This window comes from Pseudoalteromonas luteoviolacea, assembly GCF_021654285.1.
GTDB classification, from domain to species: domain Bacteria; phylum Pseudomonadota; class Gammaproteobacteria; order Enterobacterales; family Alteromonadaceae; genus Pseudoalteromonas; species Pseudoalteromonas luteoviolacea_J.
Genome location: NZ_JAKFZS010000013.1, coordinates 1 through 57,671, shown reverse-complemented (window position 1 = coordinate 57,671; position 57,671 = coordinate 1). Strand labels below are relative to the sequence as shown.

42 protein-coding genes (1 of these 42 running past the window's edge) are annotated in these 57,671 nt (G+C 40.5%); 14 read left to right on the top strand and 28 right to left on the bottom strand.

Features of this window, described 5'->3' with window-relative positions; genetic code table 11:
- Positions 1-222 carry the start of a PhzF family phenazine biosynthesis protein gene (locus L1077_RS13905; protein WP_237137381.1) on the bottom strand. It extends 579 nt beyond the left edge of the window, so the window shows 222 of its 801 coding nt (coding positions 1-222); it begins with the start codon at positions 220-222; its stop codon lies off the left edge, out of view.
- A 180-nt stretch (positions 223-402) separates the two neighbouring features.
- Here L1077_RS13905 and L1077_RS13900 point away from each other — a divergent pair, with 180 nt between their 5' ends.
- From L1077_RS13900 to L1077_RS13880, 5 genes are all read left to right on the top strand, one after another.
- Positions 403-2,493 (top strand): T6SS phospholipase effector Tle1-like catalytic domain-containing protein, encoded by a 2,091-nt coding sequence (locus L1077_RS13900; protein WP_237137380.1) that lies wholly within the window; start codon positions 403-405, stop codon positions 2,491-2,493.
- Positions 2,478-3,002, top strand: a complete 525-nt coding sequence (locus L1077_RS13895) for a hypothetical protein (RefSeq protein WP_237137379.1) — start codon at positions 2,478-2,480, stop codon at positions 3,000-3,002. Before L1077_RS13900 ends, L1077_RS13895 begins: the two co-directional genes overlap by 16 nt.
- 27 nt (positions 3,003-3,029) lie before the next feature.
- Positions 3,030-3,554, top strand: coding sequence for a hypothetical protein (locus L1077_RS13890; protein ID WP_237137378.1), 525 nt, complete (start codon positions 3,030-3,032; stop codon positions 3,552-3,554).
- A gap of 27 nt (positions 3,555-3,581) precedes the next feature.
- Complete coding sequence (locus L1077_RS13885; protein ID WP_237137377.1) at positions 3,582-4,106, top strand: DUF2931 domain-containing protein; 525 nt, start codon at positions 3,582-3,584, stop codon at positions 4,104-4,106.
- A gap of 111 nt (positions 4,107-4,217) precedes the next feature.
- Positions 4,218-4,658 (top strand): DUF2931 domain-containing protein, encoded by a 441-nt coding sequence (locus tag L1077_RS13880; RefSeq protein WP_237137376.1) that lies wholly within the window; start codon positions 4,218-4,220, stop codon positions 4,656-4,658.
- A gap of 175 nt (positions 4,659-4,833) precedes the next feature.
- On the opposite strand, the gene cspE is transcribed toward L1077_RS13880, so the two are convergent.
- From cspE to L1077_RS13850, 6 genes are all read right to left on the bottom strand, one after another.
- Complete coding sequence (cspE, locus tag L1077_RS13875) at positions 4,834-5,043, bottom strand: transcription antiterminator/RNA stability regulator CspE (protein WP_023398163.1); 210 nt, start codon at positions 5,041-5,043, stop codon at positions 4,834-4,836.
- Positions 5,044-5,295: 252 nt separating this feature from the next.
- Positions 5,296-5,733 carry an N-acetyltransferase gene (locus tag L1077_RS13870; protein ID WP_237137375.1) on the bottom strand — a complete coding sequence of 146 codons (438 nt, stop codon included), beginning with the start codon at positions 5,731-5,733 and terminating at the stop codon, positions 5,296-5,298.
- 55 nt (positions 5,734-5,788) lie between these two features.
- Positions 5,789-6,451: a C39 family peptidase gene (locus L1077_RS13865; protein WP_237137374.1), complete on the bottom strand. Its 663-nt coding sequence runs from the start codon at positions 6,449-6,451 to the stop codon at positions 5,789-5,791.
- A gap of 286 nt (positions 6,452-6,737) precedes the next feature.
- Positions 6,738-8,366, bottom strand: coding sequence for a methyl-accepting chemotaxis protein (locus L1077_RS13860; RefSeq protein ID WP_237137373.1), 1,629 nt, complete (start codon positions 8,364-8,366; stop codon positions 6,738-6,740).
- Positions 8,367-8,918: 552 nt separating this feature from the next.
- Positions 8,919-9,272 (bottom strand): DUF5329 family protein, encoded by a 354-nt coding sequence (locus L1077_RS13855; protein WP_237137372.1) that lies wholly within the window; start codon positions 9,270-9,272, stop codon positions 8,919-8,921.
- A 159-nt stretch (positions 9,273-9,431) separates the two neighbouring features.
- Positions 9,432-10,640 carry a DUF5074 domain-containing protein gene (locus L1077_RS13850; protein WP_237137371.1) on the bottom strand — a complete coding sequence of 403 codons (1,209 nt, stop codon included), beginning with the start codon at positions 10,638-10,640 and terminating at the stop codon, positions 9,432-9,434.
- A 526-nt stretch (positions 10,641-11,166) separates the two neighbouring features.
- Here L1077_RS13850 and L1077_RS13845 point away from each other — a divergent pair.
- Positions 11,167-12,864, top strand: a complete 1,698-nt coding sequence (locus tag L1077_RS13845) for a serine hydrolase domain-containing protein (RefSeq protein WP_237137370.1) — start codon at positions 11,167-11,169, stop codon at positions 12,862-12,864.
- 61 nt (positions 12,865-12,925) lie between these two features.
- On the opposite strand, the gene L1077_RS13840 is transcribed toward L1077_RS13845, so the two are convergent.
- Together L1077_RS13840 and L1077_RS13835 are read right to left on the bottom strand one after the other, a co-directional pair.
- On the bottom strand, positions 12,926-15,460 hold the full coding sequence (locus L1077_RS13840) for an ABC transporter permease (protein WP_237137369.1): 2,535 nt from the start codon (positions 15,458-15,460) through the stop codon (positions 12,926-12,928).
- A complete protein-coding gene (locus tag L1077_RS13835) occupies positions 15,457-16,107 on the bottom strand; it encodes an ABC transporter ATP-binding protein (protein WP_237137368.1) in 651 nt (216 codons plus the stop codon). The genes L1077_RS13840 and L1077_RS13835 overlap by 4 nt, the downstream gene beginning before the upstream one ends.
- Positions 16,108-16,472: 365 nt before the next feature.
- Between L1077_RS13835 and L1077_RS13830 the strand changes: the two genes are divergently transcribed.
- On the top strand, positions 16,473-16,838 hold the full coding sequence (locus tag L1077_RS13830; RefSeq protein WP_237137367.1) for a DUF805 domain-containing protein: 366 nt from the start codon (positions 16,473-16,475) through the stop codon (positions 16,836-16,838).
- A 520-nt stretch (positions 16,839-17,358) separates the two neighbouring features.
- On the opposite strand, the gene bamE is transcribed toward L1077_RS13830, so the two are convergent.
- A complete protein-coding gene (gene bamE / locus L1077_RS13825) occupies positions 17,359-17,724 on the bottom strand; it encodes an outer membrane protein assembly factor BamE domain-containing protein (RefSeq protein WP_063362697.1) in 366 nt (121 codons plus the stop codon).
- A 450-nt stretch (positions 17,725-18,174) separates the two neighbouring features.
- Here bamE and L1077_RS13820 point away from each other — a divergent pair, with 450 nt between their 5' ends.
- From L1077_RS13820 to L1077_RS13810, 3 genes are all read left to right on the top strand, one after another.
- Positions 18,175-19,077 carry a hypothetical protein gene (locus L1077_RS13820; RefSeq protein ID WP_237137366.1) on the top strand — a complete coding sequence of 301 codons (903 nt, stop codon included), beginning with the start codon at positions 18,175-18,177 and terminating at the stop codon, positions 19,075-19,077.
- A gap of 216 nt (positions 19,078-19,293) precedes the next feature.
- Positions 19,294-20,682, top strand: coding sequence for an ATP-dependent RNA helicase DbpA (gene dbpA, locus L1077_RS13815; RefSeq protein ID WP_237137365.1), 1,389 nt, complete (start codon positions 19,294-19,296; stop codon positions 20,680-20,682).
- A gap of 245 nt (positions 20,683-20,927) precedes the next feature.
- Positions 20,928-21,971, top strand: coding sequence for an AraC family transcriptional regulator (locus L1077_RS13810; protein WP_237137364.1), 1,044 nt, complete (start codon positions 20,928-20,930; stop codon positions 21,969-21,971).
- 20 nt (positions 21,972-21,991) lie between these two features.
- Here the strand turns inward: L1077_RS13810 and L1077_RS13805 are convergent, their stop codons facing one another.
- Positions 21,992-22,888, bottom strand: a complete 897-nt coding sequence (locus L1077_RS13805) for a response regulator (protein ID WP_237137363.1) — start codon at positions 22,886-22,888, stop codon at positions 21,992-21,994.
- A 220-nt stretch (positions 22,889-23,108) separates the two neighbouring features.
- Here L1077_RS13805 and L1077_RS13800 point away from each other — a divergent pair, with 220 nt between their 5' ends.
- On the top strand, positions 23,109-23,777 hold the full coding sequence (locus L1077_RS13800) for a chromosome partitioning protein ParA (RefSeq protein WP_237137362.1): 669 nt from the start codon (positions 23,109-23,111) through the stop codon (positions 23,775-23,777).
- 58 nt (positions 23,778-23,835) lie between these two features.
- Here L1077_RS13800 and L1077_RS13795 read toward each other — a convergent pair whose 3' ends face one another.
- The 4 genes from L1077_RS13795 to L1077_RS13780 all read right to left on the bottom strand — a co-directional run bounded on the left by L1077_RS13795 (position 23,836) and on the right by L1077_RS13780 (position 30,652).
- The gene (locus tag L1077_RS13795; protein WP_237137361.1) at positions 23,836-26,958 is read right to left on the bottom strand and encodes an efflux RND transporter permease subunit; all 3,123 of its coding nucleotides are present in this window, start codon (positions 26,956-26,958) and stop codon (positions 23,836-23,838) included.
- Positions 26,959-26,963: 5 nt separating this feature from the next.
- Positions 26,964-28,043, bottom strand: coding sequence for an efflux RND transporter periplasmic adaptor subunit (locus L1077_RS13790; RefSeq protein ID WP_237137360.1), 1,080 nt, complete (start codon positions 28,041-28,043; stop codon positions 26,964-26,966).
- Positions 28,044-28,241: 198 nt separating this feature from the next.
- Positions 28,242-29,447 carry an alkaline phosphatase family protein gene (locus tag L1077_RS13785; protein WP_237137359.1) on the bottom strand — a complete coding sequence of 402 codons (1,206 nt, stop codon included), beginning with the start codon at positions 29,445-29,447 and terminating at the stop codon, positions 28,242-28,244.
- Between the two features lie 164 nt (positions 29,448-29,611).
- Positions 29,612-30,652, bottom strand: a complete 1,041-nt coding sequence (locus tag L1077_RS13780; protein ID WP_237137358.1) for a S66 family peptidase — start codon at positions 30,650-30,652, stop codon at positions 29,612-29,614.
- Positions 30,653-30,969: 317 nt separating this feature from the next.
- On the opposite strand from L1077_RS13780, the gene L1077_RS13775 reads away from it, so the two are divergent.
- Together L1077_RS13775 and L1077_RS13770 are read left to right on the top strand one after the other, a co-directional pair.
- On the top strand, positions 30,970-34,425 hold the full coding sequence (locus L1077_RS13775) for a cadherin-like domain-containing protein (RefSeq protein ID WP_237137357.1): 3,456 nt from the start codon (positions 30,970-30,972) through the stop codon (positions 34,423-34,425).
- 110 nt (positions 34,426-34,535) lie between these two features.
- Positions 34,536-35,168, top strand: a complete 633-nt coding sequence (locus L1077_RS13770; RefSeq protein ID WP_237137356.1) for a hypothetical protein — start codon at positions 34,536-34,538, stop codon at positions 35,166-35,168.
- Between the two features lie 36 nt (positions 35,169-35,204).
- Here the strand turns inward: L1077_RS13770 and L1077_RS13765 are convergent, their stop codons facing one another.
- Together L1077_RS13765 and L1077_RS13760 are read right to left on the bottom strand one after the other, a co-directional pair.
- Entirely contained in the window at positions 35,205-35,831 is a 627-nt protein-coding gene (locus L1077_RS13765) for a LysE family translocator (protein ID WP_237137355.1), read from the bottom strand.
- Between the two features lie 225 nt (positions 35,832-36,056).
- On the bottom strand, positions 36,057-36,494 hold the full coding sequence (locus tag L1077_RS13760) for a hypothetical protein (protein WP_237137354.1): 438 nt from the start codon (positions 36,492-36,494) through the stop codon (positions 36,057-36,059).
- Between the two features lie 477 nt (positions 36,495-36,971).
- Here L1077_RS13760 and L1077_RS13755 point away from each other — a divergent pair, with 477 nt between their 5' ends.
- Positions 36,972-37,445 carry a hypothetical protein gene (locus L1077_RS13755; RefSeq protein WP_237137353.1) on the top strand — a complete coding sequence of 158 codons (474 nt, stop codon included), beginning with the start codon at positions 36,972-36,974 and terminating at the stop codon, positions 37,443-37,445.
- 35 nt (positions 37,446-37,480) lie between these two features.
- On the opposite strand, the gene L1077_RS13750 is transcribed toward L1077_RS13755, so the two are convergent.
- The 11 genes from L1077_RS13750 to L1077_RS13700 form a co-directional block, all read right to left on the bottom strand.
- Positions 37,481-38,008, bottom strand: a complete 528-nt coding sequence (locus L1077_RS13750; RefSeq protein ID WP_237137352.1) for a flagellar protein FlhE — start codon at positions 38,006-38,008, stop codon at positions 37,481-37,483.
- Positions 38,009-38,700: 692 nt separating this feature from the next.
- Positions 38,701-39,462 (bottom strand): hypothetical protein, encoded by a 762-nt coding sequence (locus L1077_RS13745; RefSeq protein WP_237137351.1) that lies wholly within the window; start codon positions 39,460-39,462, stop codon positions 38,701-38,703.
- A 312-nt stretch (positions 39,463-39,774) separates the two neighbouring features.
- Positions 39,775-41,958: a DUF6351 family protein gene (locus tag L1077_RS13740; protein WP_237137350.1), complete on the bottom strand. Its 2,184-nt coding sequence runs from the start codon at positions 41,956-41,958 to the stop codon at positions 39,775-39,777.
- A 273-nt stretch (positions 41,959-42,231) separates the two neighbouring features.
- The gene (locus L1077_RS13735; protein WP_237137349.1) at positions 42,232-42,606 is read right to left on the bottom strand and encodes a hypothetical protein; all 375 of its coding nucleotides are present in this window, start codon (positions 42,604-42,606) and stop codon (positions 42,232-42,234) included.
- Positions 42,569-42,817 (bottom strand): hypothetical protein, encoded by a 249-nt coding sequence (locus tag L1077_RS13730; protein WP_237137348.1) that lies wholly within the window; start codon positions 42,815-42,817, stop codon positions 42,569-42,571. Before L1077_RS13730 ends, L1077_RS13735 begins: the two co-directional genes overlap by 38 nt.
- A gap of 45 nt (positions 42,818-42,862) precedes the next feature.
- Entirely contained in the window at positions 42,863-43,492 is a 630-nt protein-coding gene (locus L1077_RS13725; RefSeq protein WP_237137347.1) for a hypothetical protein, read from the bottom strand.
- Positions 43,493-43,706: 214 nt separating this feature from the next.
- Entirely contained in the window at positions 43,707-46,199 is a 2,493-nt protein-coding gene (locus L1077_RS13720) for a TonB-dependent receptor (RefSeq protein WP_237137346.1), read from the bottom strand.
- Between the two features lie 267 nt (positions 46,200-46,466).
- Entirely contained in the window at positions 46,467-47,168 is a 702-nt protein-coding gene (locus tag L1077_RS27600) for a helix-turn-helix transcriptional regulator (RefSeq protein ID WP_237137345.1), read from the bottom strand.
- 16 nt (positions 47,169-47,184) lie between these two features.
- Positions 47,185-47,499 carry an antibiotic biosynthesis monooxygenase family protein gene (locus L1077_RS13710; RefSeq protein WP_237137344.1) on the bottom strand — a complete coding sequence of 105 codons (315 nt, stop codon included), beginning with the start codon at positions 47,497-47,499 and terminating at the stop codon, positions 47,185-47,187.
- A 237-nt stretch (positions 47,500-47,736) separates the two neighbouring features.
- The gene (locus tag L1077_RS13705; RefSeq protein WP_237137343.1) at positions 47,737-48,687 is read right to left on the bottom strand and encodes a hypothetical protein; all 951 of its coding nucleotides are present in this window, start codon (positions 48,685-48,687) and stop codon (positions 47,737-47,739) included.
- A gap of 814 nt (positions 48,688-49,501) precedes the next feature.
- Positions 49,502-57,571 carry an Ig-like domain-containing protein gene (locus L1077_RS13700; protein WP_237137342.1) on the bottom strand — a complete coding sequence of 2,690 codons (8,070 nt, stop codon included), beginning with the start codon at positions 57,569-57,571 and terminating at the stop codon, positions 49,502-49,504.
- Between the last annotated feature and the right edge of the window lie 100 nt (positions 57,572-57,671).

The following is a 57,671-nucleotide window of genomic DNA, read 5'->3' as shown; positions in this document are numbered from 1 at the left end:
GCCACAAAACGCAATTTCAGTTAACGGAGAGAACCAACGGATCTGATAGCTATTTGGCGTATTTTTAACTAAGAAGGCGGTTTCTGAGAGGTTATTTTCAGCAGCAATACGCTGCATGAGTTCATCACTTATCCAAGCTTCTAATGGCACAACCGCGGCAGAATTACCTTTAAATTGCGTATTTGTGAATGCATCAACCACAAAGATGGGTAACTGCGTCATGATGGCTATCTCCTTGATAATACATAGACCATGACTGTACCTGAATCCGCCGTATAAAAATACACCTGAGGATAAAACTTCCGCCCCCAAAACCAGAAGTTAACAAATATTATAAAATATTTACAGCCGTCCCCAACAGGTGATAGCATAATACTAAATCATTAGCTAACAAGGATTGTTATGTATGCGCAAAGTCGCGTTGATACGCAATCAGAAATCGAAGATCTGATCACAAAACTAGAAGCCTTTGACAAGCCTAAAGGCGAACAGGTGACTGAGCTCTATTCAGCCACCAAACTACCCGGAGATATTCGCCAAGCGCTTAAGCCCCATGCTAGCAGTTGGGTTGTGATCAAAACCCCAGAAACATGGCGTGAACTTAGAAGCACGCATGATACTCAACTGGTTTTAAAAGAAAAAAAAGGCCATGTGTTAATTACCCATGCCAAGCACGCCACCACCAAAGATGAACTCATTGTACTGAAAAAAGCTACCGCGATGCCCAGAGCACAAGCACTGCAAGGCAGCGCTGGATCACTCAGTTATCATGACACGTCGGCCACACCAGATACACAGGCCCATGTGCCCGTCGATTACACTCATTCACCTGATTTAAACGATCAACGCCTTATCGTGACGATTGAAGGAAAAATCCCCATCAGTATTGTGATGCGCGGGGGCCCAACCGTTTTGTCTCGAAGCAATAATGGCCTTGCACAAGATCAACTGCTGTTTCCGCGCTTAGAAGATGACACCCATTATAGTCTCAGCGCCAAAATACTCGGCGTCCCTGAGCAAGTATTGATCCCCAATATGGCATTCAAGGACTTTAAAAGCCTAGATAAATTAAAAGCCCTCAATATAGGTAAACGCGGTGGTGTGCAGCTACTTGATCACCAAGTCACCAGCGAAGGCCATGTCAAACTTAGCCTTCTCAGTGAACCACCGAGCTTTGGGCTCTTTTTTGACGGCACCGGCAACAACCGCACCAATGACAATAAAGTGATTGGTGATGATAAAGAGCCAACCAATGTCACCAAGTTATATGAGTTGTACCCAAGAAATGAAGCATTTATCCGACGGCGCTATATAGAAGGCATTGGTACCCGAGATAATAAAAGCGATAACACCATGGACTTGGCCTTTGCGAATAGCTTTGATGACAAGGTGAAACGTGGCTTAAATCATTTGCAAGCCTACTGTGATTCGGTACTCCCTAAGCTGATTCAGCTTATACATATTGACGTATTTGGCTTTAGCCGCGGAGCCACCGCAGCGCGCTGCTTTGTCAATCAAGTTCATGAGATCACCCGCGATAACCCAAATTATTGGGGCGGTATTACCCCCATGATACGGTTTTTGGGGCCTTTTGATACCGTGTCTTCCATAGGAGGAGATGGAGACGATCACCACAACGAGTATTATGCCAAGCAAAAGCTGGACTATCCGGTCAATTTAGATATTAACGAGCACTCTGCCGGCTTTGTCTACCATCCCGTTGCCTATGATGAGCGCCGCGACAGCTTTCCCTTGCACAGCTTAAAAACGCCAGATGGCAATACCGCCAGCAATATAAAAGAGATTACGCTGCCCGGTGCCCATGCGGATGTTGGCGGAGGCTACAGCCACCATAGCACCACCATAAAATATCCACGGCAATATATAGAGGGGCACCCATCACACCCTCATCATGATACCCGCCTCGCAACAAAAAAAGCGGAGCTTGAGCAAAAATATCATTGGCCAGGCATAGACATTACTTTTGTTAAAATGGGCACGGGATTAAACAAAAATAAACATCTTAAAAAACGGCATGAGAATACCGTGGTCACCACCTATAAGCCCCGTTGGTACCGTCAAGTTAATAACCAACTGCCCCACTACGCACTGCATGCAATGTATGCAGAGGCTGTAAAATATGGCGTGCCATTTTTACCCATTGATACGCTTTCGAGCATTTATCAAAGAAATGGAAAACGCACTTATCAATATGAATTACCCGATGAGTTAAAATCGACGGTCGAGGCTGCTATGCGCGGCGGAGTCAACAGCCAAGATTGGCAGTGGCTGTATCGATATTATATTCACCACAGCCATAAATATGCAGGCTTTGTCGACACCATTGCTTACTCGGTGGAAGATGATGCGGAATTTGTCGCCGACAATGGTATTCGGGAAATCTTTTATAACACCCCAAGCAACAGCGTATCCAGTCAAGGTCGTTGGCAGGTTTATAACATAGGAGTCAATCCACAGTGGCGAAAAGAATAATTATCTCAATTGGTATCTTGTTGTTAATCATGGGTTGTAGTTCAAGTTATCAAGTAGAAGAAATGAGCGTAGGAGTTGCCGCTGAAAAGGGGCCAATTCTTATGGTAGGGGAAGTCACATTTGATGAGACATGGAGTGTGCCAGCCGGTGCAATAGGGTGTTGCTGGAAAGACTCTGGAGCATTGTCTTTTGTATATGATACCCCCTTTCCGAATACCGTCGTTATTGCTTGGTACGACTTGAGTACTGAACTCTTTTGGGTAGGCGAAGCACAAATAGATAACAAAGCTGGTTATGAGTTTATCCAACAAATAAAGCCTTATATTAACAGGCGGACTGGCCAGTATAAAAACTGGAAACATCCCTACCTCATCGTGGGTATAAAACGAAATGGCCTAATTAAAGTGTGGATTTCAAATGCGCCAGCTGATGTTCTCGGCAGACAAATTCTCGAAATAGGCTCAGGTATGGCACACATTAAGGAACTTCCACCAGAAGACGAACGTTAACGATAAACACCAAGGAAGGAGCCTACATTGGCTACAAGAATAATTATCTTGATTAGTGCTTTGAGTTTACTCATAGGCTGCAGTTCAAATTATCAAGTCAAAGAAATGAGTGTTGGAGTAGCCGCAGAGGATAAATCTGACTTAATGGTCGGCACCGTACTATTTGATGACGCTTGGTCCGTACCTGCAGGATCGATAGGATGTTGCTGGAAAGATGCAGGTGTCCTGTCATTTGTAGATGGAGTCAGCTTCCCAAGCAAAGTCGTTGTCGCATGGTATGACATGGATACAGACCTATTCAGGGTAGGTGAAGCAACAATAGATAATAAAGCGGGTTATGAGTTTATCCAACAAATAAAGCCTTTTATCAATCGGCGGACTGGCCAGTATAAAAACTGGAAACATCCCTACCTCATCGTGGGTATAAAACGAAATGGCCTAATGAAAGTGTGGATTTCAAATGCGCCAGCAGATGTTATCGGCAGGCAGATTCTCGAAATAGGCTCAGGCATGGCACAAATTAAGGAACTTCCACCTGAAGAAGAACGTTAACGATAAACACCAAGGAAGGAGCCCACAATGGCGAAAAAAATAGTTATCTCAATTGGTATCTTGTTATTAATCATGGGCTGTAGTTCAAGTTATCAAGTCAAAGAAATGGGTGTTGGAGTTGGCGCTGAACGCAGTGCTGACTTAATGGTTGGCACCGTATTATTTGATGACCAATGGTCTATACCAGCTGGCTCTATTGGGTGTTGTTGGGAAGATGGCGGAGCCAGATCTTTTGTTTATGATGTACCATTTCCAAGCAAAGTCGTTGTCGCATGGTATGACATGGATACCGACCTCTTTCGGATAGGTGAGGCAGCAATAGATAACAAAGCTGGTTATGAATTTATACAAGATTTAAAGCCATTTATTAACAGACGAACTGGTCAGTATAAAGATAGAAAATTACCCTACCTCATCGTGGGCATGAAACGGAATGGCCTAATTAAAGTATGGATTTCAAATGCACCAGCTGATGTTCTCGGCAGGCAGATTCTCGAAATAGGCTCAGGTATGGCACAAATTAAGGAACTTCCACCTGAAGAAGAACGTTAACAATAAACACCAAGGAAGGAGCCTACATTGGCGACAAGAATAATTATCTTGATTAGTGCTTTGAGTTTACTCATAGGTTGCAGTTCACGTTATCAAGTCAAAGAAATGAATGTGGGAATCGCCGCAGAAGATAAATCTGACTTAATGGTCGGCACCGTGCTATTTGATGACGCTTGGTCTGTACCTGCAGGCTCTGTAGGATGTTGCTGGAAAGATGCAGGTGTCCTGTCATTTGTAGATGGAGTCAACTTCCCAAGTAAAGTTGTTGTTGCATGGTATGACATGGATACCGATCTCTTTCGGGTCGGTGAAGCACAAATAGATAACAAAACAGGATATGAGTTTATACAAAAAATGAAGCCTGTAATTGTTCGTTCTACAGGAGAATACTTTGATGACAGCACCCCCTACCTCATTGTCGGAATAAAGCGAAACGGCTTAATTAAAGTATGGATATCAAACTCATCATCGGAAGCTATTGGCCGGCAAATTCTAGAAATAGGCTCAGGCATGGCACAAATTAAGGAACTTCCGCCTGAAAATGAGCGTTAAGGTAAATCGATATACTGGGCCAATGTATGCAAATAGAGTGGCTAAGAAACTAACAGTAAAAATGATTTAAATTGAAGCTGGTAAAACTAAGAAAAGTAGAAAGAGGCAAGAAAGAAATTAGGGGAGAGTGTGAAATAGCAAGGTGCAGCTTGATGCCGCACCTAGACATAACTGATTAAAGTACAGTTACGTTTTCAGCCTGAGGACCTTTAGCGCCCTGAGTTACTGTAAAGCTTACTTTTTGACCTTCAGTCAAAGTACGGAAACCTTCAGACTGGATAGCTCTGAAGTGAACAAAAACGTCGTCGTTACCGTTTTCTTGTGCAATGAAGCCAAAACCTTTTGACTCGTTAAACCATTTTACAGTGCCTGTTACTTGAGACATAAATTACCTATTTATATAAAAATTAAAAAAAATGTGTACAGTATCGGAAGTAAAGTGAGTGGCTAAAATTAGGTTTTATGACAAAAACAGAAACTTAAGCAAACAACAACAAATAAATCAAATATCTTCATACGCTGCGTAGGATACACTGAAATTCTGTTTTGTCGAGCTTTTTTACAAAAATAGTTTAAAAAACACCCAACTTTTTATTCTTTCTTATTCATCGCTTAAGTAAGGGCTTAAAAAACCCCATCATGCGGTCTGCCTATCTTGCCAACTCATAATAAATTGCGCTTGCCCTGTAAGCGGATCTTCGTCTTGTGCAATAATTTCAAAACCTTGCTGCTGATAAAATGCCACGCTCGCTACATTGCGCTGATATACAGACAGCTCCAAGGTATTGCATCGAGACTTTGCATCAGCAATAAGCTGCTTTCCTACCCCCTGGCCTTGCTTTTCTGGTAAAACAAAAATTGCCGCAAGGGTGTTTTTTAACAAAGCATAAAAACCGATGATTTGTTGATTATCCAAATACACATAATTATCTGAGCTGGGCAAATACACCTGTCGCATAGTATCAAGGTGATCACGCCAAAAACTCTCTGGCACAAAATGATGTGCTTGTTGAGACGCAGCAAGCCACACCATCAGTACAGGTTCAATATCGGATGCCAGACCTTTTCTAATCATACGATTCCTCATTGCAAGCTCATTGATATCAAAATCACAAACGATGTCTATATTCTCAAAGCTCGATATTTATTTTTTTACGTTCAGTATTAAACGCCACCGCATAATAACGCAGCCGTGGGTGCTCTACGTTCCATAAATTTAAAAACTCTTCAGAAGTTTGCACAACGCGTTTCGCGCCTTTGGCATCATTTAAATACACGAGTCTTTTCGCCTCATCATAACCCACGACAACTCGGTAATGACTTTGCGATTTTGGTAACTCCCAATACTGAAATACAATAACAGGGATGCCGCTGGCAATGTAAGCCTTAATATGATTAAACAACTGCGCGCGCTTTTCATCAATGTTCTCAGCCAAATCTTGTGATTTATCGACTGTGATGCTGCGTGTTTTACCAAAGCGCTGTAAAAACCCTTGCAAATAAGTAACCTTGGTTCCCGGATAATCAGCCCAGTTGCGAGGATAATTGTTCAGTACACCAGAGCGGATAAACACCGGCATATCTCCATACTGATTCAAGATAGACTCAGCGATATCGTATTGGGTGTAATCTTTTATGCCCCAGTACTTAAAAATCATTTCTATGGTTGCAGGCCCGCATAACTTTTTCCCCTGCTCAACCAAGGGGACATTCAGTACAATTTTTTGCGAGTTCTTCGCTTCTGCCACAAAGCAAAGGCTTATCAAAACAAAGACAATAGCCGCTCTTATCACATTCTACCCTTGATTTAATCAATTTAAGTAAATGATTAAAAATTTCGAATAATACAAATTAATAAATAGTTTTTTATTAAAATATCAAACTAAATAAAAACACACTCACCAGCTGAACTTAATTAGAATAAAAGTGAATCGACATGTAAGCCATTCAGCGATTAATGAGTGTATATAATAAAAAAGCGAACCATACTATGGCTCGCTTTAAAAATACTAGTCTATTAACTTAAAATTTTTAAATTAATTGGCTTTTTACACTCAGCTAGTCTGCTTGCGGTTTAACTTAGAGCTTAAACTGTTCAACACTTGCTTTTAAACCGTGCGCCAATTCACTTATTTCATGACACGCTTGAGAGGTTTGATTTGCGCCTTCGGTCATTTCAACTGCGGCAACATTGATATTTTCAATATTACGATTCAATTCTTCAGAGACAACCGATTGCTCATTACATGCTGCTGCTATTTGCGTACTCATCGCGGCAATACTGTCAATTTCCTGCTCGATTTGCGTGATCGTATCGCTGACTGTTTCAGTTTGCTGTACGCACACATCAATGCCTTTTTGACACGTTCTAGTCGCCTCGCCCGTTTCTTTCGATTTAGACTGCAAATCACTCACTATCTCAACAATCTGAGTTGTAGAGTCTTGTGTACGCTGTGCTAAAGAGCGGACTTCATCCGCAACCACCGCAAAACCACGCCCTTGTGCACCCGCTCGCGCCGCTTCAATCGCGGCGTTTAATGCAAGTAAGTTAGTTTGCTCAGCGATTTCACGAATAACATCCACCACAACATTGATGTTTTGTGAGTTCTTTTCTAAATTATGGGCTAAATCTCCTGCATGAGACACAGTATCTGCAACGCTAGAGATCTGCACAATGTTACTTTTCAGTGCAGCACTGCCTTCACGAGACTTAACATTAGCTTGATTGGCAGACTCAGCGCCCATTTCTGTACTTTTTGCCACTTCAGATACCGCAGCCTGCATCTGCGTCATTGCGGATGCAACCGACTGTAATTCATTTTGTTGATTTTGCATGCCTGTGGCATTTTGAGCCGAGATCATATTCACTTCTTCTACGGCTGTTGTCAGTTGGATAGCGCTGTCATTTATCTTCACAACAAGGCTATTTAACTGTTCACGCATTTTCTCCAAAGACATTAGCAAAGCGCCAAGTTCATTATTACCTACTGAGCGTATATCAATACGTGAACTTAGGTCACCATTTGCAATGCTACCAGCTAGATCTTTCGCCTTCTCTAGAGGCTTTCTAATTGCGCCGCTTAGGACAAAGCAAATGAGCGCTATCATCACCGCCGAAACCAACGTACAAATAATAATGACCGTGATCACTGTTTTCACTGCGCGTACAGCTGATGTTTCAGCCATGCCCACATTATCGCTATTAATTTTGTTCAGCTTGGTTAGCTCATCCATGGCTTCTGAGTAGAAGTTATAGCTATTTAAAACAATTAAATTAGCTTTACTAACTTCACCCTCACGCACCAATCGATTAAAACCAGATGTTGCAGACGCGTATTTACGCCAAGCCTGTTCAAACGCTTGGAACTGAAGTCGTTCTTGATTTGACACATTTAACTGGCTGTATGCTTGAATCTTTTGATTAAGGCCTGATTTTGTATTATCAAGGTTAACTATCCATTCATTGATATCTGGGTGATCTGAATTCGTGACAATCAAAAACTCATCTTTTCGAATGGTTGCCATCTCAATTTGAAGATCTTTTACTATCTCAACCGATGGAATGCTGGTTTGTACAATCAGTTCAAGGTCATCATTGATCCCCTTTAAACCATTGTAGGTCATCAGGCTCACCCCGAAAAAAACCATAAAAATCGACGCAAAGCTCAACCCAATTTGCTTTGAAATAGACAAGTCTTTAAGTGCCATATGCTGTTTATACATCCCTAAGTTAATGATTACCGTAAAGCACAAAAACCAGTAGAAAGCGTTAAGATTTTGCTCTTTACTGGTTATGAGATATTTGAATAAATATGAGTGTTAACCTCCAGGTGTATGTACCAGAGGAAACGTATGAGACTTAGCTTATAGGTCCGCAAATTGATACTGAGCTTTGCAAACGAATTGAAGTGCCCTTTTATTAAAATACTTTTGCATACAAGTGCTTAATTAAGGGCACATTATAATTTAAGCAAACCAAAGTTGGAATAATTTAATTATTAACATTTATAGATTTATGTTATTAAATTACTATAAAACATGAAAAACTGATCATAAAAGGATCAGAAAGATTAACTGAGAAAAGCAATTTTTAGCTTCCCATATATAACTTGTTACATTATAAATAGTTGTAATAGGCACAATTACAATGCCATTGCACCTATTTCAAAAAATAAAAAAACATATAAAAATAATAAAAAAGAATTATAAATTAAGACAGAATAACCCTTCACTGTATAAATTATCGTTTTTTACTCTGAGCTATTTTTTTTGCTTTCTAAACGCCTTGAGCTCCGAGAGTAACCACTCACTACTCTTTATTGGTTTACTATTACTACAATGAATAATATACGGCTTACCAGACAAGCTACTTTTGGAGGCCGTTAAACTTATAAAATCTTCCGCCGACTCAATATCATCTTGATAGTAATGATACTTTTTACTAATGTGCTGCTTGGCATCACGTGCAGTATGTAGTGAACCATTACGCTCATACTGGCAATGGGACATTTCAATGAAGGTCAATAAATGCTGTATTTCAGCCGCTGTCGAGGCAGCGATTTTTAGCGAATATGTCGCGCTCCACAATATAAATATTACTAAATAAAGTTTCATTACTTTCCTAAACATTCACATACCTGATAAAAATAAATATTATGACACTTTGCATAAATATGAATACTTAGACGTTATGAACAGGTAAATGGTTGCACCGAGTTTAAAATAAAAAGCGCAGCCAATTGGCCGCGCTTAGTTGAGGCTATAAAACTTAATTTATTGAACGCTTACTACACCTGTTTTTGTGTTGTAGATAATGCGACCTGCTTCACCGGACGCATAGCCGTAGTAGCAAATGCCTTTACTTGCTTTAACCACTTTATACTCGCCATCAGCAGTAGAGAAATACCATTTTGTACTACCATCTGATTTTTTACGGCCTTTACCGCTGCGATTTAACACATATTGATGGTCTAACATGTTATTCCACATCCGCGCACAGCGATTAGCATTGGGGTTTTTAGTGAACTTATTGTGCTTATTCAACTTGTCTTTTGATTCAACAGGAAAACCTTCTGCGTTAAAGTTAAAAGTACCATCTTTGAATCCAGCCAAGTTTGCGATTTTGTTCTCTACTGCCTCGCCTCGCCAATACTGGTTTGCTTTATTAACTTCTTGCTGCAACGCATTTGCAATAACGGGCAAGGTGTTTCCACACCCTTGTACATAAGTTAAATCAGCAATATGCTCTGGCCCATCCATCAAAAATGTTGCTTGTGCAGTTTGCGCATCGAGCGTGTAAATTTTAGCACTTTCGCCACTGTTTCTCGCAGATACGTAAATCACACCATTTTCGTCCACTGCAAGACCTGAAGCCCAATTTAAATTGTGCTCACCTATTTCTGTAAGCGACATAGTTGCTTCATCTAGTACATATAACGCTTTACCGTTCAGTACATATATCAAATTACCATCTGCCGAATACGCAATATCGCCATGGTCGAAGTCATCGTAGCTTGCACTGTCTGACTTCATTTTTCCAAGGACTGTTTTCTCGCCTGTTGTCAGATCAAATTGATACATGTAGGTTTGGCTTGTCGCCAGAAGAAAATCACCGGATAGGGAAACAGCAGAGCGCTTTATGGGGTAGCTTGTCGTGTCGGCCACTTCATGTTGCTGCATGGTTTGCATATCAAACTCATACAATTTCGAGGCATTTGTTTCGTTGTCAACGCGTTGCATTGCATAAAGCTTTGCACCAGACCCAGCTAAGTTGCTTGAAGCGAAAGATGCACCGGGTACCTCTCGGCTCGTTTTTGAACTCGTATCGATATGAAAAACTGCGCTTTGCCCATCTGCTGCGAACCTGTCAATTGCAAAAAGTCCTTCTAAACAGGCGTTATCGTCAGCTAATACAGAAAAACTTGCTGTAAGTGTGAGTGCAGCTGCACACACCTTAATTGCTATGTTCTGTGTTTTTGTCATGAATACACCATTGTTTATTTAAGTTAGTCGTACTCATGCAATAATCACACCGAAGAAATAATATTTTCCTCACCACCTTGTTAATTATGGGTATTTTATTTCACCCTCATTTTTATTCGCTTATTTCACTGCAAAATAAGCTGAACGACCCTGTTAGTGACAAAATTATGTCAATACAGCAAGCCACCTAAAAACTTGTAAAAGCTCTAAGTCAAAATCGGTAAGCTATTGAATAAATTATTTATATATTTCTCTCATCTCATTTTTAGCGTATTACTCATAGATTCTCGACATGTTTAAGCAGTTTTTCATTTTGCAAATTGCAATTCGCAAAATGAAAAGATTCCTAAAATGCAAAATAACAAACCCAGAGACTTTCATGCTCATTATTTTGTCAACTCACATAACTCATTGAGGTTGATATAATTGCATTAATTTTAATCGTACCTTTATCGTCTACAAGCTGAGTGACGCAATTTTTTTAATAACAAACCGTCACCACTACCCAAAATAAGTAAGGATTACCATGAAAAAAATCACATTGCTTGCAAGCTTAATCGCAGGATTATCACTGAGTAGTTGTACGTTTGCTTTGGATCAAACTGATATACAGAAAATCTCCCAGCAAATTGAACATCGATTAGCTGGAGGAGAAACCACAGGTTTATCTATTGCAGTGGTGAAAGACAATACACCTGTCATGTTACAGGGTTTTGGTCTAGCAAATACAGAAACACAACAACCTGTCACTCCTGATACCCAATTTCGCATTGCTTCCATCACTAAAACGTTTGTCACACTCGCTGTGCTTAAATTAGTGAACCAAGGAAAACTTTCTCTAGATGATAGTGTTTATAAGCACTTACCTGACTTTAAACCAAAGACGCTTCCCAATAATAATAACGTAATAACGGTGCGTGATCTCTTAACCCATCAAAGTGGCATCCCAACAGGCTGGTTCCGTGGTGATGAGCCAACAACAAGTCCTAATAAAGACCTTAACTCATTAGCGGCTTTATTAAGTGACGACTATCTTGTTTGGAACAGAGGCACTATTTCTGCCTACAATAATAATGCGTTTGGATTAGCCGGATTACTGGTTTCAAGAATAAGTGGTCAAAGCTGGCAGGATTACTTGCACACTGAATTCTTCACGCCGCTGGCGATGAACAATACCTTGAGTCATTTACCAAACGGTCCACTACCAGTACAAATGGCGCAAAGCTACAGTGGTACTGCTCAAGAACCTAAATTCGCTTCTTTACTGACGCCCGCCGGCGGTATTATCTCAACTGGTAATGATATGGCGCGCTACATGCAAGCAATACTCGACAGCTGGAACTATGATAGCCATGCAATCGTGCCCTCTTCGCTCATTACAAAGGTTCGCAATGTGCAAAATGCGCATATCCAGTTAGACGGTGACCACGAAATGGGACTGGGTTTTTTCGTTGACCACTTTAATGGCCACATTGCAATTAGTCATGATGGCAGTTATCAAGGGTACGAAAGCATGATGTATATCGTGCCCGAACTGAACTTTGGCGTATTTGTCACAACAAATAACAGAGACGGAGACGATACAGTTTTCGATATCGCCGACATGGTGACAAACATGGTCACTCAGTCCGTAAAAGGACCATTTTTAGACAATAAAAACACTCAAAAATCTTCTTTTCAGCCATCCCAATCGAAAACGCTGGAAGCTGGTTTTTATGCTGGTAGACGCAACATATTCATTGAGAAAACGCCCAGCGGAGAATTCGTCATGTTCAGTCCTGGACAGACTATTAAACAGCTCAAACAAGTTGATTCAGACAGCTACCAAATTATCGGTGAAGAAGGCGATGTAAGGATCAAGCTGACGCAAGCTATTGATGGGTTTCGCTTTACCTACAACGGTAAAGACTCAGCCAATGTTTTTAGTAAACTCGTTACAACAAAACTGACTCCTGAACTAGAAAAGTTATTGGGCTATTACCAAGTTGAAACTACCAACCCAGACATAGGCGATATTAAAGTACGATATTCACCAGAGTTTCAAGCGCTGCTAGCCGTATCTGTCAAACATGGATTTGTACGCGCTTTGAAAGTGGTTGACGAAAACCTGCTTCAAGTTCAAGGGTATGGGCGTGGGATTGGCACCGTATTTGATTTTCAAGAACCAAACAAACTAAAAGCACTGGGTTACCAATTTAAAAAAATCTCGACTGAGATTCAGTAATTGCTAACATCTAAATAAAAGGACCTCACGGCCCTTTTATTATTTTGCCTCAGAATAATTTTTATCCACGCTGTTCAAGTAAGGTCACCACATTTTGCTTGAGTTGCTTGCGGCTTAAGAAAATACCACCCAGCGCAATCACCGCAACGATAGTAATGGCCTCAACTAAAAGCATGAAGTCATTTGGTCTATACGGTAAACCAAACCCTGCCTGATAAATCTGACCGATAAACAAATATATCGATGTTAATGCACATGCAACCGGGATCATGGTCAAAATACTCCATTCAACAATGAGCATATTGCGACTTTGCCGACTATCTAAGCCAAAGCTTAAGAGCAAACCATTCTTTAACTTATCTCTTTGAAGATGGGTTTGGATTGAGGCAATAACAAGCAAGTTACTCATCAAAGCAATAAAAACACCATACGCCAAGGTCAGATAGATAAATGTCTGTACTGTGCTGCGCACTCTTGCAATTAACTCTTCAACACGTAACATGCGAATGCTCGGGTGAGCTTGCCAAATTTCTCCAAGTTGCTGCAAACCTAGCTCTGGTAAATCGACGCTACCCATGTAAAAAACCTGCTCGTCCGCCACTGGTAAACTGTCTTGATGTACAACAAACCAGAATGTGATCATATCTGAACCTGAACGGTAATGATGTACTGAAGCAATTTTGAACTGCTGACTTTGGTTACCAACTTGCATTGTGAGCACATCCTCAAGCTCTAAATTAAGCTCATCAAACACTTCTTGTTCCATAGAGATAGCAGGCAAATCATTTTGCATTTTACTTTGCCACTGGCCAGAGACAATATTAATGTTTTGTGGCTGGTATGCTTGCCAATGTAGATTGATATTGCGCTCTAAACGAGATTTAGAGTCGCTGCTTGGCGCATCTATTTCACTTAACAATAGGTTATTTACATGTGTTACTCTAGCGCTTTGAAAGGCTTTAAACTGCTTTACTTCACCGCGGTGCTCTAAAGTAAACTCTGTAAGTGCTTGCTTTTGCTCCACTGTTGCTTGAGTCACAAATATATTTCCTTGGTCTGCGAACAATGCTCTATCAAGCACATCGCTGACATCTTGACCAACTCGAAGGCACAATAATAATAATGTTGCACTTAAGCCTAACGCCAGAATTTGTACAATTTTGACACGCATGCGTTGCTTCATCAGTAACAGTACAAATGCAAAAATACCACTTTTTCCAGACAGTAACTTGTTGGTGATACTTAAGCCGCCCCATGCCAAAACCAGCAATAATACCAAACAAACGGCAAGACCAGACAGAAGTAACCCAGTCAGCACCCAGTTATCCGTATTCAAAACCACTACAACCAAAAGAGACAGTAATGGACATAAGCCGCTGACTATGAAGGTGATTGAGTTATTCTCTCTCTTTTCTAATAGATCTCGTACATTACTCTTGATCAAAGTTACCCAACTTGGCACAGTGAGCAGAGAATAAAGTAACGCACTGATCAATAGCGCTTTACCAATCCCAACCCAATCCCACATGAGCTCAAATGTGGCCAAAAAGTGTTGCTGAATGGCATACTCCAAAGCAGCAGTAAGGGCAATGGCTATTATTAGTGCAGGAATAAAACTAATGAACAAAATGCTTGCCATTAAAATCAATACAATAAATGGAATTTGCTGACGCTTAACACCATTTGCCAACATCACTGCCAACACATTTTGAAGCGGCTCTACATGACTTTTTTGGCTAAGCCACAAACATAAGCAAGTCAGTAAGACAATGACAAAACTGATCAACCCCATAAAGTTCTGCACTCTCTTCCACGCATGCGCCATCGGATAGTTGTTCAGTAATTTACTGATCATATTTAAATCAGCACTGTTGTCCTGTAAGCGCTGGAGGTACTCCTTTTTGAAATCCAATTGATGATTAATTAACACTTGGCGCTCAAGCGGGATCATGTCCAAATGTTCAATGCTTTTTTGAGAGACAATGGCACGTTTATCACTGCTATATCCTTGAATGATTCTGTCAGGCTCATTGAGCAATAGCGCACTCACCATCAATGTGTTGTGACCAAGGGAAACTGTATCACCAACCTTAACATTCAGTGCACGAGCTAGATGAGGCTCCAGCCAGATCTCTCCTAATTTCGGTCCAGTAGACTCCAAAGAAGGCGTGAAACTTGGCGTGTAAGACACTGTCACATCACCATTTAGAGGATAGCTTCGATCTACCGCTTTGAGTTTTGTATGGCTAAAAGCGGTTTCAGCGCTTAACGTCACTTCATAACTATTGATAAAACTACTTTTGACTGCGTGAGTTTGCATCCATTGCCTTTCATGATCATGCCAGTCTCTGGTAACGGTTAACTGCGTATCAGCCCCTAACATAGTCTGCAAGTTATGGTTTAAATATCTATCTACCCCCTGACCGAATAAGCTAGTTAGGCTCAGATACAAAAATAAAAGCGCTAAACTTAACAATGTAATTAGATGCTTGCCTTGCATGGTTTGCGATAGAAATACCTTAATGAATAACTTGCTGGCAGGGATCAACTGACAGCTTGAATTGTCTAGTTGATTTTCAGCATATGACTTATTCATAGCTTTAACTCCCCGTTTTCAAGCTTGTATGTTTTATCTAGTTTTGAAGCAAGATTGAGGTCATGAGTCACCACCACCATGGTAGTGCCTGACACTCTTGCACCGTGCAGCATAAGATCAAAAACCTGTTCTGCCGTTTTATGATCTAGGTTCCCTGTCGGTTCATCAGCAAACAAAATTTGAGGCTCATTACACAGCGCACGAGCAATTGCCACACGTTGTTGCTCACCGCCACTCAACTTAGTAACAGGCTGTTTGGCTTGCGCCTCTAAATTTACAAGTTTTAGTTTCTCTAACGCACGCTGTTGTGCTGTACTTTCACCTCGTAACATCAAAGGCAGTGCCACATTTTGTAGCGCATTTAGCTCAGGTAATAGATGGAAGTGTTGAAAAATAAAACCAGATACACCAGTCACCCCACTCAATACTTCAAAGTTATTTTGATAGCAGATTGTGCCTTTTTGCAATGTCTCCAACCCTGCAAGCAAAGAGAGAAGTGTTGATTTCCCTGAGCCAGAGGCGCCCACAATAGCAATATGCTCGCCCGCCTCAATTGACATTGAAATATTTTTAAGTAAATGCAGAGGTTCTCCATTTACCAAATTAATCGTGTGTTCCAAATCGAGGACATCCAATTTAACACCCATTTTCATTCCTTATTGCACTTAAACTAATTTATGGACTAAGTGTTTATTAAGTTGCGTGAAATGCATGTGAAGAGCTTGAAGGGCAACTGAGCGTAATTTAAATATTTATATAAAAGTACAGTTCCATATAAAGATAAAATACTAATTTTAAAATTATTTTCTTGTGATTTTTATGATTTTTCGCATAAAAAGTGAATTTTTTGCAATTACCTCTTGTGACTATCGCATGATTGATTTACTATTATGCGCAGGGAAATAACATGGCTATTTTGTATCTAAATACAAGATGCTGCTAACGAACATGTCAGCACCAAAAGCAATAGAATCCCCAAACTAGGAAATTACAATTAATAAAGGAACCAAAAATGGAATGGTATATATCCGTCTTAAAAAACTATGCGGTATTTGAAGGAAGAGCGAGAAGAAAAGAATACTGGATGTTCATTTTATTCCATACAATTGCAACTGTTATATTAACTTTGGTTGATGGGCTATTAGGCACATCTTTCTTAAGCATTATTTATGCCTTAGCTGTTTTTATACCAAGCCTTGCACTCAGTGTTAGACGTTTACACGACACCGGAAGGTCTGGTTGGTGGATGTTGATTGCCTTAATACCAATAATTGGTACCTTGGCATTGTTAGTCTTCGTTATTTTAGAGGGCGAAGAAAGTGAAAACCAATATGGCCTTAACCCTAAAGGTGCAAGCGAAGGTGAAGCTGTAGCCTAATAAAGAGTTGCGTGCGTCATTAATTAGCTAATTTTTGACGCACCTCAGGTGCTTTTCTTAATATTACAGCATTTAAGCCTGTAAAAATAAATAACTTAGCTACTAGTTCATGACTTAAAATGCTATTTACAACTTTTGCTATGAGCATTTTTAAATTTTTCTGGTTCGATTTAGTCAGCCCCCATATCATGAAAATAAGCATTCGCTTAAAGACCATAAGACTTGCACTAAGAACCCTATTTATATAGAAAAATACATATCAGCTTAGAATAGTTAAAAACTTTCAAGCACTACATATAGAAAAACACTAGATACTAAATACGTAAAATCGATAGAATTCAAAGAAAGGTGCTTCAGAATACCTATTAACTAGATAAGAGCAACTAAGTATTTTATAACAATCATAAATTAAACAATCCGTAAATTGCTTGTCATCAAATTTAATAAAATCGTTAGCTTATTATCGCAAAAAACGCCGAATGATCTGCAATCAAACGGCGCTACATATCATTTTCAATTTTTAAAAGCGTGACGAGCCGCTTTCAATTTCTCTAAATGACATGCCACTCATGATACCATCTTTACCAAAGCGGATAGTTACATGTTTACTAGTGCCCTTTGAGCCACCCGCATAAGCGCCAGCAACAGGAACATAGTTTAATCCACTGCTTTTATTTTCATGGAAATAATATTGCCATGCCGTTTCACCATCAACCAAGTCATCCATGCCGCTTGGATCGCCAATGGCTTTTCTTACATCTTCTTGAGTCGTTTCACCTTTTTTAAACGACTTAACGACTTCCATGTCAAAGTCTTTTCCGCTTTGTGTACTGCTACATGCAGCAAGAATAAATGTGGTAAAAATTATAATCAGTAAGTTTTTCATTTATCTTCCTTTTAATGTTCGTCCTATACTCGTAAGTCTGTTTTAAATACTAAGACTAAAGAGCAGCAGCATTATCTGCTCATTTAACGATCATTTCAATACCTTTTACCTATATAAAACCACTTTTAATTGAAGTTTTCTCATGGAATATTAACCTATAAAGCCAAATCATTCCAAAAAATTAAATTATTAATACTGATAAACGGGATGATGTTATTCAAATAGATTCACAATCTATTTATTACTACAATGTATAAGTCATTTAAAAAGTCAGCCCCCTTACTTTTTCACTTTGTTTATATAAAGGGGACTGATAGACTCTTCTTAAAAAGAATTATAAAAACAGCCTTATCGAATGTAATGATGAATTTATCGACCAACTCAAAATTGCCCTTCATTTTTTTAATTGCCATGTCCTCTTTATGGTTCCTTTATTTCAATACACAAAACATGTGGAATGATCACGGTAAGCAAAGATGGGAGTGGTTATTTCTCATTGATGTGTTGATTGCTATACCGGTTATTTGTTTTATATGTGTAAAAGATAAAAAAGAGGCGCTTCTCAAAACCCTTATATTAATTTGCTTAGCAGCACTAATTGGTAGTTACATTATTCCAGATGAACATAAAGTACTGTGGCCATATTTAGAACAAGGCAGATATTTGGTACTTGCCATTGTTCTACTTTTTGAGCTTGCTGCGGTATATAGTGTTTACTGGGCGATAAACATCGCGTTAAAAAAAGGACAAGACCCTGATGTATCAATAGAGCAGTCCGTCTCGCGTTATCTTGGCTCTGGCAAATTCGCGCAATTTTTATGCTTTGAAATACGTATGTGGACGTTTGCACTCGTGGCAAAACGTATTCACTCAAAAACCTATCAAGGCAATGTTCACTTTAGTTACCACCAAAAAGATGGAACTCACAGTAACTTGCTAGGGTTTATTATTTTAATTGCAATTGAAATTCCCATTGTGCACTTACTGCTGCACTTTATTTGGTCTCCAGTGGCTGCAAATATTATTAGCTTACTGACTATCTTCAGTTTAGTGTTCTTTATCGGTGAGTATCGGGCCATAGCTAAAAGGCCAATCTCTTTGGCTGAAGATACTTTGATAATTAGATATGGGTTATATAATCCCATTGTAATACCAATTAATAACATCTTAGACATTAAGAAAAACAATCAACCTATCACGCGCGGAAAAGATCTTAAGCGTTTTAACTATTCTGGCGTACCTAATATAGAAATAACACTCAATAAGCCTCAAGGAACCATTAAAAACCTGTTTATTGGAGTAGACGATCCAACCAATTTCCTAGCAAGTATAAACCACAGGCTGGCGCCCTAAGCTAGTTTATTGGGCGACCGAAAAGGCTTGTCAAAATTGGCCCATTGAGTCGCTCTATAAGCCAACATATCGTATTGCAATATGGCTCGACGAGTAAATCAACCCAGTGAAAAAGCGTGAACAGAACAAATTAAACTTGCCAATCCCGCTAAAGATACTCACAGCCAAGTGCACGTGTTATAATTCGCTTTTATTCCACAATAGATGATTCCTGCTTTGTCTCAGTCGCTTTTTACTAGTTTGCCACTTTCAAACGCCCTATTAGATAACCTTAACTCTCTTGGCTACACAGCCATGACAGACATACAAGCCCAAACACTGCCCAAAATCTTAGCTGGTAAAGACCTAATTGGTCAGGGAAAAACAGGCTCCGGTAAAACAGCTGCATTTTCTTTAGGCCTGTTGCATAACCTCAACGTTAAACGCTTTCGCGTACAAGCACTGGTCGTTTGCCCAACTCGAGAGTTGGCAGATCAGGTTGCCGTTGAAATACGCAAGCTTGCAAGGGCGATTCACAATATCAAGGTTTTAGCATTATGTGGTGGCGCACCTATGGGGCCTCAAATTGGATCTTTGGAACACGGTGCTCATATCGTGGTCGGTACACCAGGTCGAATTGAAGAGCATTTACGTAAAGGCCGCTTATCACTGGATGAAGTGAATACATTTGTGTTAGATGAAGCAGATAGAATGCTAGAGATGGGCTTTGAAGATGCGATTCAATGTATTCTTGAACATTGCCCAAGTAATAGACAAAACTTGTTATTTAGCGCGACCTATCCACCGCGCATTGAGCAACTTGCAAAGCATATTATGAACAATGCTGAAAAGGTTACCGTTGAAGCAACACATGATCATAGCTCAATCGAACAGTTCTTCTATGAAGTACCAGACAACGATACAAGGCTTGTTGCAACACAAAAACTGCTTTTGAAGTTTCAACCCACATCGGCGGTTGTGTTTTGTAACACCAAAGCTGAATGTCAATCTGTATGTGATAACCTCAAGCAACTGGGCTTTGATAGCGCCGCGCTGCATGGCGATTTAGACCAAAAAGACAGAGATCGCACACTTGTTCGATTTGCCAATAAAAGCTTAACGATTTTAGTTGCAACAGATGTTGCTGCTAGAGGCATTGATGTTGACCATGTCGATATGGTTTTAAACTATCATATCGCGCATGATCCTGAAGTACATGTGCACCGTGTTGGTCGCACCGGTCGTGCAGGTAACACAGGTGTAGCATGTTCAGTTATGAGCTATAAAGAGTCTCATAAAATCAATGCACTAGAAGACTACTTAGAGCAAACCATTGAACCAACTTCACTGCCCAGTGACGATGTGTTCGGTAATCAGATTGCCAGAGCCCCTATGATCACACTACAAATTGATGGCGGCAAAAAATCCAAGTTGCGCCCCGGTGATATTTTAGGTGCGCTGACCTCAGATAAATCAATCCAAGGCTCGCAAATTGGTAAAATCAAAGTCACAGCGATTACTTCTTATGTAGCCGTAGAGCGAAAGCTAGCCAATAAGGCCTTGAAGATTATTTCAGAAGGAAAAATGAAAGGTCGTCAATTTAGAGCAAGAAAAGTAACGCAATAAATTTATTAAAGTACGTTTATATGATGTGAATTTGATTGCAATTCACATCATATATCCTTGTATATTAGCAAGTTAATAAAAATTATCTCATTCTGCCCGTAATTTATATTATGAGAGATTAATAGTTTATAAATAATTGAACGCCTAAAATATCAAAATCAACCCCCATTCTTATGCAAGTTTTGCAATTGAAAACTTCCCTCTCCTCCCCCTAAAATAAAAGCAAATATGTAGTAGAGAGTCTCATGGTTTTAGATTCAACTTATTTTTGGCTTTTCTTAAGTGTCATAGGTGCGTGCAATGCACTGGCTTTGAGTATCTATTTTTTTTTAAAAAAAGGCTCAAACCTCACTCATAGGCTGTTATCTGTTTTTATTTTTATGATATTCATAAGGATAAGTAAATCTGTATGCTTTTTCTTTTACCCTGAGGCAAGCAAAACCTATTTACAGCTTGGGTTAACTGCAAACTTCCTAGTTGGTCCAATACTACTACTATATATAAAACAATCTTTTAAACAAAAATCAGCCAGAAACCTTAATTGGAAAGCGCATTTATTACCTCCCTCTGGCTTTGCTATCCTCGTCGGTGTAGTATGGCCATATGAACATTATTCTGCTCTTTGGAATATACATATATCGACTGCTATTGTTTATTGTTGGTTTGCCTATTTATTCGCCTCTTTGATATCTATATACCCCATAATCATAAACAAGGACATTGAACTATTTAAATCGAGATACACACAATTTCCAATCGTTGTTTTATGTACATCTATTGGACTTTGGCTTGCAGATGTATTTACGAGTTATACTTCATACACCATAGGTATCTTGTGTTTTTTGTTGCCATTATATTTAAGTCTCACCTTGCTGATTTCAAAGCTTAATAGGGCTAAACCGCAAAAATATGCTAGTAAAAAGATTTCTCAGGTTAAGGCGACGCCAATTTTAAATGCACTAGAAAAGCTCATGACTGAAGATGAGTTGTATAAATGTCCCAATCTGTCTCTATCACAAGTGGCTGATAAGCTTCATATATCAGTACCACATCTATCACAAATATTGAACGATAATTTAGGTATTTCATTTACCTCATACATCAATCACCACAGGATACAACTTGCAAAAAACTTATTAATCGAGCACAAAAAAATGAGTCTGAAGCAAATATCAGCGCTATGTGGGTATAATAATCAGTCTACTTTTTATCTTGCTTTTAAAAAATTTACCAGTACCACACCTGCAAAGTATAGAAAAGAAAAAGTAGCACAAGCAGAAAATGCCTAACTTTTATAAATTAAGGTAAGCTAAACGCCAACAATGAGCATTTTCCCTTGTGCCATTCCCTCTCTCTCACAGCTTAAATCTATTCGGCTATCAAGGGGATATTTATAAAGTAACTCTAGTTTTGGGTGATGGGTATAAACACACTTACAGCTTCTGACAAACAAACTCATTTTGCTTTGATTATCTAAAAATGCGTACGCTGTTTTGCCAAGCGCCTCTTTGCACGCTGTCATAATATGCGCATTTATTTGATTCATATGAATGGCTCTTTGCGCCTCATCTTCTGGGATCACTTCTATGCTACTAGCTAACACACAAGTCGCGTAAACATCCAATACACAGATGACACGAACCTTTTGGCTTCCTCTCTCCGCATAAACCACCATGACACAGGGTAATTTACTTTCATCCAATGATTGAGCACGAATAGGCTTGAGCGTAAGCGATTCACTGATATTCTTTTGCATTAAGCGCTCTAAGAAATCTGTTTTTGGTAATGCCAATCCCTCTTTGATTGGTACCTCTTGCTCAACCATCAATTCTTTGGCTTCTAAATCTTTAACCAACGGCATGATAGCTTTTCTAAGCTCGCTGTCAGCGAAGGGCTTAGATAAAAAGAAAGTACAGCCCATAGACTTAGCGTAATTGATTTGCTCTTCTTCATCGACCGTAGATACCATACCAACAGGGATCTCAGGATGTGTTGTGCCAACCACCTGTAGCAACTCAATGCCCGATTTATCAGGCATATGCCAATCTGTTAATATTATCTGAGGTTGCCATAACTCTATGCGCTCAAGTGCATCATCAACACTATTTGAGCACGAAATAAATAACTTGCGATACGTAAACTGTTGAAGTGCACGCCTGATAATTTCACATGTTGCATGGCTATCATCCACTATCAGAACTTTCACTTTTACCTCAATATTAAATTTTCATATTCAGTATAGGCAGAATTTTGCAGTAAAACTAAACTTATCCTATTGATAATCAATGATGCGATGAAAAGCTGACATGTTGCCGATAGAAGTTTACCAATATATTGCCTTAAATTTCGGCCTGCTTATTTTAGCGGCATGGTTTTATATTCTGTTATTGATATTAAGAGAGTTTAGAAAATTCGCAGGCGTGTTCATGAGTAATCAAACAAGCAACCCAGAGTCTAATGAGGTAATGGCCTTGTGCAAAGACTCGGTAGAACGCGCAACACAATTTAACAACCAACATGAGCAAACCATCACCGAACTCCTTCATGTACAAGCAAATCTTGAAAATCAGCTAGCCCAGATCCGCGCATCCACCGCAGACCATATCACCAAAGAAGAACAAGCCTCTATAAACGAGCTCAATAAAAAACTATCCCGTTCTCAAAAGCTGATTAAACGGCTCAAAGGAGATTTAGACATTAGCGGTAAAAAGCTCAAATATGCAAAAACGAAATTAGAAGATCAGTTTCAATCTGTAGACAGCCTAAAACAAGAAAATACAGATTTACAGAAAGAAATCGAACAATTAAAAACACAAATGAAGTCTGTACAAGTCAGTGAACAGGCACCAAATGAACAAGAAATTCAAGCTTTGGTACAACAATATGAACGACAAATAGCAGAGCAAAACCAACTCATTGATCAACTCTCGGTTGATTTACCTGAGCCGTCGGGTGACACAGATACCAAAGCACTCGAAACGGAATTACAACAAGCAAAGCAAAAAATTAAGCATCTAACCAAAGAAAACAAATTTATTGAAAGTCGATACCTTGAAGCAGTAAAGCAATCTGAGGCCAAGGATGGAAACACCTAGCAAGACTAGGGGGATTGTACTCTCATTAAAAAAGGAGCCTAAGCTCCTTTTTGTATTACTATCTTGCCCGCTTATTGCTGAGTACACTAACCAACAAAGCTGGTAAGAAAGTTAAACTAAGCAACATCGAGAACACAATACCGCACAGTACAATGATACCTACACCGCGATATAATTCTGTGCCATCACCTGGAATAAAGACCAGTGGTGCAAGACCAAATAATGTGGTCGCTGTCGACATCAAAATTGGCTTTAACCGCGTCGCTACGGCTTGTTTAACAGCCGTGACAACTTCCATCCCTTGGTCAACAATCAACTTACGGGTTTGATCAACAATTAAGATTGGGTTGTTCACCACCGTACCCAATAAAATCAAGAAACCCAACATGGTGATCATGTCAAAAGGTTGATGGAATGGCGTCATACCAAAGTTAGCTAATAACGCATTGACGCCGTTAACCGAGATCAAACCTAGTAAGCCTCCAGCCATGCCTAGCGGCACGGTTGCCAGAATAAACAACGGGTACCGCCAGTGTGTGAAAATGGCCACCAGCAGCAAGTAGCTCAGTACCAGCGCAACAATAAAGTTGCTCGATAGCGACGCTTGAGTTGCTTCTAGCTGATCAGCCGCACCACTGATAGACAGTTTAGTGCCCTGAGCGATTTTACCTTGCTGCCATAACGTAGGCAGTAACTCAGTGCGAACTATTTCTTCAGCGGTTTCCAGAGCCACATCTCTTGGCGGAATGATATAAACAGTTACGGTTCTTTTGCCATCTACTCGACGCAAACTATCACTGTTTTTACTCTCAACCAAATCAGCTAACGCGCTCAAAGGCAGCACATCCCCCGATGGTGTCACAATGGGTGACGTCGCTAATTGCTCAATGGTCTGCTGTTCTTTTTGATGGCTAAAGATAAACATATCTATTTTGTCATCATTCAAAATAAACTCATCAACATACGCGCCATCACTGAGTGATGAAATCGTGTAGCCAAATTCATTGGGGCTTATACCTAGCTCAGCCAATCTTTGCCACTTCGGTTTAATCTCAATTAAAGGCTGATCCAAGCTTAGCGCCCGTGGATCTGAATTAATTTGAGGATTATCAAACGTAACTTGAGCCTGTTCGTAAACAGCCTCGGCTGCACGGTATAAATCGGTCAAATTACTGCCCGCAATATCTACCGCAACTGCTCGTGTGCCACCATCATTACTCGAGATAATTGAGCCCCTTGCCGAGAACGCACGCATATTGTCATAACTTCTGAATTTAGCAGTTATGGCGTCCATCATCGCTTGAATATTATCAGGGTCGGTCGGTGCACTTAAAAACCAAATACGGCCGATTGACACAGACATCGAGTAATATGCCAATGGCGGCATGTCCGTTTCGCCGTTATCAAATGCGTCACTCGGCGCGTTTATATGACCGTTAAAATACACTCTCAGCTCATCACCTATCTCTTTCATTTCAGATAGGTTGTAGCTAGGCGGCGCAATCATCATAGAAAACGCTTTTGGCTCTTCACCTTCCGGTAAATATTCAGCTGCTGGCATCAAGGCATAAGCCGCCCCTAAAATGACAACAACGAAGCCAACGGTAATACCGGTCGCGCGCGCTTTGGATGCAACACAAAAAGACACCAAAGCCAACCAACGCTTTGACAAGGTAACCGTTTTCATTTCTTCTTTGCGATTAGGTAAATTTGCAAGTGTCGTCGGAACAATGAAAATAGCCACCAACATTGAAGCGATAATCGCTGAAGACACCGCGATGGCAATGTCCGAGTAAAGCTGCCCAGCTTCTTGCTCAACAAATAAAATCGGTGCAAACACCAAAACAGTCGTCGCCGTGGACGCCAATACCGCAGGCCAAACTTCCTTCACCCCTTTGATGGCTGCGTGTAGCTTACTGGTACCGCGTTTATTCGCTTGTACAATCGCTTCAAGCACAACAATGGTATTATCTACCGTCATACCAATTGCAAATGCCACACCTGCCAATGAGATCACATTGATAGTGCGATCGAACAGTGTTAAACCAAGAAATGCTGCAACGGTACAAATAGGAATACCAATCACACCGACCAAAGTTGCCCGCCCAGAACGTAGGAATAAAAACATCACTAAGGTTGCTAGCAACGCACCCAAAGCTAAGTTAGTCCACACATTTTTTAGTGAGCTTTCAACGTATTGAACATCGTCACTCATCAAGATAAGCTCTAGACCATTTTGTGCCAACAGCTCCTGATTAATTTGCTCAATTACAGGTAACATCTGCTGTTTGATATCAATGACATTTGAGCCACTTTCACGACGTACAGATAACCTAAGTGTGCGCTCACCGTCAGAATATGAAATGCCACGAAGTTCAAAGTGATCTAGTGAAATAACCGCAACATCTTTGAGCTTTGTGGTGATCCCGCCTTGCTCTGAGATGATCAAATCTTCCAGTTCATTGAGCTGCTCAAAACGACCCACCATACGCAATAAATATCGGCTCGGACCGCTTTCAATGTCGCCCGCCGAAGCATCGCGGTTTCGTGATCGAATTGCACTTCTTAAATCGGTCACACTCAAGCCACGCTGTGCTAGTCGGCTCGGATCAACGTTGATTTGAATTTGTCTGGCAGCACCGCCGCCAACGCCAACTTCTGAGACGCCTTGAACACTCTCCATTCGCGGCCTGACAAAGTCTTCTGCAAAGTCCCGCAACATATCTACGTCAAGATCAAGTGGATTACCTGTCTGAGGTTTAAGTACAAAATGCATGAATGCATTAGAAGAGAACGAACTAGAATAAAGCCTAGGTTGATCCACGTTTTCAGGATAACCAGGTACCTGACTCAAGGCATTGTTGACTCTAATGAGCGCATCGTTAACATCAACACCAAATGGAAATTCTAGCTGTATTCTCGCCGACCCCATTTGCGAATATGACACCATACGCTTTAAGTTAGACAAACTACGTAAATATCGCTCCTGCTCCACAAGGATTTCTTTTTCAACATCCTGAGGTGTCGCACCAGGCCAGCCAGTCTGAACTGTAATGGTTCGAACTTCTAGATCAGGGATCATCTGTACGGGAATTTTAAGCGCGGTTACCAAACCCAGAATACATATGATTAAAGAGATGACGGCAACCAGTGTGCCACGCTTTACGGCGCTTTCAATCATATCGACTAACCCTTATTCACGGAGATTTCACTGCCATTTTTAAGCAGCTGCACAGCTGTTGTAATAATGGGAGAGGTTAATACACTGCTATTTCCTGATACAGCAGAGATCAGCACTTGCTCACCACGCTGCTCTAATAGTCTTACCGTATGTCTTTGCGCCTTACCTTGATTATCAACAAATACACTCAGTGCACCATCCGGATGATATTTAAGCGCCGACTTTGGCACCCAAACAGCCTGAGTGCCGGTACTTGGTAATTCGAATTCAGCTTGCGCAGACATACCAGCGACAAATCCAGCTTGCTGTGGCACCGCTATATGTACTACAAAGCTGCGAGTCCCCGCATTGATCACGGGGACAATCGCCTGAACTTGGCCTTTAACCAGCTTACTTTGATCGTGGTCGGGAATAATATTAAGCGATTGAATTTGATTGTTTGAAAAAGCGCTGATGTACTCTTGCGGCACAGCGACGTTGAGCCTTAAATCCTCTGCAGAAACCAAGGTAAAAGTATGTGTCTGAGTAGTTACCCACTCACCTAAATCCACATTACGCTTCATCACTACACCCTCAAATGGCGCGAATAGCGTCTGTCTTCTCAATGACTCTTTATTAACAGCCAAGTTTGCTTTCGTTTTTGCAAGCTCAGCTTTAGCGGCAGCCACACTAGCACGTCGCTCGGCCAATAAGGTTGGCGCAACAAACTGCTTTTTAGACAGCGATTCTACTTCTTCTAGCTGTCGTTTTGCCTCCAATAATGCAACATCTGCAGCCGACACGGACGCTTCACTTTGTTCCAACTCGAGTTTCGCTAAAGTTGGATCAAGCCGCAGTAACGCCTGACCTCGCTTAACTACATCACCTACTTCTACCATTAATTCATTCACTACGCCTGCTTCTAGGCTAGCAAGGGTTGCATTTTGGGATGCCTCAACAGTACCACTCAACGCTAATTTATTTTTATATTGAAGATCCTTGGCTTGAAAAACCGCGACTTCTACTGGCGCGCTCCAAGTTGGTGCTGACCACGCCGCAAATACGGACATAGCAACAACGGATACAAACGCAGGCATACAACGCATTTTTACACCTCAAATGATAATTGTTTTTAAACAAGATACACTGAATGAGTTTGTCTAACGCGCAAATTGCGACAAACTCACTAATCTAACGGACGATAATCTAATTATGGTTTTAGAGTGTAATACTCATGTTACAAAAACCCGCTCCACACATATAAATTATCGACGTGTTATATACGTTAACGGTTGATAAAACGCTTAATTCAGTGCTGATACTAATGTCTTTCCATCTCCATCCACCTTGGACATCAATTTCAGTCCTAAAATACTGGCAACAGTAGGGTAAATATCTAAATTATTGACTTCTGGAAGTTTAACCCCTTTTTTAAACGCAGGTCCGATAGCAACAAAGGTCGCGGCCAAATCTTTTGAGTAAGGATATCCGTGCGCACCAACGTAATCGATTTTCTCATGGGTGCCAAATGCATACGGTGGAAATGCTTCAATGATGATGTCTGCCGTTGTGTCATCAATCTTAACACCTCTTGACTGTAAAGTTGTATTATTTAACACTTCAAAGCGGCCTTCACTTTGCGCGCTCAAAGATAACTTTAAGCGAGTTATATCCACCTCCGAATTTGTTTTTTTGTAAAGGTGTGTGCGAGTGCCGCCATTTTTGACATAAAAGTGCTCTAAATTAAAGCCAAGTTTATCTAAAATAATGGTTTTTTCGGGCTCAACAGACACCATGCCATGATCAGATACCAGCACCAGATTCACATCATGATCCACCTCTGTTTTAAGCCTGCTCCACAACTGCCCAATTAGCTTATCTACCTCTTGTACAGCTTGATAAGTCTCTGCTGCATCAGGGCCAAAGTCATGTCCCATATCATCAACCAATGAAAAGTATCCCGCAACAAATCTTGGTCTTTGCGACTTTTCAAGCTTTAACCAATCAATAATTTGGTCTATGCGCTTTTGATAGTTACCTTTTTTGGCGTAACGCATATAATAACTGGGTGTCCTGCCGTTAAAACGTGCCTCAGATTCTGGCCAAAAATACGTTGCAGCTTTGACCCCCTGCATCTCGGCTAAATTCCAAAGTGGTATACCACTTAGCCAAGTACTGTCTTTGGTACCTTGGCCCATTTTGTAACATTCTTGACGACGCTTATCACAGAAATAATTGTCGATAATGCCATGATTTGAGGGCAATAAACCTGTGACGATTGAAATATGATTGGGAAATGTTTTCGTCGGATAAACAGGGCGCATATGACTCGCCCGTACGCCGCTTTTAGCTATCATCGCAATGTTTTTTGCATCATGCTTTTCAATATAATCCCAGCGAAAGCCATCAAGAGAAAATAGTACAACACTTTGCTCGTCTTCTTGCGCTAAAGTAGTAAATGAAAAAAATGTAAATAAAATAGCAGTCAGTATTTTTTTTGAACAGGCCATCCAAAACCTCAAAAATAAAAAATTTTTGTGATTTTATCTTTTTAAAATGACAAATTAAAAAGGCATGAGGTAAAAAGCGCACATTTGAGATATATAACCAATTATGCGCATTAAGACTAAAAAATCGCTAATATATTTTTATCTTTACTCGTTCAATATGATAATTAAATGAGCTTTTGGGTTATCTCCCCCATACCATTAATAAGCTTAACTTTGGCCATTGCACCATTAATCAGGGTCAAATTAGGTGCTTGATGACTAATATCGACATCATATAAAATCGGTATTTCAAGGTCTCCTAGCGCTTGTTTTAAAGCCATGAGATCATCATAGCCTTCGCCCCGTTTACCCTCTGCTGCAATATTACGCCCAATTAAAATGCCAGCGGCATATTTGAATGCACCTTTGAGTTTTAAACTTTGTAATGCACGAAAATACTGTGTTGGGGTAAGTTCGCCATTTTCGAAGTAATAAATCGTTGGTTCAAACTGATTTATCAATCGGTTATAAGGTGCAAAATAGTCTGTGCCATATAACACCATATGTGTATCTAAACACCCGCCAACTAAACGTCCTGAAAACTCAAGATCAGAGGCGTCAATACAACTTGTATTGAGTACTTTCCAACAGCTCGGCTCTGTTAAATTAAATGCGGCATTAGGATGTTTACTATAATCCGCATGCTGAGGCTCATAATGTGTTGCGGCGATCTGCTTAAACTCTGAACCAATTGAGGTTGCCAAATGAGTAAATACATTTGCAGTTAAATCATCAGTCTGATTCAAAGCTAACTGCATCAAGTTCGTACAGTGACAAGTTGCCCAGCCAAGCTTAGAGCTGATAGCACTCAATACCGTGCTAATATCAGAAAACCCTAGTAACCATTTTGGTCGGGCTTTCTCTAACTGCAGCCAATCTAAAAGCGGTAACAGCTCCATCGCCACCTCACCTCCCCATGGCGCCATAATCACATCAACACTATCATCAAGTAGAAATGCCATAAGCTCTGCCACACGCAGCTCTGTAGATGCACTCACGTGTAGTTGATTGTCACGCAAACATTGCCCCTCTACTACGTGGAACCCGCGTTTAGATAAATCATTTAACACAATATCTAATCGAGCATGGCATGCTTTAGGTACACCTGAAGAAAAAGCAGTAATGGCAATTCTGTTGCCGGGTTTTATGGCCGCTGGGTACAACATAAAAATTCCTGTTTATATTTCATATTTTTATTGAATATGTTTTGCTAATTAGCAACATAACATGTTGAATTTAAAACTAATCAAGTCAGCTCATAAAGTCAACTAAAAGCACAAAACTATCAAGGCTTCAATGCTGATGACGCTCAAGTTGCGTGCTTGCAACACAAATAAGTATTCCCCCCTGCAAACAGCATCATTTTTAGCGCCAGTTCACTAAATAACCTGTACGAATTCTGCACGTTTACTATGCTTACTGAACCCAATAAATATTCTCAAACCCTACACAGTTTGTATCGTGTGTTGCGGAGGAAAAAACCATGTTTTATTCAAGTAAAAGGATGCACCTCATACTAACTTGGGTGCTAGGTGTTAGTATTGCTGGCTGTGGAGGAGGAGGTTCTGATAGTGGCTCACCATCGACACCTTCTACACCATCGACACCTTCTACACCACAAAACGCCGCGCCATCGGTGACTATCAGTGGTGAAAACTCTATTCAAGAAAAGCAAGAAATCTCCCTCACGGCGCAAGCAACTGATAGCGATGGCACTGTTGATTCATTTTCATGGCAAATCGTTTCAGGTCCCTCGACGACACTATCAAACTCAACAACCAATGTAGTGACATTTACCACACCGGATATTTCAGAAGATTCAACAATGACACTGCGAGTCACTGTGACTGATGATGACAATGCAACCACAAGTGCAGACTTTAACCTAAACGTCACCAGAATAGTGAAGTCAGTAACCATTACAGGTCTAGTCACTGACGAGCCAATCCCCAATGCTGCACTCACCATATTTGTTGGCGACCAGAGTTTTGAATTATCCGCCGATGAAACAGGAACCTATAATTATCAGCTTGATGTGGATGAGTCCATGGTTGACGACTTGGTTAGAATAAGAGCAAAAGGCGGTAGCACTCAATCTGAAGTAGAATTTTATTCTCAGCTCCCTAGCTTTTCATCAATCGAGACACAAGCTGGCGACGATGGCGTCCTAAACAAAGACGACAATTTTGGCGTGAACATCACCAATGTGACAACTTCTGAATATGCATTGATCACTCGAGAAGCGGGTACTCCGCAAAGTGAAACATCACTTAACAATGCCCTGGTAGGTATTGATGCCGACGAAAAACTTACGCTCGCTGCTTTAATTAAGATTGTGGTCGATGGTGAAGGCGATAATGCCTTTAGTTTGCCTGAAGGGGTTAACTCAACATTTGAGCTGGTATCAACACCAGCCGCGGTAGCAGAACTAACAGATACCATAAATGATAAAAACCCGACCTTAATTGAGAGTACTAAAAATAGCATTAAAGAAGATAGTGACTTAGTAGATAGCGGCCAATCGGATATCGTCGGAGACTACTTAATTGGTTCAACAAACGTCTTCGAACATCTCTTTTTCGAAGCGTCTTTTAATCAGGATAATACAGGGACTTTTGCCGATTACTCCAGTGGTGGCATGACTTGGTCACAGAATGAGAACGGCTTAGTCTCTTTAGTTTTTGAGTCAGGAATTATGGGTAAAACCTATGAATGTAAAGATACTAGTGGCAATAAATATAATTGCCACTATCGATACAAAAGCGGTTCATTTTCTATCTATGATGAAAACCCCATTGCCAAAGCTATTAGTATTACGTTCATCGGTGATGAGTACACAATGGACAGTACTGGGAATGAAATGCTAGTTAATAGCGACGTGAGTCGCAATGATGAGCTGTCAATGATTGGTAAAACGCAAACCATTACTCCAACCCAAAGCCAGTTTAGCGGAAATTGGTATATCAATGCGCTTTACTATTCCGTATCGGGTAGCTTTGCAAGCAAGGTAACATTTAACCAAGATGGTACAGGTAGTGCCCAAATGCCTGACGACACATCTCGTACTCTAACTTGGTCAATTACAGATAACCTCCTTACCCTCACACTTGATAAAACAGACCTAATGGAAGCTAAGGCGTTTAAATACTGGCTGATAAAAAGTGTAGATTCAGGTTATCAATTCTGGGCAACCACAGACAAAACCGATACAGAGCATTACAGAAGACGTTCTGGGCTAATGGTCCCTGAGCAAGCGGTTACATTGTCAAACAATGATGTCATTGGCCGGTTTAGATCGTATCAAGGTGTCGCCGAGCCTCAAGATTTCTTTGTCGACAATTATATTAACGGCACATCCTACAGATTCATGTATAAAACGATGAGTACTTGGGCGCAATCGGGCAGAACACTCAGCATGCAATCTCTAGGTTATGGTCCAACTACTTCTCGCTCCTTGGTACACCAATGCCCAGAAGGCGCAAGTGCTGATATGTGCGTAGTCAACTGGACACAAAAACTTGAGGTAATTGCACGAAATGGTGACACTTGGTATGTAAGAGAAAGCTACCCAACAGACAACTCAAATACAACCAGTGGTTCTTATATTCAACAGTACAAAAAATCGGCGCCCACCGTTGATAAATTTGAATATTATTGGTTACCAATGAGAACGCTCTATTTTGTCGAGAATCAACAAGTATTAAAAAATTCCTTTTCTGAGAGCCAAAACGATGATGGCTCAACGTCTCGCAAAGTAGAATTAGGAACTGGGGATCTTGCTGATTATTCGATTTCCGGCGGTAAATTACTGATTGACCAAATGGGGTCTGTCGGTGTGACCGAGATCCAAGATTTTGATAGAGATTACTTCAAAGTGTGTGGTTATTTCGAGGGCACAAACTGCGAGTTAGGCGAAGTCAGAAACCTCTATGTTGACTTCAATATCGCTTCAAGAAGCATGTACACACCGCCTGCCCCAATGCAATATGCAATTGACGGCGCTTGGTATCAACCCAGCTCACCTGAATTTGTTATTATCATCAGAGACGGCACTTGGGTGCATATGGAACTCAAAACCGACAATGACCCACAAGGCTTTGCTGGATTAGAAATTGGGTCTCTGAGCTGGGATGAAGCAACAGGTAACTTGCAAGTTAACAAAGTCGTAGATACTAATGGCGTTTACGGATTTGATGAGAACTTAGCGCATAAGGCAACTGTAAATGGTAATACCATGACACTAGAGGTTGAAGGCGAGTCCCCAATTACCTTTGAACGCTTGCTAGATGAAAACGAGCCAAGAGTGGGTGGTTTTGTAGAATACCCTCTCACAACAAGTCGAGTATGGGTGTCAGTATTTTTACCTGATAACAAGTTTTTTGAAGCCGAGTATGACCCCGCCAATTCTGACGGCCCAGGCATTAATTATGGCTCCTATACCTATAATGAAGAAACAGGCTTAGCAACGCTGACTTTTGAAGTGAATCAGCTCAACACCGATGATATTTCATTCTTTATGTATCAAGCTGGTCCTGATGTCATTCACTGGAAAGACACGGATGAGGTGGGTGCGGTCGTACGTACTAAATCCAATAGCGAACAACCCTACTTTGATAGTCATAAAATTGAATACGAACGCTTTGCACTGATCAATGGCGATACCACCCATTACGTTGACTTTAAAGGGGATGGAACAGCGGACTTTGTCAGTGACGGACAGACACGATCGTTCACATGGAAAGTCGTACTTGGTCAACTTCATCTAACGGCTGTCACCCCTAGTGCAGGCCTACAAGTAGAAGCGTACGTCATAACACCAACAAGTATGCTTGATGATGGCTGGAACGTCGATGTTATTAAGCTAGAACACCCACTTGATTTTTCTGACAATGACAGCCCAGATAATCATGATAGATTTAGCGGCAGCATGCGCCGTTAAGTAAATTTAGCCCTAGTGAAAGCGCGACCACAAATGTGTCGCGCTTTTTTGTGCAGTACAGGTATGCATTTTGCTTATTTTTATGTAATTGCAATGGATGGTTGCTTGCTATGAAACTAACACCTGACGAGCTCAAACTACTTCATGAACTAGAAACAGGCCACTTTGATGAAAACGACAGCTTAGCGCCGCAAAAGCTCAGCTTAGAACAGCTAAAAAAACGTATTTACCAATTATGGTTAGTGGAGCCCCTCGCGCTTTATTTAACACATAATCAATACTTAGCGAAGAAGTCATGCATTGAAAGTATTTTATTGGAAGAAAAAGCATATAACAATGATATAAACGCGCATAAAATCAAAACGCTTTTGACGCTTATCAATAAGCTTCCAGACATCCTTGATACAAGTAAATGTCCAAGAAATTGGCGTTTTTACCCATCGCCCTCAATTACATTTTCTCTGACCTACCCAAAAGTTATTTGCTCAATTCAAAGCCTATCGTTATCAGGAGCCTGTGTTGCCTCATTCCCTCTAAATGGTGCAGAACATGTGAAATGCTTTACCAAAAAACACGCATACCTTGAGCTTTCAGACAACTTGCATATTCATGTCTATATAGAACGTGCAATAGCACGTAATCAAGATTATATCGCGCTGCAGTTTAATCATCATACAAGGGAAAACCCAATGTTAAAGCTGCTCATACTCACTCATTATTTAAACTCACATATCAACTCATGAAAGCGGCATTTCCCTGCCGCCATTTGCGCTGGGAAGTTAAAAAGTCTGATAAAGCACTCTCAGCGCCAATAACATAAAGGCGACCCCCAGGATTTTGGAAATCACTCCTTGCTGTGCTCCTAAGTTAAAACGCTTTGTCGCAGATGATGCTGCAACTGACACAAATACAAACCATATAGCATCTATTATAAATACCGTAAAACACATCAAAAAGGCGAGTGTAAATGTCATCATTGCTGGATCAATGAATTGTGAAAAAAGCGCAACAAAAAATATTGCAGTTTTAGGGTTCACAAACGCTACGGTGAAACCTTCTCTGGCAGCAGACACCCAATCGGTTGTCGCTTTGTCTATTGCTTCACTCTCATTTGGCTCTGCTGGCTTACTAGTCAATATTTTAAATCCAAGATAAGCCAAGTATGCAGCCCCAAAATATAATAGTAGTGTATAAACTGTTGGAAACTGTGCAATCAAACTTGCGAGACCAAGTATAGAAAGCGCTGCGTAGCTACCTACACCAAAGGCATGCGCAATACTTGCAGATACTCCGGCAACTGTTCCACTATTCATACTATGCTTAAGCACCACTGCCAAACTTGGTCCGGGTGACATTGCGCCCAATGTACAAATTAACGCTAAACTCAGCCATGCTGATAATTCCATATTTACCTCCGCAGAATTTCAGCCGCGAGTTTACCTAAAATAACCTTGCATTGTGAACAACAATTTACGTTCGGTGGTCATCTGAGCGATACGCTATATCTGCATCTTCTCACTTAGACCACAAAACAGTCACCATATTACAACTACCACTGTGAGATATATGAGTAATAATCGCCGTTTTTAATTAACAAAACTGTGCATGCAAACACAAATACTACAATTGAACTATGAATTCGTTCTTACTGGGAATTCTTGAAAATGGTCTACCATGTGTTTCTGGCATCTATTTTCAAATAACTCTAGCGGTATGCTTGCAATTTTAGGCTCATTTTGATTTTTATATGCAATCTCAATATGTTTATGCTCTATTTTTACCATTTCAATATCCCTGTATTGAATTGTCTCCCTAGCGCCAAGTGGTGCCAACTTAAGCTCTGCAAAGGTTGAAAACAGCTTTACTGGCTTGTGGTTAACAAGTAATGAATAGTTAAGGCTGTAGGTTGCTCCAAATATTATCAAATACCCTAGTATATTCACTCCACTCAATAACCCTGCTATACCAAATAATATGGACAGGCCACCTATAAATGGCATCACTGCAACCCCCAAAAATACTTTCTTTTTATACACATGTACTGGTAACTGCTTCGTTTTTTTGCCCATATTAAGTCCTTTTTTAGTCCCGAAACCTATCGCCAAAAAGTAGTCACTTTGTCACTTCATTAGCCACTTTTCCTCACACCTAGATATAGATACTAAGCAATAAAATTGACTTGAATGGCGAAATGCTTTTAACAATAGGCATCTCGAAGAGTGGTTATTTCAGTTGGTCAAGTAGCTTATGAGACGCATAGCTATTTGGTCAATTTACTTTTTTTCATTGCTTGGCTTCCTGATTTCCACCGTGCATTTTAACAGATACTTTTTGCGTTGCGTCAATTGACTATACAAATCCCCTCTTATTTGACACCCCAAAAAACTGGCAATTAGCAATCATCCAAGCGGACAAAAAACCGGCAACCAGTTTCCCTTCACTCAATATCTCCCCCATATAAAAAGGTTACAGAATTGTAAAATATAGGTTTTATTTTGTGGCATATCTATTGCTTAATTAGCCTTATCTATACAAGGAGATAAGTCATGATATTACATTCTGGTCCGCAGCAAATCACTCACCAAACTTCAACGTACAGCACAAATCAAGCTAAGGCTGCGCAAGAAATATCTACAACGCAGGAGACTCAAGAAGCATCATCCTCTGGTAAATTGAAGCATGGTGGTGATGTGCTTATCCCCCATGTCGAAGCAGACCCTGAATTTGCAAGAAAAATGGCTAAAGACGCCGCTTATATACCAGACAAATTGCTAATTGACCTATCTAAATCGCCTTCTTTCAAAGATGCATCTACCTATAATCAGTGGAAAAGCAATACGTTGGAGTTTGATAAAATAGCAGCAGAAGTAACAGAGCAGAGAATAGAGATGTACGGAAAAATGAAAGCTGAGGGTGCATCTGACTCAGACATATATAAACAGTTGATGGCTTTCAACCACTCATTGCCTATGGACTATCAAGTAAAATCAGGCATGCTCAAAGTAAATGAGTACGCCTGACTATAAAGGCCTATTTAAGGCCTTTATAAACATCACTATTGATAGTTTACAATAACTTGGCTTGTTCTACCGAATGCAGCTGGCGAGACTACGCTACCGTTACCACGAATAACGAAGGCATAAATGAACTTTTGATTTGCAGCAAGTCCTCTGAAATTCGATAAGCTGCCACTTCGCCTGCTACTTACATCAACACATGCTGAGGTTGATCTCCAGCACAAATATACTTCTAACCCTGCAGGTACCCTAGATAAACTCCAGTTGTAGTTAACTGTGTTTATTGTTGAGCCAAAAGGCACAGAGCCAACAACGGGAAGATCTAACGAATACAATAAACCTGTGTGTCTTATCGTTGGTGGCACTCCACTACTTGCCCATGCCCCAGAATTAATAAAAATAGGTCCATCAACACTGTCTAACGATACCAAATCTTGAGACACAGATACACTTGGAGATAACAACTCTGGCACTTCATATTGAGACTGCGCGCTCGCAGTTCCTGCCCATAACATAGCAACAGAAGCAACCATCGCTGATACTTTTTTTACACTTATCTTAAACATATTTCCTTTTCCTTTTTTTTGTAAATCCAGCGCTTTTTTTAACAATCATATTTAATTCAAGTCAATAAAAACCGTTCAAAAAACAACCAAAAATATTTCATGTAAAATGCCATTTATGTGTATTTTTTAATACAAAGAACACATACCACCTGGAAACTCATTTTTTATTTCATGAAATAAAATAAACAAGAGAAAACACTAAAAGTACCGATAAAATCAATTACCATTATCTAAAATTCAAATAATGAACCTTTGATTCAGTCACTTAAAAAACAAAATAAAACAATGTAATGCAAAATAAAGCATAATACTTAAATACCAACAAAAGAAATTAATTACCCGATAAAATACCAAAAATTAAGAATTAAAAATTCAAACATGACGATGGTATTTTCAACAGTTTTTTTTCGCGGATTAATTTTTGCATAGCGGTAATATCAGCATTTCATAGCCAATAAAATTGCGATTTAAGTGTTCATGATCGTTCACTATTGGAGAGTTCTATCAACATAGATCCATACTGGTATGAGCTGTTACAATTAAGCAAAGCTTGGCATAGTCACCATATCAAGTTTGCTTAACCGTATTAGCACAGTTTGGGTTCATCAATACAAAGGACAGAAAAAGGAAATTAGTAGCTCTAGAAACCCTAGATTAGTTCGTTTTACGTATAAAAGGCTAACAAGATACAATTAACGTGATAACAAAACCTCAAAGGTGTCTGAGTAACGCTCTTGAATAGCTCTTGCACGACTCCCTTGCGCATATTCCGAAGGTACTGTGCTATATCTAATTCTTTCTATATAGACATCGCCTTGACACGCTTTCTTAGTGTTTAAAATGTCTTGCTCAAAACCTTCCAAAGAAGCTAAATCTATTGATAAATTGCCGTCATCTTGAATATCACGGAAACTCTCAACAATGCTTTGCTCATTACCCTCATTATTTTTGCACCTAACACTTAACACAACATCTAACCGTGTATCTGTAGCAGTATCAGCAGTCCAGCTAACATCAACTGTGTCTGTTTTATAAAATGACTGGTTTTGTTGTGGCGTGAAGATTGTAAAAGGTGCTGGTAAATTAAGGTTTGTTCGAATTATATCATTCGTTTCTGATCTTGAAAAAGTAACTGTAAATTTTGTATCTTTATCGGCCACATTAAAATTTGCGCGGTAATCTATGTCTAAAAAGCTATCGTCAATTTCCAAGTCTTTAGTCACACCTAGCGCAGATGCTTGTAGTTTGTCATTGTTTGATAGCTTAATGTTATTTCCATTGCGTGAGCTGACATTCAATTCAGCAATAACACGACTGTCTTTACCTTGTGAGGTAACATAAATATCAGCCCAGATGGCGTCTGTTTGAATACCTTTGGACTCAGTTGTTTCAGTTGAGCAACCAGATAGCACTAACATTGAAATAGAAATAGCTGAAAAACTCTTAATGTTCATAATTGTACCTTTTTGTTCCGTGGTGCAGACTATGATAGAGAGGTTTATGTTGAAGTAAAATAGGGGTTAACACTTTAATACAATTTTTTGTTTTTCTTATCGTAATTAATTACTAATTATTATCCTTGATATAAACATGTTAAATAGAACATCCTTGTCCAGGTAAAAATCTAGTTCACTTTATTGGAACAATATGAATATAAGATGGATTATGATATTTATCAATACAAAAATATAAATTACTTATTTTTGAACCATCAAGAGTTTATTGTCGCCTAGTTTATTTAAGGTTATATTATTATTTCACAATCATTAATTTACCAGAGACGCGCTATAGCCTATATTTTTAATATTATAGTTACTAGGCAGCCCTACATCTTCGCCGTCATAATTACACACCCCTTGGGGGAAAATCTTCTGCAAAATAGAAATATGCTTAGTCACCGGTATTGCGCCATAAACGCCATCCTCTATCGCTTTTTTCACAGGTATCAAAGGACATTTAAACATATCTCCTCCCCACTGACCGCCAGCTTCAATCCTGCTGGTACTGAACATTGGAAATCGACTTTGGCAAGAGCCATCATTGCGACTATTCCATTGCCCATCAAAAACATCTTCTCCAGAGTCAAATATACTACCATCTCGATTAAAACAGGTATCTTGCAATGTTTCGGGCTTTGCATCACTTACACTGGTGCTAGGGTCAGCTCTCAAGTTCAACAACCATATATCCATCATTTCAAATGCCTGATGAGTTGGGTCAAAGTCCTTGTGTGCAACCCATATAACGTGGTTATTACTATGTCCTTTTGCAGCCTGAATGCGAAGTCGACTATAAAAAGAAGCAGACATATGGTGCATATCTAGCTCGTTCTCTAAATAGTGTCTTGCATCTATCACAGGAACATTAATATTGCCAATAAATACCTGCCCTGATAGATACGCTTGATTCATCGCTTTAATAGAGCCCTCATGTCTTGGGGCAACTTCATCAACTGGAGTAGTGATATTGTGGTTCCCCCACAAAGTAAGCCAAATAGGTAATTTATGGCCAAATGGTAAAACAATTTCCTCTTGTTGCATCTGTTGCTGGGGTTTCCAACCGCCAATATGAGCATTTAAGTGTAAAAACTCATCAAGTGTTATTTTTTTAGCTTTAAGCGCATTGAGTCCATACTGTACACCTACATTGTCCCAAGTGCTCAAACCAAAGCCATTCTTATCAATACCAAAAACATGCGACATATCTTGCCAATAGCTCCAATTTGTATCATCAACAACATGCTCTTTAAAGTGTTCTCTTATAAATCCCTGCTGAGGGTTGTTAATAAAAGCTGATAACCCAAAATATCCATTAATGCACTCACTGCTTCCCTTTGGTAAACTAGGCACAAATCCTGACATTAACTGATTTATAGGCTGTAAAAAACCGCCCTTTTGAGGGAAGCCATTGATCGCATTCATCCCCTCAATCAGTCGTCGCCTCTCCCAATCTCGCCATGCACTTTTGTCGGCAGCCCTGAATGTAAAATAGTTATTTAACAAGTCACAATCTAACGCATAGGTCGTTTGCGTTATCATATCCGGATAACTGTATAAAGGTATTAGTCCGTCGAGAATTTCACGACTATTTTGAGCAATCAAGTATTGTGCTAATCCACCACCAGAACCGCCCACGCCAACAGTGTAAAGGGGCTTGCCATATAAACTCGTGAACTGTTTTTTAACACGTCGAGCTGTATCTTCAGCTAACAACATATTATAGGTATAACTGGTTTTATTCCCGCTCGAGCTAATGACTGCATATCCGTCAAGTAACTGCTGAGCTTGTCGAGTCATAACTCTAGAAGCTTTTTGTCTGCCTTGCCTGAACCCAATGCCAGATCCCCCGTTAAACTGATAAATAAGGCGCTTATTCCATTTGCTTTGAGCTAGCCTATCACCCAACTCAGCGTTTTTTATCGGCATAATCAAGGTATAAATAAAGCGATTGATTGTTCCTTGTTCTACTCTAAATAGTGGCAATGCGATATTCTTCGCAGTTTTTACATCAGTGATCCTTGAAGCAATATAACTGCCGTCTTTTTTGTACAATGTGTAATAATCAATGCGTGTTTTTACGCCGCAATCTTTGCTGTAGCCGATAACTTTATCGCTATCATAAACTGGAACCCCAAGCGCTTCATGATTATCCACTTCGGGTTGGCCTAACTTTGAGTCTCGTGACATGCAATAAAAAGGATACTGATTTGGACCAGAGTATAAGCTCTCGGAAGGACCGATTGCACCAATGGCTATCGGGAATGAAAAATGTTCAATCGGTCTTTTGGCTTGAGAAATGTGATCTTTAAGATCAAGTAGATAGTTATCTTTAGACTTGGCTGTGTTTTGAACAGCAAAGTGACGATCTTCATTTGTAACATCTTGGTATAACCAAAACGTAAAGCCAGCGCCAACCAGCAATAAAAAGATCAATATGAGCTTTTTTATCATATACACCTCTATGACTATGCCGATACTTTAAGTTTAGAGTTGCTCTGACAGTTACGTTGTTATATGTTTGTTATTTAAGGTAAACTGAAAAAGATCAATAAATAAAACATGATATTACAGGTTTACTCTTGAAGAGAAACTTATCTTTATATCCAAAATGGCTTGACCAAAAAACTAAAATTAACATTGCAAGCTGGTCATTAAACACTGCCAAAGGGTAAGTTTTTATTTATAAAAGGCTGACCTTCATTCAGTCGATGCAGTCTAATGGTTTTACTTCATCGTTTTTTCTTCTGGCACGTAAGAGCCAGCCAGTATATTTTCTTGCAATGATGCTAGCTTGTCCCTCTCAGTTGAAATTGTGTCTATAAGGGCTTGCTTTTCTGAGACTGTTAAGCCTTCAGATTGGTAAACATCTTTTTCTAGTAGGCTGAGCATATCCGTACGAACACCTGCTTCTTTATATTTCAGAAAATCAATTCCGAGACTGCTAAATAGTAAGGCTTCATTAACCTCATCGACCTCGATTTCGACTTTTATCGCAATGTCTTTTATTTCAATGACTGTTTCTTTAAACAGCTGAATCTGTTGGTTTTTCGCACTTTGGCTCTTATCCACTCTCTCTGGCATTAGGTAAAACTTGTTCATGATAATACCTTATTGTTTGTTCACTGATATCATCAAAATTTACATTTAAAGACAATGCTATTAAGTGTTCAGGGGCGCTGTGGTTTGGTTTCTCAGTCAAGACGCTTTGCATTACAGATGCAAAACTGGCGTGCTTTGTCACTTCATTACGCATTGATTGTTGTTGAGTCTTAACAAAAGGCATATGCTTTAACACTGAAATACTACTCATGGATATCCTTATTAAGTGGTCATTTAAACTATGATGTGGATATGACTAAGGTTTGAAATCTATTGAATCAAAGCGTTTTTTAATTTCGCCTTTATGATCTGTATTTTGCTCTAAATAGGTGCCTGCAAGCATTTCCTCTCGTTGTAGCTCCAACGCTTCTCTCCTTTCATTCAATACACTTTTTAGCTTTTCTTTATCACTAGTCAGCAATGTTTGAGAACTATTGATGTCTTGTTCCATGAGGTTGAGCATATCAATGCGAACCCCCATTTCTTTATACTGTAAAAAGTCAATGCCTAGACTGCCAAATAACAGTGCTTCATTGATTTCATGTTGTTCAATTTCGACCTCAATGGGCATGTCCATAATTTCAATCATGGTTTCTTGGTACAGCTGTATTTCTTTTAAACGATCATCTTCTAGCTCCGGGTCAACACGCTCTGTAGCTACCTCAAGAGCAAATTGATAATAATCACGAGCTTGATCCGATATTTCATCATAGTTTCGGTTAAGAGAAATCGGCATAATGAGATCAGGGTCGGTAACTTCGGGCTTGGCGTTTATTGTTTTTTCCATTAGTGACGCAAATTCAGCGTGTTTTTCTATGCTATTTTGCGCCTTGCTATCTTGACTTTGAAATACCCTATTGTGATTTAACGCAGCAATTATGCTCATTGGCATGTCCTTATCCGGCAATGTCTGTTTAACTCACTAATTGAAAGCAACTTATAGGCCAATAAACTCAAGAAATATAAATAAAAGCGGGAATTTCGCTGAAGTTGCGGACGGTTAAAACCTGCATCAACAGTAACAGGTCTAAAATTCAATTATTCTTCTATAAAAAATAAAAAAGGCGGCAAATTGCCGCCTCTATATCATCTTGTTTTATTTAAAACTGATAGTTAAACGTCAGTTTAGCATTACGTTCATTACCTGGTAATCCACCTAAGAACATCGCTTTGCTGTAGTATGTTTCATCAGCTAAATTTTCGATATTCAATTGGAAATGATAGTTATCAAAGTAATAAGCTGCCGCCATGTCCCAGCGTGTATAGCCATCAACAACCGCTGTTGGTAAGCCAAAACCAGAACTACTTACTGTACGCTCACTCACATAACTCATACCAAGACTTAATTCTAAATCTCCTCCCATAAATTGAGGTAGCATGTGTGTGATCCAAGCGCCAGCCATTTTTTCAGGTAAGCCTTTCTTATCCACTTCTCTATCTGCAGGGTCTTTTTGACTATTCATTACAGAGATAGCGTCTTGGTATGTACCGTTAAGATTTAGTTTCCAAGCGTCATTGAGTACTAGGTTTAAGTCAACTTCAACGCCTTTGGTTGTTTCATTATTGTCGTAAAAATAACGAGGCACATCAACGTTGTAGTCTGTTGAACCTACTTCAGAATTAAACTCGGTATTGCCATATCTTAGGTTGGTACGCTTTGTTTCAAAGAAAACAACAGAACCAAGTAAATCTTCTTCAAACGCGGTAAATCTGAAACCTAAATCAAATGACTCTGATTCAGAGTCTGGTTGGTTGGTTTTTTTCGGGATGTTAGTACCGTCAATTAATTCTTTTTCATCTTCTAACTTCGAAAGCACACCATAAGCAGTTCTACCTTTAGAGGCATTAATGAAAGCCGCAAACTGAGGTGTAATTTGGTAGTTTAAACCCACATTGTAGGTCGTACCTGAATCCTTAGAATCAAGCTCTTTAACTTCCTCATCAGTTCCAAAGTCTTCATATGTTTGCTTGATTTCTGTATAAGCTGCCCCAGCTCGCACGGTTAATGCATCTGTCAAATAAAGTACTTCTTGTGCACTAATACCATACGCAGTTAATGATTTTTCGTAGTTACTCTTTACAAATGGGTTATAGTCCATAAAGCTGCCAGTTGGCCAAACTGGGTTTCTAATATCAAGAATATATGGCAAATTATTACTGCGGGTATCACCATGTTTATCGTAGGCATGCCACTGCTTAAACGACATCTTTCTATCTTCGTAGTTAACACTTACTAAATGTTCACCACTTATATCGCCATAGCTCCAACCAAGCTGTAAGTCAGCAAAGTATTGCCATGTTTGCTCATCTGAAACAGCACGACGATACTCTTGACGACGTGCAGCATATGGGTGCAATACACCATCTTCAGTTACTAGAGGCGCACGAGGATCTTCATTGATTATTGAACCATGTGTTCTATTTGGGCGATCCCAATAAACATAGTTATATGCACCAGTTTGACGAGTCAAATCAGAATCATATTGGCGCCACAATATTTGCTGAGTCAATGTTGACTCTTCGCCCAAATGCCAGTCATGGCGAAGCTTAAAACGTAGCTCTTGCCCTTCGTTTGGTGTAGAAAGCGGTGATATTAAACCTGTTCCACCTAAATCAATTGGTTTTAGACCATCCGTTGTTGAAATAGATGCAGCTAGCTGTTCTCTTTGTGCTTCCGTTAATTGGACACCTAGGTACTCTTTTTTATCGTCATTGTTAATAATAAACTTAGGGTCATTGGGTACGTCTGCACCAGTAAGTTTTCTTGGTTCACCATCAATGCTAGCCCAATTGACGATTCGTACTGGGTCACCTACAGAGTCTACTTGAACAGCATCATCAATATAAGCCGCTGAAAATAACAAAGCATGATCTTTTGACGCCTCAAACTTCAAGCTTGCGTACACTTCGTCACGGTCTTGCTGTAAATCACGGTAACCATCACTACGCTCGTGGTTGAGTACCACACGGTATGCTAAATCGTCAGTAATTGCGTTGGTTGCATCTAGCATAAGTCCGTAGGTATTCCAGCTACCTACTTTTGCGCTGATCTCATAAGCTTCCTCAAACTGAGGCTTCTTCTCAATTAGGTTGACTACGCCACCAGCTGCACCAATGCCATATAAACCCGTAGCAGGACCTTTTAAAACTTCCATACTCTCGATATTAGTCATAGAGCGAGTTGGGTTGTAGTTGTTACCTAGGCTTGCACCGCCGTACATGCCATCGTAAGTATAATTTACACCTAAACCACGAATGGCAAGATTGTCACCAATACCATAGTTATTTCCACCTTGCGTAAAGCCACTCACGTTTCTGATAGCGTCTTGCAGCGTATTTGCTGTTTGTGAATCAAGTAAATCCTTATCAACAATAACCACTGCTGCAGGTGTTTGCATCAGAGCCATGTTTGATTTAGTCGCTGTGCCTGATTCTAAAATCAGGGCGTTGTGTTTGTTATAAACGCTAATACGCTCAATATCGTCTTGAGCTTTTTCAGCAGCTTGAGCTGTAGCGACAACGCCGCCTAATAGAGCAACTTTAACCGCAGTTGCAAGAACACTTTTTGAATTCAGTGAACGAGAGAATTGCATATTACACTCCAAACTTCGTAATACAATTGTTTATTCGCAGAGAGCGCGCATACTAACAGCGATAACAAATGATAACAACTCTCATTTGCGTTTAATAAAAGTTACTAAAGTTAATACTTGTTACGAATAAAATGAAATGTGCTTTTAATGTTTACACTGAGTGCTCATTTGTTTTAAATGATGTGCATTTGGTTGAATAAAGAATTCTCAATGTTACATATGTATATTCGGTTAAATAGTTCGCTACTGGTCATAGGAGCTTGAAATCTAGCTATTTTTATTATCGCAAGCAGCCGACTTAACGAGATCAATGTAATGCAGTACACTCTTCTCTTCTTCCTGTTCAAAATGTGTATGAAGCACGATGAGGGAAATAATTCGGTCTAGCCTAAATTCCCTGTAAGCATTTCTCAGCAAGCAATAGGAAATCACCGTCCATTTTCCTCCCCAGTAAACCAGACCTAACGGCTCAATGGTTCTTTCACTTACATCACCTTTAACATCTTGGTAAGTCATCAATAGATGATTTTTGTTTTCAATGGCTTCGCGCAGCACCTTATTATGTGCTTGACACCTATCGTCATGCCTATAACCCAGCGCATAATAAGGAAGATCATCATTTATCTGCTTCATTGTCGTCGGCAAAACCGCTTCAATTTTTGCAATAGCGGATTGGGCATACTGGGCTTGCTCTGGATCAGAAAATGCTTCGAGCATCCGGCTACCAATTAGCAATGCTTGAAGCTCCTGAACCGAAAACATCATGGGCGGTAAGTCACACTCACTGATTAAATAACCTATCCCCGCCTCACCTTCTATAGGTACGCCAGACGTTTGTAAATTTTGAATGTCGCGGTAGATTGTGCGCTCAGAGACATCTAACCTGTCAGCCAATTGCTTTGCTGTCACTGCAACCTTGCGGCCTTTGAGCAAATTGACTAATTGAAATAATCGCTCTGATTTATGCACAATCTTCCTCCTTTAATTAAACATCACAGCTTTTAGTCAATACAGTATGGTGGCTGATCCCAACTGATTCTTTATCAACTAGTGCACAATAGGCTTTGCATGCTGGTGCCTCTTCAAATGCAGCTTGCATTTTTTTATTATCTTCCAAGGTTTCCCAATAGCTGATATCAACAAATGTATCAGTATCCGCTTTGTGTGCCAGCGAACGGTATAAAAAGCCGGGCTGCTTAGCTACAAACTCTTCAAAGTCAGCACTTTTTTCCAATATTCGCTCTGTAGATACGCCTTCAATTAATTTAAAAGTAACGATTTCAATTATATTCTGTTTCATGGGTATAGCTCCTTTTGTTTGTTGGTTCAATTAAAACAAAAGGCACTGACAACGATTGTCAGTAGAAAGTAATGAGGATAATCAAAGTGGATATCAGATTATCCTCAATAGTGCTTTCAATACGTATGGACACTATAAGTAAAGGCTCTACAGCGCTGAAGTGCGACAAGTCTTAATGGCAAACAAGCATTTAACATAAGTGCTGGCTATTTATTTCGACGACCACTCTTTGCTTGATTATCTACTCGGATAAAGTGTGCCATTTTCATATATAGTTTTCAGCCAGCTTTCGTAAAACTGCTGCGCATATACTAACTCTTGTTCAGTCATTTTCGGATATTGCTTTTGCTCAAACCACGCATGGCGATTGTATACTTCATCATCTTCAGTAATTTCCATAAGTAGTTTGTTCAAAGCATAGGCCTGCGCAAAGCTGTTTTTTTCTAGCTGCTGTGAGTAATGTATGCTTGATAAAGCCATCATTGCTTTTTCACTTCCATGTTGCGCTGCCCGATTTAAAAACGCCCACTTTTTTTCTTTGAAACGCGAGCGTTGTGCAATATATTCATCTCTATGTTCGCGATTAAAGCCTTGCGTCTTCATATAATACTCAGTCGCTAAGCTACCGAAAGCCTCTTGTGCTGCAACAAAGCCGCTGTTTGCCGCCTCTTCAAGATACCTTGCATAGGATTGCTTTTGCGCCTTTGTGATCCCTTCGCAGTAGTGAAACCGTCTGATAACATTATCCGCAGCCGTGCCTGCATCACTGTATGATGCGATTTCCTCTAGCTTAGTTTGTAGCGCATCACTATTGTGTGGCGCAGAAACACAAAACTTAAAGTTCATCGCAATTATATATTTCGCCTCTAAGCTTCCTTTTTGTGCTTTAGCTTTTAATACATTCAAGTGCTCGTTAAATACGCCTGACAAATGCCAAATAGGCCGAGACATCGCTTTAAGCTGGCCAATGTGTTGCGCCGTCGTTATTTCAACCTCTTGACTCATTGGTATTGTCGATATCACTCTTTTTTCAACCAAAGCTTTCGAAGTTAATATTGGGCCGTCAAGTTCAGTCGAATTGTCTGCTTTATCCCCCCCTTGAATAGGGTAGATGAGTACCCAAATTGCAACAAAAGCTAAGCTGAATACACCAGCCAATAATAGCCACCGAGCCTTATTAAAGTTCATGAATACACCTTCTATCTCAAGCACACAAAATCATTTGATAAATGAATGTTTATTATCATCTTTTAAATTATTCGATTAGCGAGTAAACGATATCTAAACAAGGAAACTTCAAGGTATGATAAAAGGCTTGTGAAATATCACAAGCCTTTGCAAGGAAATTAAATGATTTTTACTTTTTGCTCTTTTATGCAAAAAAACGGAGTAAAAGTGATAATGCACAGCTCCCAAAATTCAACACCTAGGGAGTAAATAAAGAATCGTATTCACTTTAAGCTCTCATATACTTTAAACGGCTAAAAAATATAAAAATAACAACTCTAATCCATACAATATCTACACAATCTGACATTTAAGATGAAAAACCTAGATAAAAGTCCAAAATCGAAACCTTCCTCCCAAAAAACAACCCCTTCTATTACCTTTTTATACGCTCTTAGCTAAGTGAAAATTAACACTCTATATCGTTAGCTTTAATTACTATATTTAAAATAGATATCTGTGCTAGACCTATATTAGATTGAAAACTTTGTAATAAAAACACTACTAACGGTTAAAAACTGAAGTAGATAAATCGCCTGTCAATAATGGCATTAAGTCAATAAGTTAAAAAATAGTTGGCTTTTAATAACTGGTTAGCGCTTGAAAGTAATGCGGTGAAAAATAACTTTCCCATATAGGGTTAAAGCGCATTTCATAAAAAACAGATATATTCAATACCATTTAAGGAATGCGTCACAAAGAGAATCTGGGTCGATTACATAAATCCTAGAAGGCACAGGCGACTATACCTTCTAGATATTACTATTAACAAATACTAAAATTTTATTCCCATCAACAGGGATACTTCATTTATATTGTTTTCGCTTATATCAAAATATCGATACTGGACGCCTAACTCTACACGTTCACTTAACTGATAACCCAATTCAGCGCCCATAAAGGCATTTGTTTCAGCAGCCTCATAAGTTTGTAAAAAACGCTCATCTCGTGTACTGGTAATTTTATACTCCCAGTCAAATACACCAACGAAGACCTCTGCGGTTAATTTTTGCCAACGGTAAAGGTCATAATTGACTTGTAATGTAAAGCCTTCGGGCAATACAGGAGCAATACGAGAAACAGCTAGATGTGACTCTGCTGGCGATAAACTCTCCCCCTCAAAGTCAACTCGCCCTTGCCCTAAATCAACATAACCAATCCCGACATGCCAATTCGGCAGCAACTCATAGTAGCTGCTCACGGACCATGATTCACTGGAATTATCAATATTCTTGATTTGCAGGCCAGAGTTATTATCTACTCGCTCCGCAGCATTGGCTTGTCCAAGTGTACCTTTTAACTCCCAACCATCCGCATAAGCAGAAAATGGTAAAATGCAACTTAAAGAGGCCAATGCAAAACTTGGTAAACCCGATTTACGTCTACGTACTAATAATGCTGAAAGTATCAAAATAAGCCCCCCTCCTAGGCTGCCTGATGACGTATTTTCAATCGCGACAGCTTTATAAGCTGTAACGGTGATTTGTGCTACTCCCTTCGAAATTGCACCTTTACTATCTACAACGGTATATGTAACGATATCTACACCTTCAAAGCCAGATTTAGGTGTATATGAAATGGTGCCATCTGCGTTGATGCTAACCGTACCGCTTTGTGCTACCGCATCAATGACTGATAATGTATCGCCATCAGCATCAAAGTCGTTTTCTAACACATTTAAGATGATTGACGCTTGATCTGTTGTCGACGCTTCATCTAATGTTGTGGTTGGGGCTGAATTAACGGTCAAATTAACCGTGACCGTATTGCTCGCCGTTCCGCCTTGTCCATCTGTAATGCTGTATTGAATCGTTGCAGTACCGACAAAAGTTTGAGGAGGCGTATAAAGCAACTTATTGTCCTCAATCACGACAGTACCAAAATCAACTGATGCACTTGTAATAGTTAAAGTATCACCATCGGCATCTGTATCATTTGCAAGTACGTCTATCTGAATAGCTTGTCCAGAGCCCACAACTTTCTCATCAGCTACTGCAACAGGTAGAGAGTTACCATTATTGACAATTGCAACACCACCCGGATCGATGATGCTACCATTAGCTATGCCATCATCATCATTTGGCCCGCCATCTACAATCTGTAGTTTGACACACCAATCACCTTCAGTGAGTCCCTCTCGCCAAACATCACTTCCTGGAGGGGCGCAATATCCTGGCTCTCCCAGTGAGGAATAAATTTTATTTTGTTCATCAACGATAAAATCAACCCACTGAGTACCTATTAGTTTTCGATATACTGCGTTGATAGGTATCGGGTTACGCTGTGGAATAACAATGCTATAACTATCACCGGCTTGCGGAAGACCAACAGCTATAAAATCAAATAATCCTCCTATATTAGTAGCGGTATCATCTTGCTGTAATTCTTCAGGCAGAAGTTGTACACCGCCTGTCGAATTCTGTGCAATTGTTACACCTTTACGAATACATACACCGGGCTCGCCCTCAATCAAAAATTGAGAAGACTCCAATGCCTGCTCTTGCATAACGTTACAGTCAGTGATCGCATCTTGAAAATCTGGAATACCATCATTATCGGAGTCAGAATGGCCCTCCTCATTATCTGGAATTAAATCACCATCGGTATCTTGGTCCGTCAGAACAACGAGCTCAGGTACGACCTCTAGATAGATTTGCGCTGTACTAGCGAGGCTTGGCTCACCATCATCCGTCGCGGTGATTGAAACCCCATAAATACCAGTGCTAAGAGATTGAGCTGAGAAGGTAAATTCATTTTCTACTGTACTGAGGTTCTGTAGCTCATTATCCAGTGCACTCCATTGTAACTGCACACTATCACCAATGTTCGGGTCACTCACCTGCGCTGACACGGTAACTAATTGCTCATTTGCCGTCACGGTAGTACGTAACTCATTGTTTTGTTTAGCGCTGAGAACAATGCTAGGCGCGACATTTTCTTCAACAATAGTCACTTGAGTCGTAAATTTAGCGCCTCGATTCAGTGATTCATCAAGTGTGATTATAATGGTTTCATTACCCTCACTCAGCCCATCTTCAAAAATACTGAAGGTGATCTCGCCTTCAATGCCAGAAGCTATCGTAAGCGTACCACTGCTAAGTGTGTGGTCTGAACTGTTTGCCGTACCAGACACCGTATAAGGTATTTGTATTGGATACTGTGTTGCCTCACCATTTAAGAAGACGCCTAATGCGAAGCTTTGACCTTCAGATAATTGTGTATCCTTAGCTAAAGAAACGAGTGGATTCACAAATACATTTTGTGTGGCAAATGTGCTCAAACCATTGCTGTCTTGAGCTCGCCATGTCGCAAGGTGGCGACCTGGAGGAAACAACACATTATTATTCACAAGTGATACGCCGATAACATTGCCATTACTGTCTGTAGCCGTTGCATTACCAAGCTCCACTTTAGTGAATAGAGCCGTTGCATTGACATTAATATCTGCTGGCACGTTAATCGTTGGCGGTGTGCCCTGCGCATCATTTCTAACTACTGTCAGTTCTGCAACTGCTCTGCTAATTTCCCCAGCCTCATCTTTAATTACATAGTCGATGATCACCACGCCGTTAAACGTATCTTCAGGTGTGTAAACCAGCTCATTACCTGCCACTTGCACACTACCAACTGACGCTTGAGCACTCAAAAGCATCAATGAATCCCCCGTATCCACATCGCTATCATTACTAAGTACTGCTAAGCGGTATGTGCCCGTTGCTTCATCAAAGGTTTCTTCTGAATAGCTATCATCTTGGGCATCTGGTGCATCGTTGACATTATCTATAGTCATTGTCACAGTTGCGACATTGGACTCTAGGCCTAAGGTGTCTTTGACCGTGTAAGTAAAGATATCATTACCCACTTCATTGGTATTGGCGGTGTATACAACTCGACCAAGCCCATCAATACTGACTTGCCCTTTTGCAGGAGCGTTCACAATTGTCACACTTGATGGGTCGATTTCATTGTTACCATCCACATCTGTATCATTACCCAGCACATTCACCGCAAACGCCCCTTCCTCTTCAAGGGCGGCAATATCATCAATGGCCACTGGCGCATCATTCACAGCTTCAATCGTCAGATTAACTGTGGCAGGTAAGGAGCTCAACCCTTCACTGTCGTTTAGCGTATAAGTGAAGCTGAACTGACCATTTTGGTCTTGTGTCGGAGTAATTTGTAATTGACCATCTGTTAAGATAGCCACAGTTGCGAAATCAAACACTCCATTATTTTGTATAGTAATATTCGCGCCGTTAAACCCTTCGTCTTCAACATCAGTATCATTTGCTAAGATATTGAGCGTGATTTGTGTATCTTCTTGCGTTGTCACACTATCATCCGCTGCGATTGGCGCATCATTTACTTCACCGATATTAATTGACACAGTGGCCAACTCAGAAACAGCTCCGTTGCTATCCGCAATAGTATAAGTGAAGCTGTCTGTACCTTCATCGTCTTCAAACGGCGTATAGTCAATTGAACCATTAATACTATTAGTAACTGCATTGCCTTTTTGTGGTGCAGTGATGACTGCAATATCGCCTGTTGGGATACCATCTTCAATATCCGTTGCAAAGGCCATGACGTTAATACTGGTTTGCTCAGCATCTTCGTCGATATTCACAGTAATGTCTTCAACTTGCGGCACATCATTTATCGCCGAAATGGTGATCGATACAGTGGCTTTGTCTGAATTATTGGAATCTTGGTCTGATACGATATAGGTAAATAAATCAGTACCATTTACATCTTGATTAGGTGTATAGGTCGCTACCCCGTTTTCAATTAATACAGAGCCAATAGCTGGTTGATCAACGACAACTGCAGAAGAGGCTACAATATCCCCTTCAGGATCCGTGTCATTGCTCAATAGGTTTACCGTCACTGGCGTATCTTCATTGGTTTGCGCGCTGTCATCCACAGCGACAGGAGAGTCAGACACTGGCGTGATTGCAATGGTAGCAGTCACAACCCTAGATTGAGCACCAATGCTGTCTTGTAATCGATAGGTAAAGCTATCGCTTTGTGTTTCACTGTCGTTATGCGAATAAGAGAAGCTGCCATCTGCATTCACACTCAAAGTGCCAAACGTTGGCTGAGTTAAATCAACAATCGACAATACATCATTGCTATCTAAATCATCGTCAAGGGCAAAGTTACCGCTCAGTAGGCCTTCAACATTGCTTACACTTAATGTTGCTCCCTCGCTAATACTGTAGCTTGGTGCGATTGCTGTCGGAGCATCATTGGTATTATTAACAACAATATCAAATGCCGCTATAGACGCACTTATCTGACCATCGCTGACTGAAACAATAATGTTTGTATCAGTACCAACATTGGCGTCCAGCGGTATGCCTGTCATTTCACCAGTTGCAGTATTAAATTCAATCCAAGCTGGTGCATTCTGAATACTAAAGGTTAAGGTATCTCCGTCAATATCCGTTGCGCTTGGGGTAAAGCTATACGCACTGTCTTCATTAATAGAAGTTGAAGGCACGCCGCTTATCGTTGGTGTATCATTGGTATTAACAACGGTAATGTTAAACGCAGTGAGTGCGGCTGTTTCTGTACCATCTGAAACACTGATCACAATGCCTGTGTATACGCCAACATTTGCATTGACAGGTGTGCCTGATATCGCCCCCGTTGTGCTATCGAAGGACATCCAACTCGGTAAGTTTTCAATGGCGAATGTTAAATTGTCGCCATCTTTATCTTCGGCGGTAGGCACAAAACTGTATGCACTGTCTTCATTAACTTGCTTGCTTGGACTCCCTGAAATCGTTGGCGCATCGTTGATATTATTGACAGTGATATTCACCGTCGCTAATTCTGAGTCTGCCTGACCATCGTTCACTTTAAAGGTAAAGCTATCCGCTCCAAAGTAATCTAAGTTACCTGTATAGCTCAACACATTGCTATTGAGTGAGTAGCTACCATTGCTTGGTTCACCAACAAGTAAGTAAGTGAGATTATCGTTATCTATATCTTCTGCACTTAGAGTAATATTTACCTGCGTCTCTTCATCTACGCTTACAGCTTGCCCTGTGACCGTAGGTTGGTCATTCACCGCGTTGACTGTCAAAGATACAGTTGCAGCCGCAGAGTCATCTGTACCATCATTTGCTACGAAGGTGAATGTGTCAACCCCGTTGAAATTTGATGTTGGTGTATATAACCAAGTTGTATCTGATTGCTGTACCAATGTCCCGCTAGACACACCTGTGACAACGCGATAGATCAGCGCATCGTTTTCCTGATCAGTCGCACTGAGCGTAACAAGTAAACTGCCATCTTCATCTAAATTCAGGTTTTGAGCCTGTGCAATCGGTGCATCATTCACAGGAGTCACCGTCATTGTCACCGTGGCTTTATTAGACGTTGCGCCCGTTGTATCTTGAACTGTATACGTAAAAGTATCATCGCCAAAGTAATGCTGGTTCGGGGTATACACAATCCCGCCTTGCGCATTGACAACCGCCTGACCAAATTGAGGCTGGTCAACCACAGTTACACTAGCAAGATTAAAGCTGTCATTTTCATCTACGTCCGTATCATTACCCAAGACGTTCACTTCAAATGAACCCTCTTCTTGCAAACTCGCTGTATTATCAACGGCCACTGGCGCGTCATTCACTGGGGTTAGAGTGACAGTTACTTGAGCAGGATCAGAGGTTAAACCTTCACTGTCAGTCAGGGTATAGTTAAACGTGAAGGTGCCATTTTGGTTTGCAACAGGCACAATGTTCAACTGCCCGTCGGCTTGGATAGTCACCATGGCTTTTTCATAGCTACCCGCACCATTACCTTGATCCTCAAGTGTGATATTTGCCCCATTGAAACCTTGATCTTCTACATCACTGTCGTTTGATAAAATCGATAACAGAGTGCTCACATCCTCATCGGTTGTGACACTGTCAGCAGCGGCCACGGGTTTATCATTCACCGCGCCAATATTCACGGTAATTGTCATCGGTGTTGATACAGCCCCTGCACTATCTGCTACCGTGTAAGCAAAGCTATCTGAGCCTGTTTGATTGGCAGCAGGTTGATAAACAAACGTCCCCTGCTGTTGGTCGATAACAACACTGCCTTTACTCGGCTGGGTCGATATTGCCAAGTCTCCTGTTGGTATACCATCCTCTATGTCCGTAGTCTGAGCACGAACTTGCAGCGGGTCTGAATGAGTATCCTCAGATGTATTAATCACCAACTCTTTCGCTACAGGGAGGTCATTATCCGCGGTAATGGTCACCGTCACCGTCGCCGTATTAGAAGTATTTTGCTGCGCATCTTTGACTGTATAGGTGAATGTATCTACACCATTTTCATTGGCATTTGGTGTATAAGTCGCAACGCCATTTAATAGGCTAACACTCCCTTTGCTCGGTGCGGTAACAACCGTTGCAGAGGAGGCCACCATATCTTGCTCAGGATCGCTATCGTTAGCCAATAAATCTATGTTACCTGCATTATCTTCAACCACGGTCAACACGTCATTCACCGCTGTTGGCGCATCCGCAACTGGCGTGACATTAATCGTCACCGTATACGTCTCAGATGTCGCGTTTGATGCATCTTTAACACGATAGGTAAATTGATCAGTATGGTTTTCGCTGCCATCATGCTGATAGGTAAAGCTGCCATCTGTATTCAGTGTCAACTGACCAAATGACGGAGCGGCGACCTGTTCTACAGTTAACGTATCTCCGTTGTCAGTATCGTCATCTGTTGCGGTGCTGAGTAAACCTGCTTGCGCAGTTACGCTCAGCGTGCCAGCCTCTTGAGTGGCAAAATTAAACGCTGTGCCACTTGGCGCATCATTGACATTGGTCACTTCAATATTAAAGCTCGCCAATGACGCTGAATCAGTGCCATCATTCACCGAAATCACAATGCCATTGTACTCGCCTACATCAGCATCCGCTGGCGTGCCAGAAAGAACACCTGTCGTCGTACTAAACATCAACCAACTAGGTAAATTAGTGATGCTGTAGGTGTGCGTATCTTGCTCATCAGGGTCAACTAAAGTGGGTGTAAAACTATAAGCTTGGTCTTGCGCAATCGACGTTGTAGGCTGGCCAGATAGAGTCGGCGCCACGTTATACTTTTTAGTAACAGTGTCTGAAATCTGATTTGCACTATTTCCAGCCGCATCTGTCACGATTACCGTTAACGTTAAAGTACCTTCAGCCAGATTACTCACATCAATCGCGGATACTTGAGCAGTAGCAGCTGTAATGTTGCCATTGCCAGTCACCGAGGCATTATTTGCATCTGTAATGCTGTATGTGAATGTACCCGAGCTCTCCAGACCAGTTAAACTAAAACTCAGAGCCGACTCATTATCTCTATTGATAAGAGCCTGATCTATATTGACAGCTTGCCCTGTCGGCGAACTGGTATCGACACTCAAGGTGATTTGCTGCGCCGCTGTATTTGGGTTGCCAGCACTGTCGGTAAACTTGTCAGCGAGAATATCAAGCGTAGCGTCCGCTTCTGAATTTTCACTCGGCGTGAACACCACGCTATATTGTGTTCCTGAAGTGGCAGTGAAGTTGCTTAAAGTCCCTCCTGAAACGCTCACATCATCTACTGTGAAATTATCACTCGACTCACTCAACACAATAGTAACCGTCGAAGTTTCACCAACCTTAAGCGCCGTATCTGATGCACTGAATGTTGTCACTGATGGGCTGGATGTATCTAGCTCACTGGTTGCGGTGACTGCTGTAGCCGTGTTACCTACGGTGTCTGTCAGCGTCACAGACAGCGTGAGCGTGCCGTCGTTTAGTGCACTTAAATCTATATTAGAAATGGTTTGGCTTGCAGAGGTCACCGTGCCATTGCCCGTTGCTGATGTGCCGCCATTGCTACTCGAAATAGTATAGCTGTAGGTTGCGCCTACTTCGGCACTGCTAAAGCTAAACGAGGCAGCG

Excerpts from the sequence above, each read along its gene's own strand:
- L1077_RS13710 (WP_237137344.1), bottom strand. The coding sequence starts at position 47,499 with ATGAAACAGAATATAATTGAAATCGTTACTTTTAAATTAATTGAAGGC.
- L1077_RS13855 (WP_237137372.1), bottom strand. The coding sequence starts at position 9,272 with ATGAAACTTTATTTAGTAATATTTATATTGTGGAGCGCGACATATTCG.
- L1077_RS13820 (WP_237137366.1), top strand. The coding sequence starts at position 18,175 with ATGTGGAATGATCACGGTAAGCAAAGATGGGAGTGGTTATTTCTCATT.
- L1077_RS13845 (WP_237137370.1), top strand. The coding sequence starts at position 11,167 with ATGAAAAAAATCACATTGCTTGCAAGCTTAATCGCAGGATTATCACTG.
- L1077_RS13760 (WP_237137354.1), bottom strand. The coding sequence starts at position 36,494 with ATGGGCAAAAAAACGAAGCAGTTACCAGTACATGTGTATAAAAAGAAA.
- L1077_RS13770 (WP_237137356.1), top strand. The coding sequence starts at position 34,536 with ATGAAACTAACACCTGACGAGCTCAAACTACTTCATGAACTAGAAACA.
- L1077_RS13830 (WP_237137367.1), top strand. The coding sequence starts at position 16,473 with ATGGAATGGTATATATCCGTCTTAAAAAACTATGCGGTATTTGAAGGA.
- L1077_RS13860 (WP_237137373.1), bottom strand. The coding sequence starts at position 8,366 with ATGGCACTTAAAGACTTGTCTATTTCAAAGCAAATTGGGTTGAGCTTT.
- L1077_RS13705 (WP_237137343.1), bottom strand. The coding sequence starts at position 48,687 with ATGAACTTTAATAAGGCTCGGTGGCTATTATTGGCTGGTGTATTCAGC.
- L1077_RS13795 (WP_237137361.1), bottom strand. The coding sequence starts at position 26,958 with ATGATTGAAAGCGCCGTAAAGCGTGGCACACTGGTTGCCGTCATCTCT.
- L1077_RS13740 (WP_237137350.1), bottom strand. The coding sequence starts at position 41,958 with ATGATAAAAAAGCTCATATTGATCTTTTTATTGCTGGTTGGCGCTGGC.
- L1077_RS13745 (WP_237137351.1), bottom strand. The coding sequence starts at position 39,462 with ATGAACATTAAGAGTTTTTCAGCTATTTCTATTTCAATGTTAGTGCTA.
- L1077_RS13765 (WP_237137355.1), bottom strand. The coding sequence starts at position 35,831 with ATGGAATTATCAGCATGGCTGAGTTTAGCGTTAATTTGTACATTGGGC.
- L1077_RS13735 (WP_237137349.1), bottom strand. The coding sequence starts at position 42,606 with ATGAACAAGTTTTACCTAATGCCAGAGAGAGTGGATAAGAGCCAAAGT.
- L1077_RS13720 (WP_237137346.1), bottom strand. The coding sequence starts at position 46,199 with ATGCAATTCTCTCGTTCACTGAATTCAAAAAGTGTTCTTGCAACTGCG.
- cspE (WP_023398163.1), bottom strand. The coding sequence starts at position 5,043 with ATGTCTCAAGTAACAGGCACTGTAAAATGGTTTAACGAGTCAAAAGGT.
- L1077_RS13730 (WP_237137348.1), bottom strand. The coding sequence starts at position 42,817 with ATGAGTAGTATTTCAGTGTTAAAGCATATGCCTTTTGTTAAGACTCAA.
- L1077_RS13750 (WP_237137352.1), bottom strand. The coding sequence starts at position 38,008 with ATGTTTAAGATAAGTGTAAAAAAAGTATCAGCGATGGTTGCTTCTGTT.
- bamE (WP_063362697.1), bottom strand. The coding sequence starts at position 17,724 with ATGAAAAACTTACTGATTATAATTTTTACCACATTTATTCTTGCTGCA.
- L1077_RS13885 (WP_237137377.1), top strand. The coding sequence starts at position 3,582 with ATGGCGAAAAAAATAGTTATCTCAATTGGTATCTTGTTATTAATCATG.
- L1077_RS13810 (WP_237137364.1), top strand. The coding sequence starts at position 20,928 with ATGGTTTTAGATTCAACTTATTTTTGGCTTTTCTTAAGTGTCATAGGT.
- L1077_RS13785 (WP_237137359.1), bottom strand. The coding sequence starts at position 29,447 with ATGGCCTGTTCAAAAAAAATACTGACTGCTATTTTATTTACATTTTTT.
- L1077_RS13775 (WP_237137357.1), top strand. The coding sequence starts at position 30,970 with ATGTTTTATTCAAGTAAAAGGATGCACCTCATACTAACTTGGGTGCTA.
- L1077_RS13870 (WP_237137375.1), bottom strand. The coding sequence starts at position 5,733 with ATGATTAGAAAAGGTCTGGCATCCGATATTGAACCTGTACTGATGGTG.
- L1077_RS13755 (WP_237137353.1), top strand. The coding sequence starts at position 36,972 with ATGATATTACATTCTGGTCCGCAGCAAATCACTCACCAAACTTCAACG.
- L1077_RS13850 (WP_237137371.1), bottom strand. The coding sequence starts at position 10,640 with ATGACAAAAACACAGAACATAGCAATTAAGGTGTGTGCAGCTGCACTC.
- L1077_RS13835 (WP_237137368.1), bottom strand. The coding sequence starts at position 16,107 with ATGGGTGTTAAATTGGATGTCCTCGATTTGGAACACACGATTAATTTG.
- L1077_RS13780 (WP_237137358.1), bottom strand. The coding sequence starts at position 30,652 with ATGTTGTACCCAGCGGCCATAAAACCCGGCAACAGAATTGCCATTACT.
- L1077_RS13840 (WP_237137369.1), bottom strand. The coding sequence starts at position 15,460 with ATGAATAAGTCATATGCTGAAAATCAACTAGACAATTCAAGCTGTCAG.
- L1077_RS13800 (WP_237137362.1), top strand. The coding sequence starts at position 23,109 with ATGAGTAATCAAACAAGCAACCCAGAGTCTAATGAGGTAATGGCCTTG.
- L1077_RS13790 (WP_237137360.1), bottom strand. The coding sequence starts at position 28,043 with ATGCGTTGTATGCCTGCGTTTGTATCCGTTGTTGCTATGTCCGTATTT.
- L1077_RS13900 (WP_237137380.1), top strand. The coding sequence starts at position 403 with ATGTATGCGCAAAGTCGCGTTGATACGCAATCAGAAATCGAAGATCTG.
- L1077_RS13725 (WP_237137347.1), bottom strand. The coding sequence starts at position 43,492 with ATGAGCATAATTGCTGCGTTAAATCACAATAGGGTATTTCAAAGTCAA.